This is a genomic window from Streptomyces sp. SM10 (genome assembly GCF_002910915.1).
In the GTDB taxonomy this organism is placed as follows: Bacteria; Actinomycetota; Actinomycetes; order Streptomycetales; family Streptomycetaceae; genus Streptomyces.
Window position 1 is genome coordinate 1 of record NZ_NEUF01000024.1, and the last position, 55404, is coordinate 55404.

Annotated in this window: 56 protein-coding genes, 1 pseudogene and 1 riboswitch (1 of these 58 only partly in view); of the genes and pseudogenes, 28 read left to right on the forward strand and 29 right to left on the reverse strand. The window is 72.3% G+C overall.

The features are described 5' to 3' along the window. A partial coding sequence (locus B9S57_RS01445) for a sterol desaturase family protein (protein WP_103513702.1) occupies positions 1–817 on the reverse strand: 817 nt, incomplete at its 3' end. Between the two features lie 232 nt (positions 818–1049). Beyond that, a complete protein-coding gene (locus B9S57_RS01450; RefSeq protein WP_103513757.1) occupies positions 1050–1769 on the reverse strand; it encodes a VIT family protein in 720 nt (239 codons plus the stop codon). Between the two features lie 141 nt (positions 1770–1910). Between B9S57_RS01450 and B9S57_RS01455 the strand changes: the two genes are divergently transcribed. The 5 genes from B9S57_RS01455 (at position 1911) to B9S57_RS01475 (ending at position 6707) form a co-directional block, all read left to right on the forward strand. Beyond that, positions 1911–2918 carry a DEDDh family exonuclease gene (locus B9S57_RS01455; RefSeq protein ID WP_103513703.1) on the forward strand — a complete coding sequence of 336 codons (1008 nt, stop codon included), beginning with the start codon at positions 1911–1913 and terminating at the stop codon, positions 2916–2918. Between the two features lie 63 nt (positions 2919–2981). Then, positions 2982–3215 carry a hypothetical protein gene (locus B9S57_RS01460; protein WP_073747930.1) on the forward strand — a complete coding sequence of 78 codons (234 nt, stop codon included), beginning with the start codon at positions 2982–2984 and terminating at the stop codon, positions 3213–3215. Between the two features lie 69 nt (positions 3216–3284). Further along, positions 3285–4079, forward strand: a complete 795-nt coding sequence (locus tag B9S57_RS01465; RefSeq protein ID WP_103513704.1) for an SURF1 family protein — start codon at positions 3285–3287, stop codon at positions 4077–4079. A gap of 74 nt (positions 4080–4153) precedes the next feature. Further along, positions 4154–5947, forward strand: a complete 1794-nt coding sequence (locus B9S57_RS01470; protein ID WP_103513705.1) for a glycoside hydrolase family 15 protein — start codon at positions 4154–4156, stop codon at positions 5945–5947. 4 nt (positions 5948–5951) lie between these two features. After that, complete coding sequence (locus B9S57_RS01475; RefSeq protein WP_103513706.1) at positions 5952–6707, forward strand: SDR family oxidoreductase; 756 nt, start codon at positions 5952–5954, stop codon at positions 6705–6707. Between the two features lie 28 nt (positions 6708–6735). Here B9S57_RS01475 and amaP read toward each other — a convergent pair whose 3' ends face one another. Genes amaP through B9S57_RS01500 form a run of 5 tightly spaced genes read right to left on the reverse strand, consistent with a single transcriptional unit; the run spans position 6736 to position 9064 of the window. Then, positions 6736–7314, reverse strand: coding sequence for an alkaline shock response membrane anchor protein AmaP (gene amaP, locus B9S57_RS01480; protein ID WP_103513707.1), 579 nt, complete (start codon positions 7312–7314; stop codon positions 6736–6738). A gap of 4 nt (positions 7315–7318) precedes the next feature. After that, positions 7319–8005, reverse strand: coding sequence for a DUF6286 domain-containing protein (locus B9S57_RS01485; RefSeq protein WP_103513708.1), 687 nt, complete (start codon positions 8003–8005; stop codon positions 7319–7321). Next, complete coding sequence (locus B9S57_RS01490) at positions 8002–8352, reverse strand: Asp23/Gls24 family envelope stress response protein (protein WP_103513709.1); 351 nt, start codon at positions 8350–8352, stop codon at positions 8002–8004. The genes B9S57_RS01485 and B9S57_RS01490 overlap by 4 nt, the downstream gene beginning before the upstream one ends. Beyond that, positions 8349–8540 carry a hypothetical protein gene (locus B9S57_RS01495; protein ID WP_103513710.1) on the reverse strand — a complete coding sequence of 64 codons (192 nt, stop codon included), beginning with the start codon at positions 8538–8540 and terminating at the stop codon, positions 8349–8351. The genes B9S57_RS01490 and B9S57_RS01495 overlap by 4 nt, the downstream gene beginning before the upstream one ends. A 32-nt stretch (positions 8541–8572) precedes the next feature. Continuing rightward, positions 8573–9064: an Asp23/Gls24 family envelope stress response protein gene (locus tag B9S57_RS01500; protein WP_103513711.1), complete on the reverse strand. Its 492-nt coding sequence runs from the start codon at positions 9062–9064 to the stop codon at positions 8573–8575. A gap of 94 nt (positions 9065–9158) precedes the next feature. Here B9S57_RS01500 and B9S57_RS01505 point away from each other — a divergent pair, with 94 nt between their 5' ends. Then, the gene (locus B9S57_RS01505; protein WP_103513712.1) at positions 9159–9854 is read left to right on the forward strand and encodes a hypothetical protein; all 696 of its coding nucleotides are present in this window, start codon (positions 9159–9161) and stop codon (positions 9852–9854) included. A gap of 41 nt (positions 9855–9895) precedes the next feature. Here B9S57_RS01505 and B9S57_RS01510 read toward each other — a convergent pair whose 3' ends face one another. From B9S57_RS01510 to B9S57_RS01520, 3 genes are all read right to left on the reverse strand, one after another. Further along, positions 9896–10687 (reverse strand): enoyl-CoA hydratase/isomerase family protein, encoded by a 792-nt coding sequence (locus tag B9S57_RS01510; protein ID WP_103513713.1) that lies wholly within the window; start codon positions 10685–10687, stop codon positions 9896–9898. 150 nt (positions 10688–10837) lie between these two features. Next, the gene (locus tag B9S57_RS01515) at positions 10838–11059 is read right to left on the reverse strand and encodes a helix-turn-helix domain-containing protein (protein ID WP_006123601.1); all 222 of its coding nucleotides are present in this window, start codon (positions 11057–11059) and stop codon (positions 10838–10840) included. Positions 11060–11416: 357 nt separating this feature from the next. Continuing rightward, positions 11417–13015, reverse strand: a complete 1599-nt coding sequence (locus B9S57_RS01520; RefSeq protein ID WP_103513714.1) for an ABC-F family ATP-binding cassette domain-containing protein — start codon at positions 13013–13015, stop codon at positions 11417–11419. Positions 13016–13343: 328 nt separating this feature from the next. Between B9S57_RS01520 and B9S57_RS01525 the strand changes: the two genes are divergently transcribed. Beyond that, on the forward strand, positions 13344–13754 hold the full coding sequence (locus B9S57_RS01525) for a VOC family protein (protein WP_103513715.1): 411 nt from the start codon (positions 13344–13346) through the stop codon (positions 13752–13754). 28 nt (positions 13755–13782) lie between these two features. Here the strand turns inward: B9S57_RS01525 and B9S57_RS01530 are convergent, their stop codons facing one another. The 3 genes from B9S57_RS01530 to B9S57_RS01540 form a co-directional block, all read right to left on the reverse strand. Next, complete coding sequence (locus tag B9S57_RS01530; protein ID WP_103513716.1) at positions 13783–15081, reverse strand: hypothetical protein; 1299 nt, start codon at positions 15079–15081, stop codon at positions 13783–13785. A 185-nt stretch (positions 15082–15266) separates the two neighbouring features. After that, entirely contained in the window at positions 15267–16397 is a 1131-nt protein-coding gene (locus tag B9S57_RS01535; protein ID WP_103513717.1) for an alpha/beta hydrolase, read from the reverse strand. Between the two features lie 68 nt (positions 16398–16465). Continuing rightward, on the reverse strand, positions 16466–17125 hold the full coding sequence (locus tag B9S57_RS01540; RefSeq protein WP_103513718.1) for a class II aldolase/adducin family protein: 660 nt from the start codon (positions 17123–17125) through the stop codon (positions 16466–16468). 248 nt (positions 17126–17373) lie between these two features. On the opposite strand from B9S57_RS01540, the gene B9S57_RS01545 reads away from it, so the two are divergent. The 7 genes from B9S57_RS01545 to B9S57_RS01575 all read left to right on the forward strand — a co-directional run bounded on the left by B9S57_RS01545 (position 17374) and on the right by B9S57_RS01575 (position 25756). After that, complete coding sequence (locus B9S57_RS01545; RefSeq protein WP_103513719.1) at positions 17374–18624, forward strand: inorganic phosphate transporter; 1251 nt, start codon at positions 17374–17376, stop codon at positions 18622–18624. Between the two features lie 12 nt (positions 18625–18636). Then, positions 18637–18858, forward strand: a complete 222-nt coding sequence (locus B9S57_RS01550) for a hypothetical protein (RefSeq protein WP_103513720.1) — start codon at positions 18637–18639, stop codon at positions 18856–18858. A 146-nt stretch (positions 18859–19004) separates the two neighbouring features. After that, a riboswitch (cobalamin riboswitch) is annotated at positions 19005–19134 on the forward strand. 128 nt (positions 19135–19262) lie between these two features. After that, positions 19263–20207: a cobalamin biosynthesis protein gene (locus B9S57_RS01555; RefSeq protein ID WP_103513721.1), complete on the forward strand. Its 945-nt coding sequence runs from the start codon at positions 19263–19265 to the stop codon at positions 20205–20207. Next, complete coding sequence (locus tag B9S57_RS01560) at positions 20204–21790, forward strand: cobyric acid synthase (RefSeq protein WP_258036168.1); 1587 nt, start codon at positions 20204–20206, stop codon at positions 21788–21790. The genes B9S57_RS01555 and B9S57_RS01560 overlap by 4 nt, the downstream gene beginning before the upstream one ends. Then, complete coding sequence (locus B9S57_RS01565) at positions 21787–23817, forward strand: putative cobaltochelatase (RefSeq protein WP_103513722.1); 2031 nt, start codon at positions 21787–21789, stop codon at positions 23815–23817. The genes B9S57_RS01560 and B9S57_RS01565 overlap by 4 nt, the downstream gene beginning before the upstream one ends. After that, a complete protein-coding gene (gene cobO, locus B9S57_RS01570; protein WP_103513723.1) occupies positions 23817–24416 on the forward strand; it encodes a cob(I)yrinic acid a,c-diamide adenosyltransferase in 600 nt (199 codons plus the stop codon). The genes B9S57_RS01565 and cobO overlap by 1 nt, the downstream gene beginning before the upstream one ends. After that, complete coding sequence (locus B9S57_RS01575) at positions 24410–25756, forward strand: cobyrinate a,c-diamide synthase (protein ID WP_103513724.1); 1347 nt, start codon at positions 24410–24412, stop codon at positions 25754–25756. The genes cobO and B9S57_RS01575 overlap by 7 nt, the downstream gene beginning before the upstream one ends. A 2-nt stretch (positions 25757–25758) precedes the next feature. Here the strand turns inward: B9S57_RS01575 and B9S57_RS01580 are convergent, their stop codons facing one another. Further along, positions 25759–26481 (reverse strand): ZIP family metal transporter, encoded by a 723-nt coding sequence (locus tag B9S57_RS01580; RefSeq protein WP_103513725.1) that lies wholly within the window; start codon positions 26479–26481, stop codon positions 25759–25761. A gap of 161 nt (positions 26482–26642) precedes the next feature. Here B9S57_RS01580 and cobC point away from each other — a divergent pair, with 161 nt between their 5' ends. Next, positions 26643–28154: an Rv2231c family pyridoxal phosphate-dependent protein CobC gene (gene cobC, locus B9S57_RS01585; protein ID WP_103513726.1), complete on the forward strand. Its 1512-nt coding sequence runs from the start codon at positions 26643–26645 to the stop codon at positions 28152–28154. Between the two features lie 99 nt (positions 28155–28253). Here the strand turns inward: cobC and B9S57_RS01590 are convergent, their stop codons facing one another. Beyond that, the gene (locus B9S57_RS01590) at positions 28254–29351 is read right to left on the reverse strand and encodes an SCO1860 family LAETG-anchored protein (protein WP_103513727.1); all 1098 of its coding nucleotides are present in this window, start codon (positions 29349–29351) and stop codon (positions 28254–28256) included. Positions 29352–29669: 318 nt separating this feature from the next. Next, positions 29670–30776 (reverse strand): amidohydrolase family protein, encoded by a 1107-nt coding sequence (locus B9S57_RS01595; protein WP_103513728.1) that lies wholly within the window; start codon positions 30774–30776, stop codon positions 29670–29672. A 103-nt stretch (positions 30777–30879) separates the two neighbouring features. Here B9S57_RS01595 and B9S57_RS01600 point away from each other — a divergent pair, with 103 nt between their 5' ends. The 5 genes from B9S57_RS01600 (at position 30880) to thpD (ending at position 35568) form a co-directional block, all read left to right on the forward strand. Next, positions 30880–31986, forward strand: a complete 1107-nt coding sequence (locus B9S57_RS01600; protein ID WP_103513729.1) for an alanine--glyoxylate aminotransferase family protein — start codon at positions 30880–30882, stop codon at positions 31984–31986. A gap of 337 nt (positions 31987–32323) precedes the next feature. Beyond that, on the forward strand, positions 32324–32848 hold the full coding sequence (gene ectA, locus B9S57_RS01605; RefSeq protein ID WP_258036170.1) for a diaminobutyrate acetyltransferase: 525 nt from the start codon (positions 32324–32326) through the stop codon (positions 32846–32848). Positions 32849–32946: 98 nt separating this feature from the next. Beyond that, entirely contained in the window at positions 32947–34209 is a 1263-nt protein-coding gene (gene ectB / locus B9S57_RS01610; RefSeq protein WP_103513731.1) for a diaminobutyrate--2-oxoglutarate transaminase, read from the forward strand. A 62-nt stretch (positions 34210–34271) separates the two neighbouring features. Further along, entirely contained in the window at positions 34272–34670 is a 399-nt protein-coding gene (locus tag B9S57_RS01615) for an ectoine synthase (protein ID WP_103513732.1), read from the forward strand. A 4-nt stretch (positions 34671–34674) separates the two neighbouring features. Next, positions 34675–35568 (forward strand): ectoine hydroxylase, encoded by an 894-nt coding sequence (thpD, locus tag B9S57_RS01620; protein WP_103513733.1) that lies wholly within the window; start codon positions 34675–34677, stop codon positions 35566–35568. Between the two features lie 90 nt (positions 35569–35658). Here the strand turns inward: thpD and B9S57_RS01625 are convergent, their stop codons facing one another. Continuing rightward, positions 35659–36708, reverse strand: coding sequence for a zinc-binding dehydrogenase (locus B9S57_RS01625; RefSeq protein WP_103513734.1), 1050 nt, complete (start codon positions 36706–36708; stop codon positions 35659–35661). Positions 36709–36780: 72 nt separating this feature from the next. Here B9S57_RS01625 and B9S57_RS01630 point away from each other — a divergent pair, with 72 nt between their 5' ends. Both B9S57_RS01630 and B9S57_RS01635 read left to right on the forward strand, forming a co-directional pair. Next, positions 36781–37353: a TetR/AcrR family transcriptional regulator gene (locus tag B9S57_RS01630; RefSeq protein ID WP_103513735.1), complete on the forward strand. Its 573-nt coding sequence runs from the start codon at positions 36781–36783 to the stop codon at positions 37351–37353. Between the two features lie 60 nt (positions 37354–37413). Further along, the gene (locus tag B9S57_RS01635; protein ID WP_103513736.1) at positions 37414–38427 is read left to right on the forward strand and encodes a VOC family protein; all 1014 of its coding nucleotides are present in this window, start codon (positions 37414–37416) and stop codon (positions 38425–38427) included. Positions 38428–38604: 177 nt separating this feature from the next. On the opposite strand, the gene B9S57_RS01640 is transcribed toward B9S57_RS01635, so the two are convergent. Together B9S57_RS01640 and B9S57_RS01645 are read right to left on the reverse strand one after the other, a co-directional pair. Then, a complete protein-coding gene (locus B9S57_RS01640; RefSeq protein WP_103513737.1) occupies positions 38605–40164 on the reverse strand; it encodes an arabinogalactan endo-1,4-beta-galactosidase in 1560 nt (519 codons plus the stop codon). A 45-nt stretch (positions 40165–40209) separates the two neighbouring features. Beyond that, the gene (locus B9S57_RS01645; RefSeq protein WP_103513738.1) at positions 40210–42255 is read right to left on the reverse strand and encodes a beta-galactosidase; all 2046 of its coding nucleotides are present in this window, start codon (positions 42253–42255) and stop codon (positions 40210–40212) included. A 189-nt stretch (positions 42256–42444) separates the two neighbouring features. Here B9S57_RS01645 and B9S57_RS01650 point away from each other — a divergent pair, with 189 nt between their 5' ends. From B9S57_RS01650 to B9S57_RS01665, 4 genes are read left to right on the forward strand one after another with little or no spacing between them, the layout of a single operon-like run. After that, complete coding sequence (locus tag B9S57_RS01650; protein WP_103513739.1) at positions 42445–43758, forward strand: extracellular solute-binding protein; 1314 nt, start codon at positions 42445–42447, stop codon at positions 43756–43758. After that, complete coding sequence (locus B9S57_RS01655) at positions 43755–44681, forward strand: carbohydrate ABC transporter permease (protein ID WP_103513740.1); 927 nt, start codon at positions 43755–43757, stop codon at positions 44679–44681. The genes B9S57_RS01650 and B9S57_RS01655 overlap by 4 nt, the downstream gene beginning before the upstream one ends. Next, positions 44678–45535: a carbohydrate ABC transporter permease gene (locus tag B9S57_RS01660; RefSeq protein ID WP_103513741.1), complete on the forward strand. Its 858-nt coding sequence runs from the start codon at positions 44678–44680 to the stop codon at positions 45533–45535. Before B9S57_RS01655 ends, B9S57_RS01660 begins: the two co-directional genes overlap by 4 nt. Positions 45536–45577: 42 nt before the next feature. Then, a complete protein-coding gene (locus B9S57_RS01665) occupies positions 45578–46612 on the forward strand; it encodes a LacI family DNA-binding transcriptional regulator (RefSeq protein WP_103513742.1) in 1035 nt (344 codons plus the stop codon). 92 nt (positions 46613–46704) lie between these two features. Here B9S57_RS01665 and B9S57_RS01670 read toward each other — a convergent pair whose 3' ends face one another. After that, a complete protein-coding gene (locus B9S57_RS01670) occupies positions 46705–47229 on the reverse strand; it encodes a GNAT family N-acetyltransferase (RefSeq protein WP_103513743.1) in 525 nt (174 codons plus the stop codon). Between the two features lie 76 nt (positions 47230–47305). On the opposite strand from B9S57_RS01670, the gene B9S57_RS01675 reads away from it, so the two are divergent. Continuing rightward, positions 47306–47626, forward strand: a complete 321-nt coding sequence (locus tag B9S57_RS01675) for a DUF664 domain-containing protein (RefSeq protein WP_308457372.1) — start codon at positions 47306–47308, stop codon at positions 47624–47626. Positions 47627–47769: 143 nt separating this feature from the next. Here the strand turns inward: B9S57_RS01675 and B9S57_RS01680 are convergent, their stop codons facing one another. The 4 genes from B9S57_RS01680 to B9S57_RS01695 all read right to left on the reverse strand — a co-directional run bounded on the left by B9S57_RS01680 (position 47770) and on the right by B9S57_RS01695 (position 50802). Further along, positions 47770–48228 carry a MarR family transcriptional regulator gene (locus tag B9S57_RS01680; protein ID WP_103513745.1) on the reverse strand — a complete coding sequence of 153 codons (459 nt, stop codon included), beginning with the start codon at positions 48226–48228 and terminating at the stop codon, positions 47770–47772. Further along, on the reverse strand, positions 48225–48719 hold the full coding sequence (locus tag B9S57_RS01685) for a MarR family winged helix-turn-helix transcriptional regulator (RefSeq protein ID WP_103513746.1): 495 nt from the start codon (positions 48717–48719) through the stop codon (positions 48225–48227). The genes B9S57_RS01680 and B9S57_RS01685 overlap by 4 nt, the downstream gene beginning before the upstream one ends. A 104-nt stretch (positions 48720–48823) precedes the next feature. Then, positions 48824–49387 (reverse strand): dihydrofolate reductase family protein, encoded by a 564-nt coding sequence (locus tag B9S57_RS01690; RefSeq protein WP_103513747.1) that lies wholly within the window; start codon positions 49385–49387, stop codon positions 48824–48826. Between the two features lie 347 nt (positions 49388–49734). Next, positions 49735–50802: an alkene reductase gene (locus B9S57_RS01695; RefSeq protein WP_103513748.1), complete on the reverse strand. Its 1068-nt coding sequence runs from the start codon at positions 50800–50802 to the stop codon at positions 49735–49737. A 145-nt stretch (positions 50803–50947) separates the two neighbouring features. On the opposite strand from B9S57_RS01695, the gene B9S57_RS01700 reads away from it, so the two are divergent. Next, entirely contained in the window at positions 50948–51451 is a 504-nt protein-coding gene (locus B9S57_RS01700) for a MarR family winged helix-turn-helix transcriptional regulator (protein ID WP_103513749.1), read from the forward strand. Between the two features lie 34 nt (positions 51452–51485). Here B9S57_RS01700 and B9S57_RS01705 read toward each other — a convergent pair whose 3' ends face one another. The 5 genes and pseudogenes from B9S57_RS01705 to B9S57_RS01725 form a co-directional block, all read right to left on the reverse strand. Next, positions 51486–52547, reverse strand: coding sequence for an aminotransferase class V-fold PLP-dependent enzyme (locus B9S57_RS01705; protein ID WP_103513750.1), 1062 nt, complete (start codon positions 52545–52547; stop codon positions 51486–51488). Positions 52548–52617: 70 nt separating this feature from the next. Next, positions 52618–53355 carry a DsbA family oxidoreductase gene (locus B9S57_RS01710; protein WP_103513751.1) on the reverse strand — a complete coding sequence of 246 codons (738 nt, stop codon included), beginning with the start codon at positions 53353–53355 and terminating at the stop codon, positions 52618–52620. Positions 53356–53412: 57 nt separating this feature from the next. Next, positions 53413–53667 (reverse strand): annotated as a pseudogene (locus B9S57_RS01715) (helix-turn-helix domain-containing protein); the annotation flags it as partial. A 124-nt stretch (positions 53668–53791) separates the two neighbouring features. Next, positions 53792–54406: a DUF1349 domain-containing protein gene (locus B9S57_RS01720; RefSeq protein ID WP_103513752.1), complete on the reverse strand. Its 615-nt coding sequence runs from the start codon at positions 54404–54406 to the stop codon at positions 53792–53794. Beyond that, on the reverse strand, positions 54403–55404 hold the 3' portion of the coding sequence (locus B9S57_RS01725) for an aldehyde dehydrogenase (NADP(+)) (protein ID WP_103513753.1). 519 nt of this gene lie beyond the right edge of the window; only the last 1002 of its 1521 coding nucleotides appear in the window; its start codon lies off the right edge, out of view; the stop codon is at positions 54403–54405. Before B9S57_RS01725 ends, B9S57_RS01720 begins: the two co-directional genes overlap by 4 nt.

Here is a 55404-nt window from a genome sequence, read left to right on the forward strand (position 1 = left end):
CCGGCCCCCGGAAGATCCGGCCCGCGCGTTCGCTCCAGGTCTCGGCCGAGCGCACGTCGCGGGCGATGGCGGCGTACTCGTGGGTGGCGACGCGGAACGGGTTGTGGGTGGCGATGTTCTTGGTGAGCCCGAAGACGGGGCGCTCGGTCTCGGCGGCGAACGAGCCGAAGAGCCGGTCCCAGACGATGAGGATCCCGCCGAAGTTGCGGTCGAGGTAGCCGCCCTGGGAGGCGTGGTGGACCCGGTGGTGCGACGGGGTGTTGAGGACGTACTCGAAGGGCCGGGGCAGCTTGTCGATCCGCTCGGTGTGGACCCCGAACTGGTAGACGAGATTCGCCGAGGAGCAGAAGGCGAGCGCGGCGGGGTGGACGCCCAGGGCGATGAGCGGCAGGTAGAAGGGCCAGGAGGTGAGCGAGGTCCAGGGCTGGCGCAGCGCCGTGGTGAGGTTGAACTTCCGGCTGGAGTGGTGGACCACGTGGCAGGCCCAGAGGATCCGGATGACGTGGTGGCCCCGGTGGGACCAGTAGTAGAAGAAGTCCTGCGCGAGCAGCATCAGCAGGACCGTCCACCACAGGACGGGGACGCGCAGCGGGGTCAGCTCGTAGAGGGCCGCGTAGATCGCGACCACGGGTATCTTCCACAGCAGGTCGAAGGCCAGGCTTCCCAGCCCCATGGTGACGCTGGTGGCGGCGTCCTTGGCGTCGTACCCGGCGGCCTCGTCGTCCGGGTGAAGGCGATACGACACCATTTCGAGGACGGCGAGCAGGACGAAGGCCGGGATCGACCACAGCACGACATCGGGCAGGTTCGGCTCCATGCGAGCACCGTAGAGCCGTCCGAGGTGCCGGGCATAGACGTTGTTACCCACAAGTATGCGAGACGGGACGTCATCGGCGTTTGGTGGGTTCTGCCAACGGCTCCGGCGTAGGATTTCCGGCGCGCGCGGCGTAGAGACGGAGGAACGCGCTTTCCCGGGAGGGATGTTGCGCCGATCCGCCGCAGCCGCCGGTCTCGCCGTGGGGCCGCCCGCCCCCGCACCCGACCGGGGATCACACCCCCGCGGCCCCCAGCAGCACCCCCGCACCGTAGGTCACCGCCATGGCCACCGCTCCTCCGGCCATGTTCCGCAGCACCGCGCGCCCGACGGGTGCGTCGCCCAGCCGGGCGCTCCACCAGCCGGTGAGGGCCAGGGCGGCGAGCACGGACAGCACGGTGACGGGCAGACGCGCGGAGGACGGCGGCAGCACGATCGCCAGGAGCGGCAGCAGCGCGCCCACCGTGAAGGCGACGAAACTCGCCCCCGCCGCGTGCCACGGGTTGGTCAGCTCGTCCGGGTCGATGCCCAGCTCGACGTCGGCGTGGGCGCGCAGCGCGTCGCGCTCGGTGAGCTGGACGGCGGCCTCGCGGGCGAGCCGGCTGCTCAGCCCCTTCTCCTCCAGCAGCCCGGTCAGCTCGGCGAGCTCCGCCTCCGGGGTCTCCTTCAGCTCCTGCTCCTCCGTGGCCAGCGCGGCCTTCTCGGAGTCGCGCTGGGTGGAGACCGACACGTATTCGCCCGCCGCCATCGACATCGACCCCGCGAGCAGCCCGGCCAGGCCGGCCGTCAGCAGGGTGGAGCGGTCTCCGGTGGCCCCGGCCACGCCGACGACGAGGCCGGCGGTCGAGACGACGCCGTCGTTGGCGCCGAGCACCGCCGCCCGCAGCCAGTTGAGCCGGGTGCCGAGCCCGCCCCCGTGGGGTTCGTCGTGTGTCTGCTCCTGTGTGTCCGTCACCACGGGAGCGTCTCACCGCTCCCGCGCGCAGGCATCCCCGACCCGCGATTCCGGATCCTCGCTCAACTGCTCGGCGTCCTCGCCGGGTTCGCGTCCGGGGGCGCCCGGATAGGTCACTGTCGGTCCCGGCCCGTATTCTCTGTGACCATGCTCGACGACCGTCAGACCGCAGCACCGTGGCCGGCCGCGTATCCCCAGGGGTACGCGGTCGTCGACGTGGAGACCACCGGACTCGCCCGCGACGACCGGATAGTGTCCGCCGCCGTCTACCGCCTGGACGCGAGAGGTGACGTCGAGGACCACTGGTACACGCTGGTGAACCCCGAACGTGATCCCGGCCCCGTCTGGATCCATGGGCTGACCAGCGACGTCCTGGAGGGCGCGCCGCTCTTCCCGGAGGTCGCCGCGCAGCTGTCCGAGCGGCTCGCCGGGCGGGTCCTCGTCGCCCACAACGCCGCGTTCGACTGGTCGATGATCGCCCGGGAGTACGCCAGGGCCGCCGTCACCGCCCCCGTCGAGCAGCGGCTGTGCACCATCGCGCTCGCCAAGGAGCTCCGGCTCCCCCTGCCCAACCACAAGCTGGAGTCGCTCGCGGCCCACTTCGGCGTGGTGCAGCAGCGCGCGCACCACGCGCTGGACGACGCGCGGGTGCTGGCCGAGGCGTTCCGGCCGAGTCTGCACGCGGCGGCCAGGGACCAGGTGCGCCTCCCGCTCCTGGAGTGCCGTCCGCTGACGGAGTGGTACGACTCCCCCGTCACCCCGCGCGCCGGATACCGCCCCTCGCAGGGGCAGGGCGGCTGGCGTCCCTCCCGCAAGCGCCCCGCGTGCCCGTATCCGAATCCCGGCCGCTACGAGTCGGACAAACCCCTTATGCAGGGCATGCGTGTGGCGTTCTCCGGGGACACCTCCATCGACCGGGAGCTCCTGGAGGACCGTGCCGTGGAGGCGGGCCTGCACGTGGCGACCAGCGTGTCGCGGCTGACGAGCCTGCTCGTCACCAACGACCCGGACTCGGCGACCTCCAAGACGGTGAAGGCCAAGTCGTTCGGCACGCCGGTCCTGGAGGAGAGCGCCTTCACCCATCTGCTGAGGGATGTGGCACCGGCGGGGACGGTCGCCGTGCCGAGGCCGTCACCGTCATCGGAGTGAACCGGCGGCGACTCGCCCGCCGCCGGCTCGCCCGCCGCCGCCCGGCGTCCCACCCTGTGGCGCATGGCACGTTGCGAGGTTTGCGGAAACGACTACGGGATGTCCTTCGAGGTGCACGCGCAGGGGGCGGTGCACGTCTTCGACTGCTTCTCCTGCGCCATTCACCGCATGGCGCCCATCTGTGAGCACTGCCGGGTCCAGGTCATCGGCCAGGGCGTCGAGGTCGACGGCCACTGGTACTGCGGCGGCCACTGCGCCCGCGCCGAGGGAAGGGCGGGCATCGTGGACAAAGTATGACGGGCTGTCCCGTCCGCACGGAGGGACCCTCCGTGCCGCACCCCATGACCCCGGTTGTACGGTCATGGGGTGTACCGCTTCCTGTTGACCCGGCAGTGGGTGATTCTCACCCTCCTCGGTCTCGTCATGATCCCCACGATGGTCGAGCTGGGTTTCTGGCAGCTGCACCGGCACGAGCACAAGGTCGAGCAGAACGCGCTGATCACCCGGAACCTCGAGGCCCGCCCGGTCCCCGTCACCCGCCTCACCTCCCCCGGTCACACGGTCCCCCGTTCCGACTACTGGCGCGCCGTGACGGCGACGGGGACGTTCGACACCGAGCACGAGGTGGTCGTACGGCGCCGCACCTCCCAGGACGAGCGCATCGGCGTACTGGTCCTGACCCCGCTGGAACTCAAGGGCGGCGGCACCGTCCTGGTCAACCGGGGCTGGGTCGAGGCGGCAGCCGCTCAGCAGACGTTCCCGGAGGTCCCGGCCCCGCCCCGCGGCGAGGTCACCGTCTCGGGCCGGCTCAAGGCGGACGAGACGACGAGCGCCAGTGGCATCAAGGACCTGGAGGGTCTGCCGGACCGCCAGGTGATGCTGATCAACAGCGCCCAGCAGGCGCATCTGCTCGGCCGTCCGGTGCTGGGCGGGTATCTGGAACTGACCTCCCCCGCGCCCGCCGACGGCAGCCCGGAGACGATCGCCGCACCCGACGACAGCTCGATCGGCCCCCACATGGCGTACGCCGTCCAGTGGTGGCTCTTCGCCGCCGGGGTCCCCGTGGGCTGGGTCGTTCTCGTGCGCCGTGAGAAGCACGACCGCGAACAGGCCGCCGAGGGCGACGCGACGGCGGCGCAGCCGGAGCCGGCGACCGCCTGAGGCATCCGGTACCCCCGCCTGTTCCCACCGGTTCCGCTGCTTAGCGGAGGTCAGGTTCGGGAAGACGCCAGAGCGTGACCCCACGTATCGAGGACTACGCTCTCATCGGCGATCTCCAGACGGCCGCGCTGGTGGGCAGGAACGGTTCTGTCGACTGGCTCTGCCTGCCCCGCTTCGACTCGGGCGCCTGCTTCGCCGCCCTGCTCGGCGACGAGGACAACGGCCACTGGCGCATCGCACCCCAGGGCACCGACAGCACGGACACCTGTACCCGGCGCGCCTACGTGGAGGACTCCCTGGTCCTGGAGACCTTCTGGGAGACCAGGACGGGGACCGTCAAGGTCATCGACTTCATGCCGCAGCGCGACAAGGCGCCCGACGTGATGCGGATCGTCGAGGGTGTCAGCGGGAGCGTCGACATGAGCTCCGTCCTGCGGCTGCGGTTCGACTTCGGCTCCGTGGTGCCGTGGATGCGCCGCTCGCACGGGCACCGGGTGGCCGTAGCGGGCCCCGACTCGGTGTGGCTGCGCAGCGAGCCGCCGGTCAAGACGTGGGGCCAGCAGATGAGCACGTGCTCGTCCTTCACGGTCGCCGAGGGTGAGAGTGTGGCGTTCGTCCTCACCTGGCACCCCTCGCACTCCCCCCGCCCGAAGCTGATCGACCCGCACAAGTCGCTGAAGCACACTCTCGCGGACTGGGCGAAGTGGTCGGCGAGGTGCACGTACCACGGCAAGTACCGGGAGGCGGTGCTCCGCTCCCTGATCACCCTGAAGGCGCTGACCTACGCGCCCACCGGGGGGATCGTGGCGGCGCTCACGACGTCGCTCCCGGAGGAGATCGGCGGCGTACGGAACTGGGACTACCGCTTCTGCTGGCTGCGGGACTCCACCCTCACCCTGGCCGCCATGGTCTCGGCCGGCTATGTGCGGGAGGCCGCGGCCTGGCGGGACTGGCTGCTGCGGGCCGTGGCCGGTGACCCCGCCGACCTCCAGATCATGTACGGGCTCTCCGGAGAGCGCAGACTCCCCGAGACGGAGCTGACGTGGCTGAGCGGCTACGAGAACTCCGCACCGGTCCGTACGGGCAACGCGGCGGTGCGGCAGCTGCAGCTCGACGTGTACGGCGAGGTGATCGACTCGCTCAGGCTGGCCCGGGAAGCCGGCCTCGACGACAAGCCGCACGCCTGGAATCTGCAGCTCAGTCTGCTCGGCTTCCTGGAGTCCACGTGGCGCGAGCCGGACGAGGGCCTCTGGGAGGTCAGGGGCCCCCGCCGTCACTTCGTGCACTCCAAGGTGATGGCCTGGGTCGCGGCCGACCGGGCGGTCCGCACCCTGGAGGAGAACCCGGACCTGCCGGGCGACGCCGACCGGTGGCGGGCGATGCGGGACGCCGTGCACGCCGAGGTCTGCGACAAGGGCTACGACCCCGTGCGCAACACCTTCACCCAGTACTACGGCTCCCGGGAGCTCGACGCCTCGACGCTGCTCATCGTGCGCACCGGCTTCCTGCCGGCCGGTGACCCCCGGGTGACCGGGACCGTCGAAGCGGTGCGCAGCGAACTCGCCCACGACGGCCTGATCCGCCGCTACAGCACGGCGGGCGGGTCGGTGGACGGTCTGCCGGGCGGCGAGGGGGCGTTCCTCGCCTGCTCGTTCTGGCTGGTCGACGCCCTGTGGCGGACGGGCCGCACGGACGAGGCCGAGGAGCTCTTCGAGCGGCTGCTGGAGCTGCGCAACGACGTGGGGCTGCTGGCCGAGGAGTACGACCCGGCGGCCGGGCGCCAGCTCGGGAACTATCCCCAGGCGTTCAGCCACGTCGGTCTGGTGAACAGCGCGGTCGACCTCGCCCGTGAGGACTTGGCAGGATAGGGCCATGGATCTTGGACTGAAGGACCGTGTCTACATCGTCACCGGTGCGACCCGCGGGCTGGGCAACGCCACCGCGCGGGCGCTCGCCGCCGACGGGGCGAAGGTGATCATCTCCGGGCGTGACGAGAAGAGCGCCGCCGAGGCCGCCGCCGAACTCGGCCCCGACGCGGTCGGGCTCGCCGCGGACAACGCGGACCCGCTGGCCGCCCGCCACCTGGTGGACGCGGCGAAGGAACGCTTCGGCAGGCTGGACGGCATTCTCATCAGCGTCGGCGGCCCCGCACCGGGCTTCCTGGCCGACAACACGGACGACCAGTGGCAGTCGGCCTTCGAGTCGGTCTTCCTCGGCGCCGTGCGTCTGGCCCGCACAGCGGCCGAAGCGCTCGGCGAGGGCGGTGCCATCGGCTTCGTCCTGTCCGGTTCGGTGCACGAGCCGATCGCCGGCCTGACGATCTCCAACGGGCTGCGCCCCGGCCTCGCCGGCTTCGCCAAGTCCCTCGCCGACGAACTGGGCCCGCGCGGCATCCGGGTCGTCGGTGTACTGCCGGCCCGGATCGACACGGACCGGGTGCGTGAGCTCGACGCCCTGTCCGGTGACGCGGAGGCCGCCCGTACGGCGAACGAGGCGCGCATCCCGCTGCGCCGCTACGGCACCCCGGAGGAGTTCGGGAGGACCGCGGCCTTCCTGCTCTCCCCTGCGGCCTCCTATCTGACGGGCATCATGGTGCCGGTCGACGGCGGCTCCCGGCACGGTTTCTGACGGCCCCGCGCCGAAGGGCCGCAGCTCGTCAGCTCACCCGCTCGACGCGGTGCTTGACCGCCTTCAGACGGACCTCGGCGGGCAGCTCGTCCAGCCCGGCCGAGGTCCGCGCGTGGGTCAGTGCCCCCTCGGAGAGGCCACGCAGTGCGAGCCCCGGGGCAACATGCGGCTCCATCAGGAGCCGGACCCCGGCCCGCGGGGCGGTGCGCCGGCCGGTCAGCGTGACCTTGGCGGCGGACACCCCGTCGAGGGCGCCCGCCTCGGTGCCGAGCACACTCTCCAGAGCCCTGCCGCGCAGCAGTGCGCCCTCGCCGTCACCGCTGTCGACCAGCACCTCGGAGAGGCGCCCGCGGCGCAGCTGGGCGAGGAGCCACCACAGCGCGAGGACCACGAGGACGGCGAGGACCGCGATGACGGTGGGCCACCACCACCCCTCGTCCCGCCACCTGGTCCGGTCGGCCCTGCTGAGCAGCACGTCGTCCGTGCCGTCCCAGGGCCACCAGGAGGGCACGGAGAGGCCGAGCCCCGTCGCGAGGACGGCGCCGCCGACGACGACGAGGACCAGCCCTGCCAGGCCGAGCAGGACCCGGTTGACGGTCTTGATCACGGGGTCACCCCTTCTTCGCCGGCCGGCGCACGTGTACGGAGAGGCCGGGCGGCCTCGCCAGGTCCAGTTCACCCACGGCCGAACCGAGGGCGGTGTCCAGGTCGGCTCGGACGTCGTCGAGTTCACGGAAGTGCGAGAGGGCCCGCACGGTCGCCCTGCGGCGGCTCATCTTCACCCGGACGGACTGCACACCGGCCACCTCCACGGCCCGGTCGCGCAGGACGAGGGAGGCGGCGTTCCGGTCGAGCCCGGCCCTCACACCGGCGTGCCGGCGGTTCATGGGGAGCAGGGCGCGCAGCCCCGGGCTCAGGGCCAGCAGGAGCAGCCAGAGGCCGAGTGCGGCAGCCAGGGCGGTTCCTGCCAGGACCCACACGTCGTCGAGGTGACGGCTCGCCAGGTCGTCGGCGACGGAGCGTCGCCACTGCATGGCGGGGCGGCCGGCCCGCACCGCCGCGACGTCGTAGAGCAGGAGCCCCGTGCCGCCGAGGAGGACCAGGGCGACCAGTGCGGCGGGGATCCTGCGCCCGGACCAGAAGCGGCCTGCCCGGCCGCCCGGCTGCGCCTGTGCGGGGTCCGGTTCGTAGGTGGAGCCCGACGTGGACTGGTCCATCTCGAGCACGCCGCCGGACGGCGCCGCCTCGACCGTGGGCAGGCGCTGTGTGCTGTTCTCCGGCTCCTGGGGCTCGCTCATCGGATGCTCCCCTCCGGTGCGGTGCCCGCTGCCGTGTGCAGCCGTTCGACCTGCACCGCCACCTCGGGCACCTCCATCCCCGCCAGTGCTTCTACCCGCTCGGCCACCCGCCGACGCACCGTCCCGCACTGCCGGCCGATGTCGCAGGGGTAGGCCAGATCGAGGCTGATGCGGACCCGTGCGGTGTCGCGGTGCACGGTGACGGTGGCGCGGGGCGCGGGGGCGGCCTCGGGCCGCTCGTCGACGGCCTCCTTCGCCGCCTGGGCGGCGATCTTCGCGACGACGCGGTCGGCGATCCGGGTCTGCCCGCGCTCGGCGGCCTCGACCCGGCCGGTCACCCCTGTCACCGTCGCCGGTCGCCGCGCTCGCGACTCCGGAAGAAGTCGCCGGGTTCCAGGTCGCCGTCGAGGAAGCGGCCGGCGACGAAGCCGACCGCGCCCAGCGCGGCCACCAGAAGAAAGGCCCCGAACCCGCCGAAGTATCCGGCGAAACCGAGCGCCATGCCGGCCACCATGCCGACCACAGCCATGCTCATCGTGTGCTCCTCAACTGCCGCGCGGGAGAGATCTACTGGACGCGTGACTCGGACTCGTCCTCGTCGTCGTCCTCGTCGGGCAGCTTGACGTCGCTCACGGCGATGTTGACCTCGACGACCTCCAGACCGGTCATCCGCTCGACCGCCGCGATGACGTTCTCGCGCACGTCACGGGCGACCTCGCTGATCGCCACGCCGTAGTCGACGACGATCTCCAGGTCGAGGGCGGTCTGCGACTCCCCGACCTCCGCCTTGACCCCGCGGGAGACCGACTTGCCGCCGGGGACCCGGTCACGCACCGCTCCGAAGGTCCGGGACAGGCCGCTGCCCATCGCGTGGACCCCGACGACGTCGCGTGCCGCCATTCCGGCGATCTTCTCGACCACACCGTCGGCGATGGTGGTACGTCCGCGCGTGGCGGGGGCTCCCCCGCCGCGCTTGGTGAGCTGGCTCTGCCTGCCGTCGTCCCCGCCGGACACACTGCCGGGGTTGTCGGGCCGGTTCCGCTGTGGGCTGTCGGTCATCGTCGCTGTTCCCTTCGGGGCGGGGTCGGACTTCCGTGGCCCACAGTAAGTGCGCTTGCCCCGTTCCGCGCCGTGGATGGGGCAGGGTGGAGCAATGACAACGGCTGAGGGCCCCCATCGGGCCGACGGATGGACCACCGCGGTACGCCGGCGGCTCGGACTGGGGAGACTGCTCCCTCTGGGCGGCCCCGACGACGGCTCCTGGATCGCCGAACGGGCGGCGGCTGCGGTGCTGCGGGACGCCGCGGCCGGATCCGGGGCCGTCCTGGGGACACTCAGGATCGCCCCGGCCGACGAGGACCGCACCGCCGACCCGGTGGTGCCCGCACCACCGAGCGCCCTGCCGCCCGGACCGCTGCGGATCGAGGCGGGTTTCGCGGCGACCGCACGGCGGCCCCTGCACACCACCGCGGACGCGCTGCGCGCCGCGCTGCTGACGGCGGCGGCCCAGCGGCTCGGCCTCGTGGTGGAGGAGGTGGACCTGCGGGTGACGGAGCTGCTGGAGGAGGAGCCCCGGCCGGCACCGGAGCCTCCCGCCGCCGTGCACGCGGCGGAACCGGACGACACCGCGGGGGCGGCGGCGGCCGGGGTCCCCGGCGTCGTGGCGCTGACCCATGTCCTGGGCAGCGCGGTGCAGCACACGCAGGGTCATGTCCAGGTGGAGCTCGCGACGGCCGGGGACCGCCGGACCCTGGACGTGGCTCAGGCGGTGCGCGGGGCGGTGGCCGGGGCCGTGGAGGGCCGGCCGACGGTCGCTGTCCTCGTGACGACCGTGGTGGACCGGGGCTGACCCGGCCCCCCACCGCCCGGCAGGCGAGGGGCCTCAGAGGTTCAGTCGGCGATCCCGGCGAGGTCGCGCAGGCGGCGGCCCTGGGCGGCGCGCTCGGCGGTGCGCTGCTCCTCGTACGTACGCGAGAGGGCGCCGCTCAGCAGCGCCTTCGTCTCGACGACCGCGTCACGCGGGGCGGCGAGCAGGGCCGCGGCCAGGTCGCGTGAAGCCGCGTCGAGCTGGTCCGCGGGGACCACGAGGTTGGCGAGGCCGGTGCGCTCGGCCTCCTCGGCGTGCACGAAGCGGCCGGTGGCGCAGATCTCGAGCGCGCGGGCGTACCCCACGAGGTTCACCAGGGGGTGGGTGCCCGTGAGGTCGGGCACGAGACCGAGGCTGGTCTCGCGCATGGCGAACTGCACGTCCTCGGCGCCGATGCGGAGATCGCAGGCGAGGGCGAGCTGGAAGCCGGCACCGATGGCATGCCCCTGGACGGCCGCGATCGACACGATGTCGTTGCGGCGCCACCAGGTGAACGCCTCCTGGTACTCGGCGATGGTCGCGTCGAGTTCGGACTCAGGACCGCGCGCCATGTCGAGGAAGGACGGCTCGCCGTCGAATCCCTCGGGTGCGAACGCCTGCCGGTCGAGGCCCGCGGAGAAGGACTTGCCCTCGCCGCGGAGCACGACGACCCGCACGCTGCCGGGGAGCGCCCGTCCGGCCTCTGCCAACGCCCGCCACAGAGCGGGAGACTGAGCGTTGCGCTTGGCCGGGTTGGTGAGCGTCACCGTGGCAACCGCGTCATCGACGGTGAGCCGTACGCCGTCCTTGTCGAGCACAGAGTCGAGCGAGGTCATGGAGCGCCTCCGGATCGGGTGCAGTCAGCACTTACTGGCAAGTACTGAACAGTAACCACCCGGACGACCTGATGGTCGGCCGGGTGGCCACCCCGTGTTCCGGTGGGCTCGCGGAGCCGGCCTGGGCCAGCTCCTGACCACTGCCCGCCGTCAGGCCGAAGCGGCCTTCTTGCCTCGAGTCGCTCCGCCGCGTCCCCGCAGCGTGACTCCCGACTCGCTGAGCATCCGGTGGACGAATCCGTAGGAGCGGCCGGTTTCCTCGGCCAGCGCCCGGATGCTCGCACCGGAGTCGTACTTCTTCTTCAGGTCTGCCGCGAGCTTGTCACGCGCGGCGCCGGTAACCCGGCTGCCCTTCTTCAGAGTCTCGGCCACCCGTGCCTCCTCAAGGAAGTGCGCTCTGGACTCTCATGATCACCCCTCCTGGGCTTCCTGGCCACCCATTCGGCAAGGTAGGTACGACCGGTTTCCGCATCCGAAAGCGGTCCGACACAAGCGGAATCCCGCATTCGCAGGGGCTGGGGAGCCCTCGGGGAGGCTTTGCGGCAGAAACGGCCAGGTCAGGGCCGTACGGGGCGGAGTGGCCCGAAATGAGTGCGCCCGGCAGCTATCTGCCGGGCGCCGCGCCGGGGTACGAGACCCGCTCACCCAGATGATGGATCACCGATGGGCCGAATGATCCAGACACGTTGGATCACCGGGCTCCGCACCGGTTCCGGGAGCCTCGGAGGGTCAGGCCAGGGCGACGAGGTCACGGTAGTCCGCACCCCAGAGGTCCTCGACCCCGTCGGGCAGCAGGATGATCCGCTCCGGCTGGAGCGCCTCGACCGCGCCCTCGTCGTGGGTGACGAGGACGACCGCGCCCTTGTAGGTGCGCAGGGCCCCGAGGATCTCCTCACGGCTGGCCGGGTCGAGGTTGTTCGTGGGCTCGTCGAGCAGCAGCACGTTGGCGGAGGAGACGACGAGCGTCGCCAGGGCGAGCCGGGTCTTCTCACCGCCGGAGAGCACTCCGGCCGGCTTGTCCACGTCGTCGCCGGAGAAGAGGAACGAACCGAGCGTCTTGCGGACCGCGACCAGGTCGAGGTCGGGCGCCGCGGAGCGCATGTTCTCCAGGACGGAGCGGTCCGGGTCGAGGGTCTCGTGCTCCTGCGCGTAGTAGCCGAGCTTGAGGCCGTGGCCCTCGATGACCTCGCCGGTGTCGGGCTTCTCAGCGCCGCCGAGCAGACGGAGCAGGGTCGTCTTGCCCGCGCCGTTGAGGCCGAGGATCACGACGCGGGAGCCCTTGTCGATGGCCAGGTCCACGTCGGTGAAGATCTCGAGCGAACCGTAGGACTTGGACAGGCCCTCGGCCATCAGCGGGGTCTTGCCGCACGGAGAGGGGTCGGGGAAGCGCAGCTTGGCGACCTTGTCCGAGACCCGCACGGCCTCCAGACCGGAGAGCAGCCGGTCGGCACGCTTGGCCATGTTCTGGGCGGCGACGGTCTTGGTCGCCTTGGCGCGCATCTTGTCGGCCTGGGCGTTGAGGGTGGCGGCCTTCTTCTCGGCGTTCTGGCGCTCGCGCTTGCGGCGCTTCTCGTCGGCCTCGCGCTGCTGCTGGTAGAGCTTCCAGCCCATGTTGTAGATGTCGATCTGCGCGCGGTTGGCGTCGAGGTAGAACACCTTGTTGACCACGGTCTCCACGAGCTCGACGTCGTGGGAGATCACGATGAAGCCGCCGCGGTAGCTCTTGAGGTAGTCGCGCAGCCAGACGATCGAGTCCGCGTCGAGGTGGTTGGTGGGCTCGTCGAGGAGCAGGGTGTCGGCGTCCGAGAACAGGATGCGGGCGAGCTCGACACGACGGCGCTGACCACCGGAGAGGGTGTGCAGCGGCTGGCCGAGCACCCGGTCGGGCAGGCTGAGCGCGGCGGCGATGGTGGCGGCCTCCGCCTCGGCGGCGTACCCGCCCTTGGTGAGGAACTCCGTCTCCAGGCGCTCGTACCGCTTCATCGCCTTCTCACGGGTGGCGCCCTTGCCGTTCGCCATCCGCTCCTCGTTCTCCCGCATCTTGCGCAGGATCTCGTCGAGACCGCGGGCGGAGAGGATGCGGTCGCGGGCCAGGACCTCGAGGTCCCCCGTGCGCGGGTCCTGCGGGAGGTAGCCGACCTCGCCGCTGTTGGTGATGGTGCCGCCGGCCGGCGTCCCCTCGCCCGCCAGGCACTTGGTGAGGGTGGTCTTGCCCGCGCCGTTGCGTCCGACCAGGCCGATGCGGTCGCCCTTGGCGATACGGAAGGAAGCGGACTCGATGAGGATGCGGGCGCCGGCGCGCAGCTCGATGCCGGAGGCGGTGATCACGGAAATACTCCAGGGCGGTATGGACGGCGGAGGGACAGCGGGCTCACGACTCGACGCCGTCTAGTGCACAAGGAGAATTGCCATGGACCCAGTCTACTGGCGGTGTCCACGTGCTTTTCCGCCTGCTCCCGGCCCGTCACAGCGCCACCGCACCCCGTCGCGTGCGCGGGCGGGGTACGGCGAAGCGTCCGGTACCCAGCACCGGGTCGCACGCGTGACGGGGGCCGGGCCGGTGCGGCGGGCCCGCCCGGCATTGTCGGTGGCCGGTGAGAGACTGAGACGGAGATCACACCACAACGGTGCGTGTGAGCTGGAGAGGGTGAGCGTGATGGCGGGCACGAACGGCGTTCCCACGATTTTCCCGACGCTGCTGTACGACGACGCGAAGGCCGCGATCGCCGTGCTCACCGGGGCCCTGGGGTTCACCGAGGAAGTGGTGTACGAGGGCGAGGACGGCAGCGTCCTGCATGCCGAGCTGTCCTGCGGCAACGGCAGGGTGATGCTCGGCTCCAAGGGGGGCGCGGGCGTCTTCGCCCGGGCGATGGCCGACGCCGGCCCTGCCGGGGTGTACGTGGTCGTGGACGAGGTGGACGAGCACCACGCACGGGCGGTGGAGCACGGTGTGGAGATCCTCATGCCACCCACCGACCAGGAGTACGGCTCCCGCGACTACATGGCGCGGGACGCGGAGGGCAACGTCTGGAGCTTCGGGACGTACGCCCCGGGATCCTCGGGCTGACCGCCCCGGGGCCACGCGGCCCCGGCGGTCAGATCCCGCCGGTGTGCACCTGGAAGGCGGCCCGGCGTACGGCTTTGGCGAGGGCCGGGTCCGGGTGGGCGGCGGCCAGGGCGACCAGCACCTGGACGGTCCGCGGGTGGCCGACGGCGCGCACCTCGTCCAGGAGCGCGGGGACCGTGCCCTGGACGGCGGAGTCGAGGTGGCGGACCAGCAGCCCCGTCTCGCCGTGGTCGGCCACGGCGGCTGCGGTGTCGACCCAGAGCCAGGTCGCCTCCTCGCGGCTGAGGACGTCCTGGGCGTCGTCCGGGTCGGTTCCCTCGTACTCGGCGAGCCAGAGCAGCGCGTACGGGCGCAGCGGTGTTTCGGTGACGACGGAGCGGACGACGGGCTCCGCGGGGGCTCCGACGACGCGCAGGGCCTCGAAGGCCAGGCCGCGCAGGAGTGCGTCCTCGCCCCGGGCGACGGCCAGCAGCTCGGCCACGGCGCTGCCGACGGTACGGGCGGCGAGCCAGGCGCGGTATTCGGCGCGGGCCGGGCCCGGGGTGAGCCGGGCGCAGCCGAGCAGCATGTCGGCGGCGGACTGTTCGATGTTGCCGGCCGGGCTCTGGGCGGCCACGCAGATCTGTTCGAGCTTGACCCAGACCGCCCAGTTGCCCAGCGGGGTGAGGGTGGCGTGGCCGGAGCCGAGTGTGAGGGCGCCTACGGAGGCGAGGCCCTCCAGGGCCCAGTCGAGCAGGAGCGCGTTCAGGCGGGCGGAGGGGGCTGCGGAGGGGGCGGGCTGCTCCTGCGGCCCGTAGGGCACCTCGCACCGCTCCTCGTGGAGTTCGGCCACGCGCTGGCCGAGCAGGTCGAGGAGCGCGGGCACGGTGACGGGTCCCGCCGAGAGCTGGAGGAGGGAGAGCACCTGGGGCACGGCCTCGACGGCTTCCGCCACGGAGGTGGCCTCGATGCCGTCGGGTGAGGCGTGGACGAGGGACCAGGCGTCGAAGAGCGCCACCCAGCCGCGGAGCACGGCGGAGTCGTCCCGGTCCCAGGCGCGCAGACGCCAGCCGGGGCGGGCGGTCTCGCCGTGCAGCTCGATGAGTCCGGCCAGCCTGGCGCGGTCCCAGCCGGCCAGCACCTGGGCCGGGGACAGCTCCAGCGCGGCGGAGGCCCGTCGCAGGGCCTGCGCGGCGAGGGGGACGGAGCCCGGACTCGTACCGTCCGCGGCCCAGTGGGCGATCCGTACGGCGTCGGCGAGGACGGCCCTGGCCTGGCGGGCCAGTTCCGCCGGGGCCGGTGTGCCCTCGGGTGGGCGGGGGGCCGGCCGGGTGCGCCGGGTCGTCACTGCCTTACGGGCGGTCGCCTGGGGTCGCGGGCGGACAAGTCGCAGCCTGGAGTCGCGCGGGGTACGGGACGTCACGAGGAGCAGTCTTGCCTCTGACAGGCCGAAAGCCCAAACGGAAGCCGTGTCACCGGGGTTCGGGAGGCTTCCCGGCCGGGTCATCAACCGGGCGGTTCCCGCCCATCAGCTCACATCAGGGGCGTGAGGAAGCGCCGGAGCGCCTCTTCGTAACCGGCCGGGTCCACGTTCCACATCGCCGCATGGGGAGCTTCGGCCACGGTGTGCAGGGACACCAGGTCGGGCCGGCGTGCGGCGAGTTCCCGGGACGGCTGCCAGGGAGCCAGGGTGTCGTCGGGCCCGTGGACGATGAGGGTGGGGGCGTGCAGGGCCGTCGGCACCGAGGTGTCCAGCAGCGGGGCGCCACGCAGACCCGTCTGGCCCTGGGCGGCACGGACGGCGAGGGGCAGCAGCGCCGAGGGGACACCCCGCGCCGAGGCGAGGGCCCGCAGGGTGACCCGCCAGTCCATGACCGGGGAGTCGAGGACGAGACCGCGGACGCGGTCGCGGAGGGCGGAGTTGACGGCGGCGTGCAGGGCCATCGAGGCTCCGGACGACCAGCCGTGGAGGACCACGCCCTCGGCCCCGTAGCGCACGGCGTAGCGGATGGCCGCGTCGAGGTCGCGCCACTCGGACTCGCCGAGGTGGGTGAGACCGTCCGGGGAGCGCGGGGCGCCCGGATCGCCCCGGTAGGCCAGGTCGAGCACGGGGAACTGCTGGTCGTGGAGGAAACCCAGCACGTTGAGGGGGTGGTCCCGGGTCGTGCCCAGACCGTGCACGGTGATCACCCAGGTGTCGCGGGCCCCGGGTACGAACCAGGCGGGCAGGGCTCCGAGCTCACCGGGGACCTCGACCTCCTTGTACGCGAGGCCGAGGGCGGCGAGGGGGTCGCCGCGGTGGAGCTCCGGGGTGAGGCGGACCCGGGTGCCCGGCTTGAGGCTGCCGAGGGTGACGCGTTCCAGCCGGCGCACGACGGTGTCGGCGGAAGGGCCGGGCGGCTGCTCGGCCACCGGACCCACCACGGCGTGGACGCCCCGGCCGGCCAGCCCGTACGTACCGGGGCGCAGCGCGGAGAAGGAGCGGGTCAGGGTGACCTGTCCGGCCGCGGTGGCGTGGACCGTCAGGCGCCGGTCCGCGGGGAAGGGACGTGGCGAGGGCGCCCCGAGGGCGACGTCGCTGGCGTAGCGGCCGGCGGCGACCGCTGCCGCGCCGGCGCCGAGGATCGAGGTTGCGGCCACTGCCGCCGCTGTTGCCGGGCGCACGGCTCCAGTGTCCTGGGCCCTGGCGCCCGCTGCCAGTGGGCGGCGGCCGTACGTGTGGCGGGGCGGGCTCAGCCGGGCTGGCCGTATCCCTCCAGGGCGTCCTGGACCTCGCGCAGCTGGGCCGGGGAGAGGAGGGACGGGCGGTGTCCGGGCACGGAGCTGGCGGTGAGCCAGAGCCTGCACATCCATTCGAGCTGGGCGGTGCGGTCGTAGGCCTCGTCCAGGGTGTTCCCGTAGGTGACGGTGCCGTGGTTCCGCAGCAGGCAGCCGGTACGGCCGCGCAGCGCGGTCAGCATGTGGTCGGCGAGTTCCGGCGTCCCGTAGCGCGCGTAGGCGGCGGTGCGGACGGGGCCGCCCATCATGGCGGCGGCGTAGTGGATCAACGGCACCTCGGCGACGAGGGTGGAGACGGCCGTGGCGTGCACGGCGTGGGTGTGGACGACGGCCGCGGCATCGCTGTCCCGGTAGACGGCCAGATGGAGCGGCAGTTCGCTGGTCGGGGCGAGGCCGCCCAGGACCTGGCGTCCCTCGAGGTCGACGCCGACCGCGTCCCCGGGGCCCAGCCGGTCGTAGGGAACCCCGCTGGGGGTGACCAGGACGACGTCACCGACCCGGGCCGACACGTTGCCCGAGGTGCCGACGACCAGGCCTTCCGCCGCTGTCCGCCGGGCCGTCCTGAGGACACCGTCCCACGCCTGCTCGATCGCGTCCTGTCGCACGTCAGTCATGGCGGAGATCCTAGGGTCACGTGAGCGATGTCTCTCCGGGGGGAGCCGTCGAGCGGGGCGGTGGACGGCGGGTGCGGCGCCGGGCCGGTCGCCGCAACGGAACGGAAGCTTCCGGATGCCCTCGACCCTCACAAGCGGAATTGGCGCGCACGGTTGAGGTCACCACGCCGCCCTGTCCAGTTCATCTTCCGTTCACCCTGGTTGCTTACGTTCCACGTGCCAATGACGTCGAACGATTGCCTGGGTAAATGGAACACATCACGCTGCTGCTCGCGATCGTGATCGTGACAGCTCTCGTGTTCGATTTCACGAACGGTTTCCACGACACCGCCAACGCGATGGCCACCACCATCTCGACCGGCGCTCTCAAGCCCAGGACAGCGGTGGCCATGTCCGCCGTTCTCAACCTGGTCGGCGCGTTCCTGTCGGTGGAGGTCGCCAAGACGATCTCCGGCGGGATCATCAACGAGAACGGCCTCAGAACCGAGGTCATCTTCGCCGCGCTCGTCGGCGCGATCCTGTGGAATCTGCTGACCTGGCTGGTCGGCCTGCCCTCCAGTTCCTCCCACGCACTCTTCGGCGGCCTCATCGGTGCCGCGGTCATGTCGGCCGGCTGGTCCTCGATCAACGGCGGCACCGTCGTGACGAAGGTCCTGCTGCCCGCCATCGCCGCGCCCCTCGTCGCGGGTCTCGCCGCGCTGCTGGCCACGAAGCTGACGTACCGCCTCAACCGGAAGATCACCGACGAGGCCCAGCTGAAGTCGACCGCCAAGGGCTACCGCGCCGGCCAGATCGCCTCGGCCGGTCTCGTCTCGCTGGCCCACGGCACCAACGACGCGCAGAAGACCATGGGCATCATCACCCTGGCCCTGGTCACCGGCGGCGTCCTCTCCCCCGGCTCCAACCCGCCGGTCTGGGTCATCGCCTCCGCCGGTATCGCCATCGCGCTGGGCACCTACCTCGGCGGCTGGCGCATCATCCGCACCATGGGCAGCGGCCTCACCGACCTCCGTCCGCCGCAGGGCTTCGCGGCCCAGACGAGCGCGGCGACGGTCATCCTGGCCTCCTCGCACCTCGGATTCTCCCTCTCGACCACCCAGTCGTGCTCCGGTGCGGTGATGGGCGCGGGCCTCGGACGCAAGGGGGGCGTGGTCCGCTGGTCCACCGCCACCCGGATGTTCGTCGCCTGGGGCCTGACGCTCCCGGCCGCCGGCCTGGTCGGCGCGGGAGCGGAGTTCCTGACCAACCAGGGCCCTTGGGGCGTCGCGGTCGTCGCCGTCCTGCTCGTCGTCGGCTCCGGCGCCATCTGGCTGCTGTCCCGCCGCAAGCCGGTCGACCACACCAACGTGAACGACGGCACGGACGAGCCCGCGGGCGTCGTCACCACGGCCATCGCGGCCGTCAGCCCGCCGCCCGTCGGCGTGGCCGTCCCGGAACTCAAGACCACCATCCCCGCCCCGGACACCCAGGCCGACCCGGCCCGACCGGCCACGGTGTAAGGACAGATCCGCATGAACATCGACTGGGCAGCTCTCGCTTCCGTCTTCGGCGTCAGCCTCGTGATCACCGTCGCGCTGGTCGGCCTCTTCACCCTGGGCATCACGGGCCTCGCCCGGCAGACGGCGACGGCGCGGAGCGCCGGCGGCGGTGTCCTGGCGCGCACCGGCGCGTACGCCTGCTTCGCGCTGTGCGCGGCGGCGGTCACGTACGGGATCTATCTGATCGTCGCCTGACACCCGGACGCACATCGGGCCGGACACACCCCACGGTGTGTCCGGCCCGATGTGCGTCTCAGCACACTGAAGCCTCGCAGGTCAACGGCAGGTTGACGGGCCTTCACGGGGCGTGGTGGACTGCCGGAGCCATTTACGGCGACAGGAGAGGAAGCCGGTGCGAATCCGGCGCGGTCCCGCCACTGTCACCGGGGAGCAGCCTCCACACGGAAGTCACGGTCCGCCACCGCGGACTGGAAGGCCGGAGGACCTGCGGATCCGGAAGCCAGGAGACTCTCGTCGCCGGTCACGTCGTACCAGGGCGCGGACCCTGAGTGAGGACATACGCCATGCCTGGCTGCCCTGCGTCGGTCGCTGCACCACCCTTCACGAAGGCCCTTCGAGGCGCGACGGCCGGCTGAGGGGTGCGAGCCGACCGCGTCTTCGCGTACGGCGCCGCCGCCGGCCTGATCGGCGACCTGCTGCTCGGTGATCCCCGGCGGGGCCATCCCGTCGCCGCCTTCGGGCGCGCAGCGGCGGGCGCCGAGAGTTTGTTGTGGCGCGATCACCGCGGCTGGGGGGCCCTGCACACGCTCGTCTGCGCCGGGGGTGCCACGGGCGCAGCCGCGCTGGCCGCCCGCGCCGTACGGAACCGTCCCGCGGCCGCCGTGGCGCTGACCGCGGCCGCCACCTGGTCCGTCGTCGGGGGCACGTCGCTGGGCCGGGAGGCCCGCGCCATCGGCGGGGCCCTGGCGGCCGGGGACATCGAGCTGGCCCGCGAGCGGCTGCCGCATCTCTGCGGCCGTGATCCGCAGGCCCTGGACGGCCCGGGGATCGCCCGCGCCGTGGTGGAGTCCGTCGCCGAGAACACCTCCGACGCCGTGGTGGGAGCCCTGGTGTGGGGTGCACTGGGCGGCGTACCGGGCCTGGTGGGCTTCCGGGCCGTGAACACGCTCGACGCCATGGTCGGGCACAAGTCGCCCCGCCACCGCCGCTACGGCTGGGCGTCGGCCCGGCTCGACGACGTCGTCGGCTGGCCCGGGGCCCGGCTCACCGCCGCGCTCGCCGTGGCCGCCGGGGGGCGTCCGCGCGAGGCCGTCCGGTCCTGGCGGGCGGACGCGGGGCGGCATCCGAGCCCCAACGCGGGTCCCGTGGAGGCCTCGTTCGCGGGCGCTCTCGGCGTACGGCTCGGCGGGACCCTCGCGTACGGCGGGCGGGTCGAGCACCGGCCGGTGCTGGGCGGAGAGGCCGGCCGCGAGGTGCGGGTCACGGACATCGAACGCGCGGTGCGGCTGTCGCGCCGCGTGAGTGTGCTGGCCCTCGCCGTGTGCGCGGCGGGGCGCCTGGCCATGGGACGGAGAACCACATGAGCGGCGGGCTGCTGGTCGCCGGAACCACGTCGGACGCGGGCAAGAGCGTCGTCACGGCCGGAATCTGCCGGTGGCTGGTGCGCCGGGGGGTGAAGGTCGCGCCGTTCAAGGCGCAGAACATGTCGCTGAACTCGTTCGTCACCCGTGAGGGGGCGGAGATCGGCCGTGCCCAGGCGATGCAGGCGCAGGCCGCCCGGGTCGAGCCGTCGGCGCTCATGAACCCGGTGCTCCTCAAACCGGGCGGTGACCGCTCGAGCCAGGTCGTCCTGATGGGGAAGCCGGTCGGCGAGATGAGTGCGCGCGGCTACCACGGGGGGCGGCAGGAGGCGCTGCTGGGGACGGTCACGGACTGTCTGGAGCAGCTGCGGTCCACGTACGACGCCGTGATCTGCGAGGGAGCGGGCAGCCCGGCCGAGATCAATCTGCGGCGCACGGACATCGTGAACATGGGCGTCGCGCGGGCCGCGCGCTTTCCGGTGCTGGTGGTCGGGGACATCGACCGGGGCGGGGTGTTCGCCTCCTTCTTCGGCACGACGGCGCTGCTGAGCGCCGAGGACCAGGCGCTGATCGCCGGGTACCTCGTCAACAAGTTCCGCGGTGACGTGTCGCTGCTGGAGCCCGGACTCGACATGCTGCTCGGGCTCACCGGGCGGCGGACCTACGGGGTACTGCCCTACGCCCACGGGCTGGGCATCGACGAGGAGGACGGGCTGCGCGTCTCGATGCGCGGGACCGTGCGGGAGTCGGTGGTGGCGCCCCCGCACGGCGAGGACGTCCTGCGGGTCGCGGTGTGCGCACTGCCGCTGATGTCCAACTTCACGGACGTGGACGCGCTGGCCGCAGAGCCGGGTGTGGTGGTGCGGTTCGTGGACCGGGCGGAGGAGCTCGCCGACGCGGACCTCGTGATCGTGCCCGGGACGCGCGGCACCGTGAAGGCACTGGCGTGGCTGCGCGAGCGGGGACTCGCGGGCGCCCTGCTGCGGCGTGCCGCCGAGGGGCGCCCGGTGCTGGGGATCTGCGGCGGGTTCCAGGTGCTCGGCGAGTCGATCGAGGACGACGTGGAGTCGCGGGCCGGTCTGGTCGAGGGGCTCGGACTGCTGCCCGTCCGGGTCCGCTTCGGCCGGGACAAGGTCCTGGAGCGGCCCGTCGGAACAGCGCTCGGAGAGCCCGTGGAGGGGTACGAGATCCATCACGGGGTCGCCGACGTGAGGGGCGGTGAGCCGTTCCTGGACGGGTGCCGAGTGGGCTCGGTCTGGGGGACGCACTGGCACGGGTCGCTGGAGAGCGACTCCTTCCGCCGGGCCTTCCTGGGCGAGGTCGCCCGGGCCGCGGGCCGGCGGTTCACGGCGGCTCCGGACACGAGCTTCGAGGCGTTGCGGGAGGAGCAGCTGGACCGGTTGGGGGACCTGATCGAGGAACACGCGGACACGGACGCGCTGTGGCGCCTGATCGAGGACGGGGCGCCGGAGGGGCTGCCCTTCCTCGCACCGGGGGCGCCGCCCGTGCCGGCTCCCGCACGCGTGGCACCCGGTGCGGCCGGGCCCGAACGTACTGATGTGAACGCTACAGAGGAGGCTCCGTGAGCACGCCGTATCCCTTCACCGCCATCGTCGGGCAGGACGATCTACGGCTGGGACTCCTGCTCAACGCCGTCAGTCCCGCCGTCGGCGGAGTGCTGGTCCGGGGTGAGAAGGGGACCGCCAAGTCCACCGCCGTACGGGCGCTCGCCGCGCTCATGCCGGAGGTCGGTGTCGTGACGGGGTGCCGTTTCTCGTGCGACCCCGAGGCGCCCGACCCGGCGTGTCCCGACGGCCCCCACGAGGCGGCGGCGGGCGTGTCACGTCCGGCGCGGACCGTGGAGCTCCCGGTCGGCGCGTCGGAGGACCGGCTCGTCGGGGCGCTCGACATCGAGCGGGCGCTCTCGGAGGGCGTGAAGTCCTTCGAGCCGGGGCTCCTCGCCGACGCGCACCGCGGAATCCTGTACGTGGACGAGGTCAACCTCCTCCACGACCACCTGGTGGACCTGCTGCTCGACGCGGCGGCGATGGGCGCCTCGTACGTCGAGCGCGAGGGCGTGTCCGTCCGGCACGCGGCACGCTTCCTGCTGGTCGGGACGATGAACCCGGAGGAGGGCGAGCTCCGGCCGCAGCTGCTGGACCGCTTCGGGCTGACCGTGGAGGTGGCCGCCTCGCGCGAGACGGACCTGCGGGTCGAGGTCGTACGGCGGCGGCTCGCCTACGACGACGATCCGGTGGGATTCGCCGCGCGGTGGGCCGGCGAGGAGGCCGCGTTGCGTGAGCGGATCACCGCCGCGCGCGCCCTGCTGCCCCGTGTGGTGCTCGGCGACGGCGTGTTGCGGCAGATCGCGGCGACGTGCGCCGCGTTCGAGGTCGACGGGATGCGTGCCGACATCGTCATGGCCCGTACGGCGACGGCGCTGGCGGCGTGGGCGGGCCGGGACGAGGTCGTCGAGGACGACGTGCGCCAGGCGGCGCTCCTGGCGCTCCCCCACCGGCGCCGGCGCAATCCCTTCGACGCCCCCGGGCTGGACGAGGAGAAGCTGGACGACACCCTCAGGGACGCCGCGGACGAGGAGGGCGGGGGCGACGAGGATCCGGACCCGGACGGGCCCGGCGGCGGAGTTCCCCCGCAGGGGGGCGGTCCTGACGAGGGCGGCACGGACGGGGGCGGCGCCGACGAGGGCGGTCCCGGCACGGAGGGCCGGGAGGAGTCCGGGTCCGGCGACGCGCCGCCGCCGGGCCTGGGCGCCGGGGAGCAGCGGCCCGTGCGGTCCGGTGAGCCGTTCCGCACGAAGATGCTCAGCGTGCCGGGGCTCGGAGAGGGCGCGGCGGGGCGGCGGTCCCGGGCGCGTACCGAGCACGGGCGGACCACCGGGTCCCGGCGGCCCGAGGGGGCGCTGACGAAGCTTCACCTGGCGGCGACCGTGCAGGCGGCGGCGCCGCACCAGCGGGCGCGCGGCCGGTCGGGGCGGGGTCTCGTCGTACGGCGGGACGATCTGCGGCAGGCGACGCGGGAGGGGCGCGAGGGGAACCTGGTGCTGTTCGTCGTGGACGCCTCCGGGTCGATGGCGGCCCGCCGGCGGATGAGCGCCGTGAAGGGGGCGGTGATGTCGCTGCTGCTGGACGCCTACCAGCGCCGGGACAAGGTCGGACTGGTGACCTTCCGGGGCAGGGACGCGGAGGTGGCGTTGCCGCCGACCTCCTCGGTGGACGCGGCCGCCGCGCGGCTGGAGACGCTGCCGACCGGCGGGCGCACCCCGCTGGCCGCCGGGCTGCTGAAGGCGCACGACGTGCTGCGGGTGGAGCGGCTGCGTGATCCGTCGCGGCGGGCGCTGCTCGTCGTGGTGACGGACGGGCGCGCCACGGGGGGCGTCGACCCGGTGGCGCTGGCGGCGCGGGCCGGGAGGCTGCATGCCTCGGAGGGGACCGCGTCCGTCGTCGTGGACTGCGAGTCGGGGATCGTGCGCCTCGGTCTCGCCGCACAGCTCGCCCGGGATCTGGGGGGCAGCGCGGTCACGCTCGACGAGCTGCGCGCCGACTCGATCGCAGGGCTGGTCAAGGACATCACTGCTGCCGGGAGGGCCGCTTAATGCCACAGGGACAGCCGGTATCGGTACCGGACGACGGGCTGACGACACGTCAGCGGCGCAACCGGCCGCTTCTGTTCGTCCACACGGGCGTCGGCAAGGGCAAGTCGACGGCGGCCTTCGGGCTGGCGTTGCGGGCCTGGAACCAGGGCTGGCCCGTCGGGGTGTTCCAGTTCGTGAAGTCGGCGAAGTGGAAGGTCGGCGAGGAGAACGCGCTGAAGGTGCTGGGGGCGAGCGGCGAGGGCGGCACCGTCGACTGGCACAAGATGGGCGAGGGGTGGTCCTGGGTCCAGCGTGACAATCAGCTGGACAACGAGGAGAAGGCCCGCGAGGGCTGGGAGCAGGTCAAGCGGGACCTGGCCGCCGAGACGTACAAGCTGTACGTGCTCGACGAGTTCGCCTATCCGATGCACTGGGGCTGGATCGACACCGACGAGGTCGTCGAGGTCATGCGCGACCGGCCGGGCACCCAGCACGTGGTGATCACGGGGCGCAACGCCCCGCAGACGCTGATCGACGCCGCCGACCTGGTGACCGACATGTCGAAGGTCAAGCACCCGATGGACGCCGGCCAGAAGGGCCAGAGAGGCATCGAGTGGTGAGCGTTCCCCGTCTGGTCGTCGCCGCACCGGCGTCGGGCAGTGGCAAGACCACGGTCGCCACGGGGCTGATGGCCGCGTTCGCGGGGCGTGGCCTCGCCGTGTCCCCGCACAAGGTGGGGCCCGACTACATCGACCCGGGATACCACGCGCTGGCCACCGGGAGGCCGGGGCGCAACCTCGACGCGTACATGTGCGGGCCCGATCTGATGGCCCCGCTCTTCACCCATGGCGCGAGCGGCTGCGACCTGGCCGTCGTCGAGGGGGTGATGGGCCTGTACGACGGGGCGTCGGGGCAGGGTGAACTCGCCTCGACCGCCCAGGTGTCGAAGCTGTTGCGGGCACCGGTCGTGCTGGTCGTCGACGCGTCGTCGCAGTCGCGTTCGGTCGCGGCCCTCGTCCACGGTTTCGCCTCCTGGGACCCCGAGGTGCGGATCGGCGGGGTGATCCTCAACAAGGTGGCGTCCGACCGCCACGAGGCGCTGCTGCGTGAGGCGCTCGACGAGTCGGGGCTGCCGGTGCTCGGGGTCCTGCGGCGGGCTCCGCAGGTGGCGACACCTTCCCGTCATCTGGGGCTGGTCCCGGTCGCCGAGCGGCAGACCGACGCCCTGGACGCCGTACGGGCGATGGGTGACCGCGTACGGGAGGGCTGCGACCTGGACGCCCTGATGGCGCTGGCCCGTTCGGCTCCCGCCCTGCCGGACGTGGCGTGGGAGCCGGAGAGCCGTCCCGCCCCGGCGGCACGTCCGGTGATCGCCGTGGCGGGCGGCGCCGCGTTCACCTTCGCCTACGCGGAGCACACCGAACTGCTCACGGCCGCGGGCGCCGAGGTGGCCGTCTTCGACCCCCTGCACGACGAGAGACTGCCCACGGGCACGGCGGGGCTGGTCGTCGGCGGCGGATTCCCCGAGGTCTACGCGCCGGAGCTGTCGGCGAACGAGCCCCTGCGGCGGGCGGTGACCGAGCTGGCCCTGTCCGGCGCACCGGTGGCCGCGGAGTGCGCGGGGCTGCTCTATCTGGCCCGCGAGCTGGACGGGCGGCCGATGTGCGGGGTACTGGATGCCTCGGCCCGCATGTCCGAGCGGCTGACGCTCGGCTACCGGCAGGCCGTGGCGGTGTCGGACAGCGTGCTGGCGGCGGCCGGGTCCCGGCTGCGCGGGCACGAGTTCCACCGGACGGTTCTGGAGCCCGGAGCGGGGCCGACGCCCGCGTGGGGGCTGCATCAGCCGGAGCGGCGGGTGGAGGGATTCGTGCAGCGGGGCGTGCACGCGAGCTACCTGCACACCCACTGGGCGGCGGCGCCCGGAGTGGCCCGGCGGTTCGTGGAGCGGTGCCGGGCGTGACGTCACTCCGCGATGCCGACCACCAGCCAGATGAAGCCCACCCCCGCGACGGTGCACAGGAGTGTGGAGCGGGCCGGGTGGTCGTGGTGCGCCTCGGGAAGGATCTCGGCCGCGGCAAGGTAGAGGAGCGCGCCTCCGAAGAAGCCGAGATAGCAGCCGAGCAGTTCCTCCGGAAGGGTGAACAGCAGGGTGGTCGCCGCGCCCACGATCGGTGCGAGGGCGTCCGCGTAGAGCATCAGGAGCGCCTTGCGCCGGGCGTTCCCGTAGAGGCTGGTGATCGTGTACGTGTTGAATCCGTCGGCGAAGTCGTGGGTGATGACGGCGAGCGCCACGGCGGCTCCCATGCCTCCGCCGATCTGGAACGCGGCGCCGAGCGCGATGCCGTCCATCAGGCTGTGGCCCACCATCGCGGCCGCCGCCGTCAGCCCCACCTGCGGCACCCGCTCCTCGCCCGCCCCGTGAGCCGCCTGGCGTACGGCGAGTGAACGCTCGACGAGATGCGCCGTCAGGAAGCCGCCCACGAACAACAGCAGGGCGGCCGGGACGCCGAAGACGACTCCGCCCGCGGCCTCCACCGCCTCGGGCAGCAGGTCGAGACCGACGACGCCGAGCATCAGTCCGCCGGCGAAGCCGAGCACGAGGTGACGGCGGTCGCTGACGCGCTGCGCGACCCAGCCGCCCGCCAGGGTCATCAGGAACGCGCCGAGCGCGACGAATACCGCCATGGGCCCTTGCTAGCGGATCCACCCCTCCTCCCGCACCTCAGGGCTCCCTTACCCGTGTCCGTCCGGGCGGCCTTGCCGGTGCCCTGATCGTGTCCCTGCCTGCGCCCCTTGCCGGTGTCCATGCCCGTGTCCCTGCCCATGTCCAGAAAGGACCTCCTCCCATGACCCGAGCCGCGCTCGTCGTCGGTGTCGGCGCCCGTCGGGGCGTCCCGGTCGAGGAGGTGCTCGGGCTGGTCCTCAGGACGCTGGAGGAGGCCGGCCCGGAGGCCGGCGACCTGACCGAACTGGCCACGCTCGACACCAGGGCGGACGAGCCCGGGATCGCCGGTGCCGCCGTACGCCTGGGGGTTCCCCTGCGGTCGTACCCGGCCGCGGCTCTGGCGGAGGTCCCTGTGCCCCATCCGTCGAGGGCTCCTCGTGCGGCGGTGGGCACCCGGTCCGTGGCGGAGGCCGCGGCGCTCGTGGACGCCGGTGAACTGCTGGTACCCAAGCGGAAGTCGGCCTCGGCGACCTGCGCGGTGGCCCGCCGGGAGCGACCGGCCGGGAATCCGGCATCGACGAATGGCGCCGGGCCGTCCACCATGGCTGCCATGCTGCCCCCCACGAAGCACATCGAGAGCGCCGGGCCCGATCTGCGGCACCACGGCGACGAGGAAGTACGCGGCCTGGACCTGACCGATCTCGCCGTGAACGTACGGACCAACACCCCGCCGGAGTGGCTGCGGGAGCGGATAGCAGCGTCGCTGGGCTCGCTGGCCGCCTATCCGGACGGCCGGCCCGCGCGAACGGCGGTCGCCGGACGGCACGGGCTGCCCGAGGAGCGCGTGCTGCTCACGGCGGGCGCCGCCGAGGCGTTCGTACTGATCGCGCGGGCGCTGCCCGCCCGCAGGCCGGTCGTCGTGCACCCGCAGTTCACGGAACCGGAGGCGGCCCTGCGTGCGGCCGGGCACGAGGTGGGACGGGTGGTGCTACGTCCGGAGGACGGCTTCCGGCTGGATCCCTCGGCGGTTCCCGGGGAGGCGGACCTGGTGGTGGTCGGCAATCCGACCAACCCGACGTCCGTGCTCCATCCCGCGGGGGTGCTGGAGCAACTGGCTCGCCCCGGACGGACTCTGGTGGTCGACGAGGCATTCATGGACGCCGTGCCGGGCGAGCGTGAGGCGCTGTGCGACCGCCAGGACCTTCCCGGGCTCGTCGTCCTGCGGAGCCTGACCAAGACCTGGGGGCTGGCGGGTCTGCGGATCGGCTACGTGCTGGCCGATCCGGCGACGGTGGCCCTGCTGCAGGAGGCACAGCCCCTGTGGCCTGTCTCCTCCCCCGCGCTGGCGGCTGCGGAGGCGTGCATGGAGCCGCGCGCACTGGTCGAGGCGGCGGACGCGGCGGACCAGATCGCCGTGGACCGGGCACATCTGCTGGCCGGACTCGCGGAGTTCAGCGAGGTGCGGGTGGTGGATCCGGCCGCCGGGCCGTTCGTGCTGCTGCGGCTGGAACGGGCGGACGAGGTACGCCACCTCCTGCGCTCGCGCGGTTTCGCGGCACGGCGCGGGGACACGTTTCCCGGACTGGGCAGCGAGTGGCTGCGGCTCGCCGTACGCGACCGGGTGACGACCAACCGGTTCCTGCAGGCGCTCGACCTGGCCCTGCAAGGGCTGCCCCGGAGAGCCGCCGGCTGACGGCTCCCCGGGGGCGGTGAGCGGTGCTCCAGGGTGCGGGCGCCGCTCACCGCGAGAGCAGCGCTCCCACACACGGGCACCGCCCACCGAGGGTGTTGATCAGCCCCGGGCGTGCCTGCGGGCGATGACCGTGGCGCCGGCGCCTGCGGCCAGGAGCACGGCCGCGCCACCCGCGATGTACGGGGTCGACGAGCTGGATCCGGTCTCGGCGAGGTCCCCGGTGCCGGAGGCCTGGACCGGGTCGGTGCCGGTCTGCGGCTTCACGTCCACCGGCTTCTCCGTGCCGCCCGTGTCCCCCGCGTCACCGCTGCCGCCCGTGTCGCCGGGACCGTTGTCGCCGCCGGTCGATCCGCCGTCACCGGAGGAGCCACCGTCCCCGGAGCCACCCGAGCCGCCGTCCTCCGATCCCCCGTCCCCGGACCCCCCGTTCTCCGCACCACCGTCGTCCGAGCCCCCGCCCCCGGAGCCACCGCCGCGCCGGGGCGTCTCGCACGTGGCTTCGGCCAGCGTGATCTCGCCCTCCACCTCGGCGACGTTCAGCTTCAGCGGGTTCACGGAGACACGCAGTTGCAGAGCCGTCGCCGCAGCCGTCCGCGAGGTCGTCACGGTCTTCGACAGGTCGAGCGTCACCTCGCCGACACCCGGGACCTCGACCCTCGTCGTACCGCCCGACGTGAGCCGGATCCTCTTGCCGAGCACGGACACGTGCCCCAGTACGTTCGACTCCGCGACCGGCTTGTGGCCCACCTCGCACACCGCCTTTGAGGTGACCTTCTCCACCTCGATCAGCGAGAGCAGCGGCAGCCCCGGGACGTGCACCCGCGCCGCGGCGAGATTCGTGTATCCCTCCGCCTTACGGGCGTCCACGGTGGCGTCCGCCGTGGCGACATCGGCCTTCAGCACGTGGACGGGGCGGCCCTTCTCGGCGCCGTCGAGCTCCACGCTGAGCGCGGTCTTCCCGGCGCTCGCCGGAGCGTGCACCTCGTTGAGCGTGGCCTTGAGCGGCACCTGGACCGACTTGTTCAGGAGCGAGACGTCGAGCCCGGCGCGGAGGACGACCGCGCTCGCCTTTCCGTGGCCGCCGGCCGGGGTGGCCGGGCTCGTCGCGGTGGCTGCGTGCGCGGGGACGGCGACGAGCAGGGCGACGGGTGCGGCAGCGATCGACAGAGCGGCCAGACGGAAGGTGTTGCTGTTCAAGATGGTGGAACCCCCACAAGAGACATGGAGCCGCCGGCGCCGTCCAATGGGGGACATCGCGGGCACCGGTGGCCTCGACTCCGTGAATCTTTACGCACAGAGAGTGAACTGGCGGATCCCTAAAGCCAGTTCACTCCAAAGAGGGGTTTCCGCGTGCACATTCGAATCCACCGGCACAGGAGTTCCTAGGATTCACCCGTTTCACCGTGCCAGGGACCCCCGCACCGGTGCGGCACACCGGACCGACAGGTTCCAACGAGAGGCGGGGCCCGTGGTCACCGCCGGTCAACACAGCGCCCGTTCCGAGGCCAGCAGGGATCAGCCCATCACCCGCCCGTTGAGCACCACCCGCCGCGGGGACGACAGCACCCGTACGTCCGCCCTCGGGTCCTCGTCGTAGACCACCAGGTCGGCCGGGGCCCCCTCCTCGAGCACCGGCCGGCCGAGCCACCGCCGCGCGCCCCAGGCCGTCGCGGAGAGCGCGTCGAGAGGCGGGATGCCGGCCTTCACCAGCTCGGCGACCTCGTCGGCGATCAGGCCGTGGGCCAGCGATCCTCCCGCGTCCGTGCCGGTGAAGACCGGGATCCCCGCGTCGTAGGCCGCGCGCACGGTCTCGTACCGGCGCTCGTGGAGCCGGCGCATGTGGGCGGACCAGCGGGGGTACCTGGCCTCACCACCGGCCGCGAGGTCGGGGAAGGTGGCGATGTTGACGAGCGTCGGGACGATCGCCACGCCGTGCTCCGCGAAGAGCGGAATGGTCTCCTCCGTCAGTCCGGTCGCATGCTCGATGCAGTCGATCCCCGCCTCCACCAGGTCCCGCAGTGCGGCCTCGGCGAAGCAGTGTGCGGTGACCCGGGCGCCCAGCCGGTGCGCCTCGGTGATCGCGGCCTCGACCTCGGCGCGGGGCCAGCAGGCGCTCAGGTCCCCGGCGTCCCGGTCGATCCAGTCCCCGACGAGCTTCACCCAGCCGTCGCCGCGGCGCGCTTCGCGGGCGACGTAGGCGACGAGGTCGCCGGGCTCGATCTCATGGGCGAAGTTGCGGATGTAGCGACGGGTCCTGGCGATGTGCCGGCCCGCCCTGATGATCTTCGGCAGGTCCTCCCGGTCGTCCACCCACCGGGTGTCGGAGGGCGATCCGGCGTCCCGGATGAGCAGGGTGCCCGCCTCCCGGTCGGTGAGGGCCTGCTTCTCGCTGGTCGCGGCGTCCACGGGGCCCTGGTGACCGAGACCGACGTGGCAGTGCGCGTCGACGAGACCGGGGAGCACCCAGCCGGTGAGCGTCACGGCGCCGTCCGCGCCCGGCGGCCGCTCGTAGGTGATGCGCCCGTCGACGGCCCAGAGCCCGTCCCTCACCTCGTCGGCGTCGGGTCCGACGAGCACCCGCCCCTTGATCCTCAGTACCGGTGCCACCTCGTGATCACTCATGGACAGCACTGTACGAGGCGGCCCACCCAGGGGGCCGGGTGGTGCTGGGTACCCTCGACGCAGGCGCTGACCGCGCACCGGCCGACCCGAAGAGAGCACCACCGTGACGCACCCGTTCCTCGACCTCGCCCCGCTCACCGCCGCACGTTTCGCGGCGATCGAGCGGCGGGTGGCCGCCCTCCTCCACACCGAGCAGGACGTCGTCATCATGCAGGGAGAGGCGCTGCTGCCCCTCGAAGGCTGCATCCGGGGCGGCGCCCGGCCGGGCTCGACCGCGCTGAACGTCGTCACCGGGCCCTACGGACAGACCTTCGGGAACTGGCTGCGCGACTGCGGCGCCGAGGTCGTCGACCTCGCGGTCCCCTTCCACACCGCGGTCACCGCCGAGCAGGTCGGGCGGGCGCTCGCGGAGCACCCGGAGATCGACTTCGTGTCGCTGGTGCACGCCGAGGCCGCGACCGGGAACACCAATCCGGTCGGCGAGATCGGCGAGGTGGTCCGGGCGCACGGCGCGCTGTTCATGGTGGACGCCGTGGCGTCCGTGGGTGCGGAGCCGCTGCTGGTGGACGCCTGGGGCGTGGACCTGTGCGTCATCGGCGCGCAGAAGGCCATGGGCGGCCCGGCCGGGGTGTCCGCGGTGTCGGTGAGTGCCCGGGCGTGGGAGCGGATGGCAGCCAACCCGCGGGCCCCCCGCCAGTCGTACCTCTCGCTGCTCGACTGGAAGGCCCGCTGGATCGACGGGGGCCGCAGGGCGCTGCCGCACGCGCCCGCGCAGCTGGAGATGCTGGCGCTCGACGCGTGCCTGGAGCGGATCGAGGCGGACGGCCCGGACCGCGTCATGGCGCGGCACGCGTCGGCGGCGGCGGCGACCCGGGCGGGCGCCACGGCGCTCGGGGGCGGGCTGGTGCCGTACGTCCACGACACCCGTGACGCGGCCCCGGTGGCCACGACGCTGCGCACACCGGCGGGGGTGGACGCCACGGCGCTGGTCGAGCGGGCGCTGGCGGCCGACCCCTCACTGCCGCTGATCGCGGGCGGTGGGGCCCTCTCCAAGGAGATGGTCCGGGTCAACCACTACGGCGCGGACGCGACGCGGGACGCGGTGCTGGCGTCCCTGACGGCCCTGGGCGGCGCACTGGCGGACGCGGGGCGGGACGCCGATCCCGATGCTGCCCGGGCAGCCGTGGCCGAAACCTGGCCGAGCAACTGAATGCATTTCGGCCGCACCGGAAGCCAATTCTGGGGACAAAAAAGGGGAGCTGCTTTTCCGTGAGCAGCTCCCCGCATTCTTCTTCCCGCTCATCCATTTCCTAAACACAGCAGTTCCAACGGGTGCGTTCCGTGCAATCCGAGTGGGTATCGCGAAGGTTACAACCTTGTGACCGACTCCACAGCGTCACCCATTTGGGCGATTAATTCGGGACAAAATGGTTGAATCCTTCATCCCATCGGGGTCGGCCCGCGCCCGCGTGATAACACATGGAGCCCGTTCACCCAACCCCTTCTGACGATGCAATTTTGATTTTCACTAGGTAAATTCAATTCACATGACCGCCGCACCAGCAGATTTTGCAAGTGCCCGAAGCGAATTCATCAGGATCGACGCCCCGCGAGTGGAGGACGGAGCTGCGATCTGGCGCATTGCCCGCGACTCCGAGGTCCTGGACCTCAACTCCTCGTACAGCTACCTGCTGTGGTGCCGTGACTTCGCGGCGACCTCCGTGGTCGCCCGCGACGAGAACGGCGACCCGGTCGCCTTCGTGACCGGGTACATCCGCCCCGACCGCCCCGAGACGCTGGTCGTCTGGCAGGTGGCCGTGGACCGGTCCCACCGTGGCAAGGGACTGGCGGCCACGCTGCTGGACGCGCTGACCACGCGTGTCGCCTCCGACCAGGGGCTGGCATCGGTCGAGACGACCATCACCCCGGACAACACCGCCTCCGACCGGCTGTTCACCTCCTTCGCCCAGCGGCACGACGCGCCGCTGGAGCGCGAGGTGCTCTTCGACGGGTCGCTGTTCCCCGAGGGAACGCACCTGCCGGAGGTGCTGTACCGCATCGGTCCGTTCTAGGGCCTCCATCGCCCCTCCGCGCCCCGCCCGGGCGCGGATCCTCGGGGCATGCCTGACCCGCCGCTTGTCACACCCCCCCCTCGAGCAGGAGATTCGCTGTGACCATCACCCCGCCCGCCCTGAGTGTCTTCGAGAGCCTTGAGTCCGAAGTGCGCAGCTACTGCCGTAGCTGGCCCGCGGTGTTCGACCGCGCGCAGGGCGCCCGGCTCACGGACGAGGACGGCCACTCGTACCTGGACTTCTTCGCCGGCGCCGGATCCCTCAACTACGGACACAACAACCCGGTGCTGAAACGCGCGCTGATCGACTACATCGAGCGCGACGGCATCACCCACGGCCTGGACATGGCCACGACCGCGAAGCGGGCGTTCCTCGAGACCTTCGAGAACGTGATCCTGCGCCCCCGTGACCTGCCCTACAAGGTGATGTTCCCCGGCCCGACGGGCACGAACGCCGTCGAGTCGGCGCTGAAGCTCGCCCGCAAGGTCAAGGGCCGCGAGTCCGTCGTCTCGTTCACCAACGCCTTCCACGGCATGTCGCTCGGTTCGCTCGCCGTGACCGGCAACGCCTTCAAGCGCGCCGGCGCCGGCATCCCGCTGGTGCACGGCACCCCGATGCCGTTCGACAACTACTTCGACGGCCAGGTGCCCGACTTCCTCTGGTTCGAGCGGCTCCTGGAGGACCAGGGGTCCGGGCTGAACAAGCCCGCCGCCGTGATCGTGGAGACCGTGCAGGGTGAGGGCGGCATCAACGTCGCCCGCGCCGAGTGGCTCCGCGCGCTCCAGGACCTGTGCCACCGCCAGGACATGCTCCTGATCGTCGACGACATCCAGATGGGCTGCGGCCGTACCGGCGGCTTCTTCTCCTTCGAGGAGGCCGGCATCGTCCCGGACATCGTGACGCTGTCGAAGTCCATCAGCGGCTACGGCCTGCCGATGTCGCTCTGCCTCTTCAAGGGCGAGCTGGACGTCTGGGAGCCGGGCGAGCACAACGGAACCTTCCGCGGCAACAACCCGGCCTTCGTCACCGCCGCGGCCACGCTCGACGCCTACTGGGCCGACGGCCAGATGGAGAAGCAGACCCTCGCCCGCGGCGAGCAGGTCGAGCAGACCCTGCTGGCGATCTGCGGCGAGGAGGACACCGCGCAGTTCCGCGGCCGCGGCCTGGTCTGGGGCCTGGAGTTCACCGACCCCGAGCGCGCGTCCGCGGTCTGCAAGCGCGCCTTCGAGCTGGGCCTGCTGCTGGAGACCTCCGGCCCGCAGTCCGAGGTCGTGAAGCTGCTTCCGCCGCTGACCGTCACCCCCGAAGAGCTGGACGAGGGCCTGCGCACGCTGGCCCGTTCCGTCCGCGAGACCGCCTGAGCGGGGCACACCCCCGCGCAGGCACAACTGAGCAGGACAGAAGAGAAAGGCACCATCCCACCGTGATCGTCCGATCTTTCAGTGACATCGAGAACACCGACCGGCATATCAAGTCCGCTTCAGGTACCTGGGAGAGCAAGCGCATCGTGCTCGCCAAGGAGAAGGTGGGCTTCTCGCTCCACGAGACCGTGCTGTACGCGGGCACGGAGACGTCGATGTGGTACGCCAACCACATCGAGGCCGTTCTGTGCACCGAGGGCGAGGCCGAGCTCACCAACGACGAGACCGGCGAGACGCACTGGATCTCCCCCGGGACGATGTACCTGTTGAACGGGCACGAGCACCACACGCTGCGGCCCAAGACCGACTTCCGCTGCGTGTGCGTCTTCAATCCTCCCGTCACCGGGCGGGAGGACCATGACGAGAACGGTGTCTACCCGCTGCTGACAGAGGAGGGCTGAACCCATGACCACCGATGTACGCACCGATCTGTACCCCTCGCGCGGCGCCGCCGAGATGACCACTCCCCGCCAGGACCCGGTCATCTGGTCCGCGCCGGGCGCGCCCGGGCCGGTCACCGCCAAGGAACTCCAGGGCTTCGAGGAGAACGGCTTCCTCACGGTCGACCAGCTCGTCACGCCTGACGAGGTGGCCGTCTACCGGTCCGAGCTGGACCGGCTGATCGCCGACCCGCTGGTCCGCGCCGACGAGCGCTCGATCATCGAGCCGAAGTCGCAGAGCGTGCGGTCCGTCTTCGAGGTGCACAAGCTCAGCGAGATCTTCGCGAACCTGGTCCGCGACGAGCGTGTGGTGGGCCGCGCCCGCCAGATCCTCGGCTCCGACGTGTACGTCCACCAGTCAAGGATCAACGTCAAGCCGGGCTTCGGTGCCTCGGGCTTCTACTGGCACTCGGACTTCGAGACCTGGCACGCCGAGGACGGTCTGCCGAACATGCGGACCGTGTCTGTCTCGATCGCCCTGACCGAGAACTACGACACCAACGGCGGGCTGATGATCATGCCCGGTTCGCACAAGTCGTTCCTCGGCTGTGCGGGCGAGACGCCGAAGGACAACTACAAGCGGTCCCTGCAGATGCAGGACGCCGGCACCCCGTCCGACGAGGCGCTGACGAAGATGGCCGACCGGCACGGCATCAAGCTCTTCACGGGCGCGGCCGGTTCGGCGACCTGGTTCGACTGCAACTGCATGCACGGCTCGGGGGACAACATCACCCCGTACGCGCGCAGCAACGTCTTCATCGTCTTCAACAGCGTGGACAACGAGGCGCAGGAGCCCTTCGCGGCTCCGATCCGCCGGCCCGACTTCATCGGGGCACGCGACTTCACTCCGGTGAAGTAGGGACGCAGGACGGCCGGACGGGGCGGGACGCAGCACGCGTCCCGCCCCGTCCTCGTCCTCGTCCTGTGCCTCGCCATGGACGTTCTCTCCTCACGGGTGCATGACGATCTTTCCGACGTGGCCCCTGCGGGCGAGCGCCTCCTGCGCCCGGGCGGCCTGCTCCAGGGGGTACGTCGCGGCGATGACGGGCTGGATCGTGCCCTGCCGGGCCAGGTCCATGAGGAGGCCGAAGTGCGTGGGCGTGTGCATCGCGGAGCCGATCACCTGTGCGTTGTGCAGATAGAGCCGGCGCACGTCGAACGCCACCTCGTACCCGCCGAGTGCACCGGCGACGACCCACCGGCCGCCCTCGCGCAGCAGCGGCAGCACCGAGCCCACCAGGTCCCCGGCGACGACGTCCAGTGCGACGTCCACGCCCTCCGGGGCGACGGCCCGGATCTGCTCGGCGACGTCCCGTGCCCGGTCGAGGACCTCGTGGGCGCCCGCCTCACGCACCGCGTCGATCTTGGATCCGCTGCTGACGGCGAGCACCTTCGCACCGCGGGCCCGGGCGATCTGAATCAGCGCGAGGCCCACGCCCCCGGACGCCCCCGAGACCAGGACGGTCTCGCCCGTGCCCAGCCTGCCCCGCTCGATCATGCCCAGCGCCGTACCGTAGGCGGTCGGCAGCGTCGCGAGCTGGTCGTCGGTGAGCGGGGAGTCCGTCACGTCGTGCACACGCCCGGCGGGCGCGGTGACGTACTCCGCGTAACCGCCGTCGCGTTCGCTCCCCATCAGGCCCACCGGGTTCGCGTCCGGTCCTTCCGAGTCGTAGATCGCCGGGTCGACGACCACCCGGCGGCCGACGAGGCTCTCGTCCGCGCCGGAACCGACGGCCACCACCCGGCCGGCCACGTCGGCGCCCTGGATGCGCGGAAAGTCGAGCGGGCCTCGCCAGCCGGACAGCGCCTCCGGGTCTCCCGGCCGGCCGTAGGCACCCTCACGGGTCCACAGGTCGGTGTTGTTCAGCGCCACCGCGGCGACCCTGACCAGCACCTCTCCCGCCGGCAGCACGGGCACGGCGACCTCTGCCGGCTGGAGGACCTCCGGCCCTCCGTGCTTCGCGATCCGCACTGCGCGCATGGTTCCGGGCACGTCCATCGCTCGACCTCCTGCTAGGTATACTGATCTGTGAACACACTCGACGGTACACCGATCGGTGAAGGAATGCTGATGCAGGACGCACGCCCCCTGACGCCGGCAGGCAAGCGCATCGTCGCGGCCGCCGAGGAGCTGTTCTACAGCCGCGGCATCACGGCGGTCGGCGTGGATCTGATCGCCGAGCGCTCGGGGGTGACCAAGCGGACCCTGTACAACCAGTTCGGCTCGAAGGACCGGCTCGTGGCGGCCTACCTCGCGGAACGCGACCGGCGCTGGCAGTCGCTCGTCCGCGCCACCGTCGACGCCTGCGAGGACCCGGTCGAGGCCGTCACCGCCCCCTTCGAGGCGCTGCGGGTCTGGAGCGGGACCAACGCCCGCGGATGCGCGTTCATCAACGCCCTGGCCGAGCTCCCGGACGCCTCCCATCCCGCGTACGTCATCGCCGCGGACCAGAAGCGTTGGCTCGTGAACCTGTTCGAGGACCTCGCCACCGCTGGGGGCTGCTCGGCCCCCGGCGCACTGGCCACCCAGCTCCTCGTGCTGCACGAGGGCGCCCTCGCCACGCAGCCCCTCCCGCTCGCCACCCTCCCGTGCGGCATCGAGCTGGCACGATCCCTGGTGCGGGCGGCCCTGACCCGCCCGTAGGGGCCACCGGACCGTACAACTCGCTGGACCCGGCGCGGATCAGCGGAGACAGTGGCGCCCATGACTTCGCTCGTACAGCACATCACCATCGACTGCGCCGACGCCTACGAACTGGCCCTCTTCTGGGCCGAGGTGCTCGGCTCGCCGGTCTCCGACGACGACGCGCCCGGCGATCCCGAGGCACTCGTGGAGGCACCGGGCGCCGCGCTGCTCTTCATCACGGTGCCGGAACCCAAGAGCGGCAAGAACCGGATCCATCTGGACATCCGCCCCGAGCGCCGTACCCGCGACGAGGAGGTCGAGCGGCTGCTCGCCCTGGGCGCCACGCTGGTCGCGGACCACCGCAAGCCGAACGGCCGGGGCTGGGCGACGCTGGCCGATCCGGAGGGCAACGAGTTCTGCGTGGAGTGCGGGGCCGCCGAACGCGCGGCGCTGACCGGCACACGGCTGCCGATCACCGCCGACGACGTGACGCTGGCGGTACGGCTCGCGGTAGACACCCTCACGGCGTCCCCGGTGGACAACTGGCGTGTCCCCGCAGGGTCGTTGACGTGGGACTGCTGGGAGACCGTGGAGCATCTGAGCGACGACCTCTTCGCATACGCCGTCCAGCTCGGCCCGCGCAAGCCCTCCCTGGAGACCGAGGTCCCCTACCGCTGGGCCCCGGACCGCGAGGGCGGCCCCTCGAACTCGATCTTCGCGAACCCCGAGGCGGGGACCGCCGGCCTGCTCCGGACGCTGGAGGCGAGCGGCGCGCTGCTGACCGCGATGGTGCGTACGGCCTCCCCCGATCTCCGTTCGTACCACTCGTACGGCGTCTCCGACCCGGAGGGCTTCGCCGCGATGGGTGTCGTCGAGACCCTGGTGCACCTCCACGACGTGGCCACCGGGCTGTCGCTCTCCTGGACCCCGCCCCGGGACCTCTGCGACCGCGTGCTGGCCCGGCTGTTCCCCGACGCCCCGGACGACGAGGACCGGTGGACCGTCCTGCTGTGGTCCACCGGCCGCGCGGATCTGCCGGGCCGCGACCGCGTCACCTCGTGGAGGTGGCACGGCGCGCCGCTGGAGCGGTGAGCCACCGGAGCCTGGGCCGCCGGGGCCTCCGGCCGGGGGATCAGCGACGCGGAGTACGTGGCCGCGCTGAAGGTGCTCCGGAGGGTGGTGGCCAACGTCGAGGGTCCCCGCCCCGTCTGACCCCTCTTCCGCTGCGGCGGTCCGGACCGACGTGTGCGGTCCGGACCGCCGGGCCGCCTACCGGTGCGAGAACCAGGCGGCCGCCGGCAGCAGCTTGCCGTTGCAGTCGAAGACAGCCTGGTTCTCCCACGCGTTGCCCGACGCCGGGTCGGCCGGGTCCCAGCCGCTGCCGGTGGCGGCGGTCCAGGCGGGCTCCCAGTAGACGGCGCCCAGGCCCCGGCCGTTCGGGACGGCCTCGACGACGTTCATGACGTCCCGGAGGTTCGCCGCCTGCCCGGCCGGTGTCGCCGGGTAGCCGCTGACGAGCTGGTCGGCGGTGGCGACGTTGTTCTCCAGTCCGTCGCCGTTCGCGAGGGTGTGGGCGTAGGCCGTTTCGGCGACCATCACCGGCTTGCCGTAGCGGGAGGCGGCGGCGTCGAGGTTGGTCTGGAGCTCCGACAGCGAGCCGTGCCAGTAGCCGTAGTAGGAGAGGGCGATGACGTCGAAGGGCACCTTCTGGGCCACCGCGTTGTCGAACCACCAGCGGGTGCCCTCGTTGTCGCCGCCCTCGGCGAGGTGCAGGGCCACCTTCGTGCTGGAGGAGACCGCCTTCGCGGCATTCGCTCCGGACGTGATGAGGCCGGCCAGCTGGGACCAGTTGCCGGTGGAGCCCTCCGGCCAGAGCATGCCGCCGTTGATCTCGTTGCCGATCTGCACCATGTCGGCCGTGGTGCCCTGGGCCTTGAGGGCGTTCAGCACGTCGTGGGTGTGGTTGTAGACGTCGGTCCGCAGCCGGCTGTAGCCGTGTCCGGACCACGCGGCGGGCTTGTTCTGCTTGCCGGGGTCGGCCCAGGCGTCGGAGTAGTGGAAGTCGATGAGGGTCTTCATGCCGAGGGCCTTGGCGCGCTTGGCCATCGCGAGGACGTGGGCCTTGTCGTTGTAGCCGTCGGCGGGGTTCACCCACACCTTCAGGCGTACGTAGTTCATCCCGGAGCTCTTGAGGATGCTCATCGCGTCCCCGGCCGTGCCGCTCGCATTGCTGTACGTGGCCCCGTGCGCCTCGTTCTTCGGGAGGGTGGAGAGGTCGCCGCCCCTGATGCTCAGCCCGGTGGCGCCGGGGGTGAAGGCGATGTCGTCGAAGTTGGCCCACTCCCCCGCGTGCGCGTCGGAGTTGAGGCTGATCGTGCACGCACCGCCGGTCACCTTGACGGAGGTGACGAGCCTGACCCAGGCGCCGTCGGCGGTGGGCGGCAGGTCGGTGCGCTGTTCGGCGGCGCCGCAGTTGCGCAGGGCCAGGTAGGCGGAGTTCTGGCCGCCGCCCGAGCGGACCCAGGCGCTGAGGGTGTACGTGCCGTCGGTGAGGCCGCTCAGGTACTGGAAGGTCTCGACCTTGTACGCCGAGGCCGACCAGTGGCTGAGCCGGGTGCTGCCGCCGTGACCGCCCGCCTCGGTGAAGGAGGCGGCGTCCTGCCCGCCGGCCGAGTACGTCGACCAGCCGGTGGCGCCGGACTCGAAGCCGGTGTTGACGGGTGCGGTGGCCGCGTGGGCGGCCTGCGCGGGGAGCGCGGCGAACACGAGGCCGGAGAGCGCGGCCACCGCCCCGGCCGCCTTCGCGCGGGTGTGCGTCGTTCCGTACATCGTCGATGTCCCTTCGACCGTGGTGCGGGGGAACGTGCGGGCGCCTCAGCCGTCGAGCCGTACGACGCGGACCGCGCCCGCCGGAACGGCGAGTTTGTCCGCGGCGGGCTCGCCGGTGAGGAGTTCGGTGCCGGGGGCGTCCAGCGCCACCCCGGCGTCGGCATCGCTGTGGTTGATGACGAAGAGGTAGCTGCCGGTCTCCCCGGTGCGGCGTACGACCTCGACGTCGTAGGGCAGGTCGGTGCGGGGGTCGATCCGGGCGTCGGCGGCGGCGCGGTCCAGGACCGCGTCCAGGTCGGGTCCGGACAGCCGGGTGGAGACGTACCAGGCGGTGCCTTCGCCGAGCCTGTTGCGGGTGACGGCGGGGCGGCCGGCCGGGATGCCGTCGGCGTACGACCAGAGCGTCTCGGCTCCGAGCGGGATCACGACGTCCGACCAGAGGTCACCGGTCAGCTCGGGCCCTTCGGGGGCGCCCTCGGGGGTGATCAGGCGGACGGAGCCGCCCTCACCGAGCGGGGCGAACTCCTCCACCGTCAGCCCGAGCACGTCCCGGAGCGCTCCCGGGTAGGCCCCGGGGTGCACGGCGTCGTCGGTGTCGACGATGCCGGAGAAGTACGAGACGACGAGGGTGCCGCCCTGTTCGACGTAGCGGCGCAGGTTGCGGCCGGTCTCCTCGGTGGCGAGGTAGAGGGCGGGGACGACGACGAGGGGGTAGGCGGAGAGGTCGGCGGCGGGGTGGGCGAAGTCGACGGTGAGGTGGCGGTCGTAGAGCGAGGCGTAGAAGGTGTCGGCGCGCTCACGGGCGTCGTGCTCCTGGCTCGGGCGCCACTCCAGGCGCTGTGCCCACCAGGACTCCCAGTCCCAGACCATCGCCACGTCGGCGACGGTCCGGGTGGACCGGATCTCCTCCAGCCGGCCGAGGCCGGCGCCGAGCGCGCTCACCTCGCGCCAGATCCGGGAGTCGGTGCCGGCGTGCGGAACCATCGCGGAGTGGAACTTCTCGGCACCGCGCCGGGACTGGCGCCACTGGAAGAACATCGCGCCCTCGGAGCCGCGGGCGACATGGGCGAGGCTGTTGCGGGCCATCTCGCCGGGGCGCTTGGCGGGGTTGCGGGGCTGCCAGTTGACGCCGCTGGTGGAGTGCTCCAGCAGCAGCCAGGGAGCGCCGCCCGCGACGGAGCGGGTGAGGTCGGCGGCCATGGCGAGGTTGACGTGGGTGCGCCGCCCGTCGGTGATCAGGTAGTGGTCGTTGGTGACGAGGTCGACCTCGCGGCCCCAGGCCCAGTAGTCGACGGACTCGCACTGGCTGAGGGCGGTCATGAAGTTGGTGGTGACGGGGACGCCAGGGGCGAGGCGGTGCAGGATGTCGCGTTCGGCGGTGAAGTTCTCCCGCATGGTGGCGTCGGCGAAGCGGGCGTAGTCGAGCTGCTGGGCGGGGTTGCCGACGGTCGGGGTCGTGCGGGGCGGGTCGATGTCCTCCAGGCTCCGGTAGCGCTGCCCCCAGAAGGCGGTGCCCCAGGCCTCGTTGACCGCCTCGGCCGAGCCGTGCCGGGCGGTGAGCCAGCGGCGGAAGTGTGCGCCGCAGCTGTCGCAGTAGCAGGCGCTGACCGGGACGCCGTACTCGTTGTGGACGTGCCACATCGCGAGGGCGGGGTGGTTCGCGTAGCGCCGGGCGAGCTGCTCGGTGATGCCGGCGGCCGCCGCGCGGTAGGCGGCCGAGCTGTGGCAGAGGGCGCCGCGTGAGCCGAAGGCGTACCGGACCCCGTCCCGGCTGACGGGCAGGGCCTCGGGGTGGGCGCGGTAGAACCAGGCGGGCGGGGCGACCGTGGGGGTGCCGAGGTCGGCGCGGATGCCGTTGACGTGCAGCAGGTCCAGGAGCCGGTCGAGCCAGCCGAAGTCGTAGGCGCCCGGCTCGGGTTCCAGTAGTGCCCAGGAGAAGATCCCGACGCTGACCATGGTCACACCGGCTTCCCGCATCAGGCGCACGTCCTCGTGCCAGACCTCCTCGGGCCACTGCTCGGGGTTGTAGTCGCCGCCGAAGGCCAGCCTGTGCAGGCCCACCGGGTACGGAGCGGATTCTGAGTACGGCATGGACAGCTCCTGGCTCTTCGGGACATTTTCTGGGAACGTGCACACACACTCTCGGCGGCGCATGGCCAACATAACCGCACAGCAACAACCATTGACAAGTGTCGGTTTCGTTTCTCTACTGTGAACGCTCACAGCGCCTCTCTCGGCCACCTCGCCGAGGCGCTCGCCGGTCTCGTCAGGGGAGAAACCATGAAATACCGCACCGTCGCGGTGACCACCGCCGCCGCTCTCGCCGCCACCGCCCTGCTCTCGGGGTGCGGCTCGGACGACGGCGGCGACGAGCCGGCCGCCTCGGGACCGGCCTCGCTCACGTACTGGGCGTGGGCGCCCGGCCTGGACAAGGTCGCGGACATCTGGAACAAGGGGCCGGGCAGGGAGGCCGGCATCACCGTCACGGTGAAGAAGCAGGCGTCGGGCGACGACCTCGTCACCAAGATCATCACGGCGGCGAAGGCGCACAAGGCCCCCGACCTGGTCCAGGCCGAGTACCAGGCGCTCCCCACCCTCGTCTCCAACGACGTCCTCGCGGACATATCCGAGGAGGCGGGGGACGCGAAGGGCGACTTCGCCGAGGGCATCTGGCAGCAGGCCACGCTCGGTTCGGACGCCCTGTACGCCCTGCCGCAGGACTCGGGCCCGCTGATGTTCTACTACCGCCAGGACCTCTTCGAGCAGTACGGCCTCACGGTGCCGACGACCTGGGACGAGTTCGCCGGGACCGCCCGCGCGCTGAAGAAGAAGGCGCCGGACAAGGACCTCACCACCTTCTCCTCGAACGACTCGGGTCTCTTCGCGGGCCTCGCCCAGCAGGCGGGCGCGCAGTGGTGGACGGCCGGCGGCGACAAGTGGAAGGTCGCCATCGACGACCCGGCGACGCGGAAGGTCGCGGACTTCTGGGGCGGCCTCGTCAAGGAGGGCGCCATCGACAACCAGCCGATGTACACCCCCGCCTGGAACAAGGCTCTCAACACCGGCAAGCAGGTCGCCTGGGTCAGCGCGGTCTGGGCCCCCGGGACCCTGACCACCGCCGCGCCCGACACCAAGGGCAAGTGGGCGATGGCCCCGCTCCCGCAGTGGACCGCGGGTGAGAACGTCACCGGCAGCTGGGGCGGCTCCTCCACGGCCGTCACCAACGACTCCAAGAACAAGAAGGCGGCCGCCACCTTCGCGAAGTGGCTGAACACGGACCCGGCGGCGCTCGCCGCTCTGGTGAAGGAGAGCGGCATCTACCCCGCCGCGACCGCCGCCCAGACCGGTGGCGCGCTCGCGAAGGCGCCGGACTACTTCTCCGACCAGCCCGCCTTCTACACCGAGGCCGCCAAGATCGCCCAGGGCACCGCCCCGGCCGCCTGGGGACCGAACGTCAACGTCGCGTACAGCGCCTTCAAGGACAACTTCGCGACCGCCGCCAAGAACAGGTCCGACTTCGGTGCCGCACTGACGGCGATGCAGGACGCCACTGTCGCGGACCTGAAGAAGCAGGGCTTCGGGGTCTCCGAGTGACACGCGCACCCCGCGGGAAGGCGTCCGGGGTCAGGAGCGCCCCGTACGTCTTCCTGATCCCCGCCACCGTCCTGTTCCTGCTCTTCTTCGCCCTGCCCATCGGCTACGCCGTCCACCTCAGCTTCCGCCGGACCGAGGTCAAGGGGCTCGGGCTCGGCAAGGGCGCCCGGGAGGAGATCTGGGCCGGCCTCGCCAACTACACCGACGCGCTCTCCGACCCGGAGCTGCTCCACGGGGCGCTGCGCATCCTCGGCTACGGCGCGATCGTCGTCCCGGTGATGCTCGGCCTCGCCCTGCTCTTCGCCCTGCTCCTGGACACCGACGGGCTCCGGGTGCGCGGCTTCACCAGGCTGGCGATCTTCCTGCCGTACGCGATCCCGGGCGTCATCGCCGCGCTGATGTGGGGCTTCCTCTACCTGCCCGACGTCAGTCCCTTCCTGTACGTGCTCGACGCGATGGGGCTCCCGGAGCCCGATCTGCTGGACGGCGGACCGCTGTACCTCTCGTTGGCGAACATCGCGGTCTGGGGCGGCACCGGCTTCAACATGATCGTGATCTACACCTCGCTGCGGGCGATCCCCGCCGAGATCTTCGAGGCCGCGCGGCTCGACGGCTGCTCGCAGCTCCAGATCGCGCTGCGGATCAAGATCCCGATGGTGGCGCCGTCGCTGATCCTGACCTTCTTCTTCTCGATCATCGCGACGCTCCAGGTCTTCAGCGAGCCCACCACCCTGAAGCCGCTGACCAACTCCCTCTCCACCACCTGGAGTCCGCTGATGAAGGTCTACCAGGACGCCTTCGTCAACAACGACATCCACGCGGCGTCCGCCCAGGCGGTCATCATCGCCCTGGTCACCCTCCTCCTGTCCTTCGGCTTCCTCAAGGCAGCCAACTCCCGTACGAAGCAGGGAGATTCCCGATGAGCACCCAGCCCCTCGCCGCCGGCCGCCGACGCCTCCCGCTCGTCCCGACGGCCGCGCTGCTGCTCGGCGCCGTGTACTGCCTGCTGCCCGTCCTGTGGGTCCTGGTCGCGTCGACGAAGTCCGGCGGCGAGCTGTTCTCCACCTTCACCTTCCTGCCCGGCTCCGGCTTCGCGGACAACCTCGCCGACCTCACGGAGTACCGCGACGGGGTGTACTGGAGGTGGATGGCCAACTCGGCCTTCTACGCGGGGGTGGGCGCCCTGCTGTCGACCGCGGTGTCGGCGGTCTCGGGGTACGCGCTGGCCGTGTACCGCTTCCGGGGGAAGGAGACGGTCTTCAACATCCTGCTCGCCGGGGTTCTGATGCCCCCGGTGATCCTCGCCGTGCCGCAGTACCTGCTGCTGGCCGAGGCCGACATGACCGACTCCTACCTCTCGGTGCTGCTGCCGTTGATCCTCTCCCCGTACGGCGTCTACCTCGCCCGGATCTACGCGTCGGCCGCGGTGCCGGCCGACGTGATCGAGGCGGGGCGGATGGACGGCGGCGGCGAGTGGCGGATCTTCCGGACCATCGCGCTGCCGATGATGCTGCCGGGACTGGTGACGGTGTTCCTGTTCCAGTTCGTGGCGGTCTGGAACAACTTCCTGCTGCCCTACATCATGCTCGGCGACGACGAGAAGTTCCCGGTGACCCTGGGGCTCTACACGCTGCTCCAGCAGGGGGCGACCACCCCGGCGCTCTACACGCTGGTCATCGCCGGCGCGCTGCTGGCGATCATCCCGCTGATCGTCCTGTTCCTCGTGATCCAGCGGTTCTGGAGCCTCGACCTGCTCTCCGGCGCCGTAAAGTCCTGACTGCTCCTCAACAGGGCGTCTCTTCATGAAAGATCGAGCACCATGAGCCGCACAGAACAGAACGGCGCGGGACGCCGCAGGCCGCCGACGATCCACGACGTCGCCCGGGAGGCCGGGGTCTCCCGGGGCACGGTCTCGCGGGTGCTCAACGGCGGTCACAACGTCAGCCCGGCCGCACTCGACGCGGTTCAGTCCGCCATCCGCAGGACCGGGTACACCGTGAACCGGCACGCCCGGTCCCTGATCACCGGGCGCTCAGACTCGGTGGCGTTCCTGCTGACCGAGCCGCAGGAGCGCTTCTTCGAGGACCCGAACTTCAACGTGCTGCTGCGCGGCTGCACCACCGCGCTCGCCGCGCACGACATCCCGCTGCTGCTGATGATCGCAGGCACGGAGGCGGAGCGCCGTCGCAACATGCGCTACATCGCCGGGCACGTGGACGGGGTGCTGCTGGTCTCCAGCCACTCAGGCGACCCGGTCGCCGCGCAGCTGTACGAGGCCGGCGTCCCGCTGGTGGCCTGCGGGAAGCCGCTCGGTCAGGGGTCCCGCGTCAGCTACGTGGCGGCGGACGACCGCAACGGCGCCCGTGACATGGTGCGCTTCCTGCACGAGTCGGGGCGGCGCCGGATCGCCACGGTCACCGGGCCGCTGGACACCCCGGGCGGTGTGGACCGGCTGGCGGGCTACCGCGAGACGCTCACCGAGTGCGGGCTGCCCGTCGACGAGTCCCTGATCGTGCCGGGCGACTACAGCCGGGCCGGCGGTGAGGCCGCGGCATCGCTGCTGTTGGAGCGGGCGCCCGACGTGGACGCGGTGTTCGTCGCGTCGGACCTCATGGCGCAGGGGGTGCTGAGCACGCTGGAGCGGGCGGGGCGCAGGGTGCCGCAGGACGTCGCGGTCGGCGGGTTCGACGACTCCCCCGCCGCGCTCGCCGCGCGTCCCGAGCTGACGACGGTCCGCCAGCCGTGGGACCGGATCAGCGCCGAGATGGTGCGGGTGCTCCTGGCGCAGATCGGCGGGGAGGACCCGGCCGCGGTCATCCTCCCCACGGAGCTGGTGCGCCGCGAGTCGGCGTAGGGGCCGGCGGGTCTCGGCCCGGGGCGGCCGGGGCCGTCGGCCGGCCGGGGCCTCGGCTCGCGGGGGCAGTCGGCCGGCTCGAGCCGGGGGCGTCAGCCCAGCCGCATGGCCAGCACCTGTCCGGGCCAGGTCCCGGACAGGAAGCGGTCCGTGGGGGCGAAGCCGTTGCGCTCGTAGTACGCGACCAGTTCCCCTCCCCCGCCCGCCCAGCAGTCGACCCGCAGCAGATCGACTCCCGCCCGCCGGGTCTCCTCCACGGCGTGGGCCAGCAGGGCCGCGCCGATGCCCCGGCCGGCGTGCGTCCGGTCGGAGACCAGCAGGCGTACGTACCGCTCCGGTTCCCCGGCCGCGGCGATCGGCATCCGGGGGCTGGGGCCGTGGTCGAGCACCATCGCCCCGACGGGCTCGCCGTCCAGCTCCGCGACGTACGGCGCGTTCTCGTTGGTGTAGCGCTCGACCCGGGCGGCCCCGCCGGTGGTCTGCGAATACGGGACCGTGCCCCACTGTTCGGTGTTGCCGCGGGCGTTCATCCAGGCCACGGCGGCATCGAGCATGTCCAGGATGACCGGTGCGTCGGCCGGGGTGCCCGGCCTGATCCGTAGGTCGTGCGCCGTCATGTCGTTCACGGCCGAAGTCTCCCACGGGGGCCGTCCGGTGTGCCGTACTCCCCGGCTTCCGACGGTCTCCGCGCGGGTGGTGCGGGAAGATCGCCGTTCGCGCCACCTGCGCGGGGCGGAAGGGCCGGATGTTCGAGGACGGCAACTCGGCCGGCCGTCGGGGTGGTCCGGCCTGGGGCTCACGCGGCATCTCGCCCTGGACGTCGAACCGTTCTGGTTCCGTGCCGTCGTCGCCGGGGACCGGGACGTCATCGGCGGCCTCGGCGACTGCGAGGACGCCTGGCAGGTGGGCCCGGACGTGCCTGCCACCGGGGTCCTGGCAGGCTACCGCCGGGAGGCGGAGCTCGCCGACGCGATCATCACCGCCACGTCGGCGGACACCCTCCTGGCGTGGTGACCGCAGCACCTCTTCGGCGACCGGCCCGGGAGCTCATCGACGGCCGCCGCCGGCTGGTCCTGACCTCGTAGGGCCGGTCGGACACCCGCCTACTGACGGGTCGTCAGGACGGATGCCCGGTGCGCCGCGGGGCCTTCGGGCGGTCAGGCGGCCTCCAGCGCCGCGAGCTCAGCCTCGGCGCGCTCGGTGACCAGGGCGAGGACACGGCCGGCGGCGGCCAGGTCCTCGGCCGGGATCCCGCCCCAGACGCGGGCGGAGACGGGGGCCGTCTCCGCGGCCACGGCCGCGAACAGTTCGCGCCCCGCGTCCGTGGGCCGGAGGTGCGGTCCGGCCTCGACGAGCAGCCCCTCGGCCAGGAGTTCGTCGAGGATGACACGGATGTCGGCCGGATCGGCCTTGAGGAAGCCCCGGACCTGGGTGACGAGGTCGTCCGGCGTCTGCGGGGCCTCGGCGGTGACGGCGGCGCGCAGGGTGACCTGCTGCGGGAACGTGGCGCCGTGCCGCGTGAGGAAGTGCTCCAGGACGCCGCGGGCGGCGTGGTGGGCCAGGCCGAGGGTGCGGGCGTCGGCGGCGGGTGCGGTGGTGGAGGCGGTGGTCGTCATGGCGTCGTCCCCTGAGTGGTCTCGTCGTTCGGTACGGACGGAGCGAGAGGTACGTCGAGCAGGGTCGTCAGCTCGTCGGTGAACGCACGTGTCCGCGGACCGTCGAGGCCGCCGAGTGGCTCCAGCAACTGCTGAAGGAGCTGCTGGACCGCTGTGATGGCCTGCCGCGTGACGTCCTGGCCCCGCTCGGTGAGGGCGAGCTGCACGGCACGCGGGTCGCGGGGATCGCGGGTGCGCTCGATCAGCCCGGAGGCCTCCAGGGCGCGCGCCAGCTTGGAGACGTACAGCGCCTCCAGGCCGGTGTGGTCGGCGAGCCCGCGCTGGCTGGGCCGCTCACCGGTGCGCCGCATGCCGTGCAGCGACGCCACCAGCGCGTACTGCGCGTGTGTGAGACCCAGCGGAGCCAGCGCGCGATCGACGGCGACCCGCCACTTGTTGGCGAGCCGCCACACCAGAAAGCCGGGCGTGGGCTCCGGCGAAGTCCTGCTCATGACACATAGAGTACATGGCTACTATGTCCATGGCTACTGTTTTCGGGCCGTCCCGGATCACCCCGGTGGGCGCCCGGAGCCCGCGCCGATCCGACGCCGAGCGCTCAGCGCTTGGTCACGTACCTGGTCAGGACCAGGCCGCCGGGAAACGTCCGGGTCTCCACCAGGCTCAGGTTCACCCGGTGGTCCAGGGCCGTGAAGAACGGCGTGCCGCCGCCCACCAGGACCGGATGGGTGACCATCGCGTACTCGTCGATCAGCCCGGCCCGCATGGCCGCCGCGGCGAGTGTGGCACCGGCGATGTCCATGGGGCCGCCGTCGTCGGCCTTGAGCCTGGTGATCTCGGTGACCGCGTCGCCGGTGACCAGACGGGTGTTCCGGTCGACCGTGCCGGTCGTGGAGGAGAACACCACCTTCGGCATGTCCCGCCAGCGGCCGGCGTACTCGATCACCGCCGGTGTGGCACCCGGCTGCTTGTCGGCGGTCGGCCAGTGGGAGCTCATCGCCTCCCACAGCTTGCGCCCGTACAGTGCCAGGCCCGTCGCGCCCACCCGGTCGGACCACCACTGGAACAGCTCGTCGCTCGGCTCGCTCCAGCCGATGTCGTCGCCGGGCGCGGCGATGTAGCCGTCCAGGCTGACGTTCATGGCAAAGGCCAGTTTCCGCATGGCGTCATGCCTCCGTGAGTCGGTGTTCGGCGTACAGACCGGTACGGCGCGGAGAAGACACCGGCCGGCCCGCACTGCCGCAGTACATACCGGATTCACCGCGGCGGGGCCGGAAGGGCGGGGCCGGCGTGGCGATCGAACCGGTGACCGAGCTCGGAAGCGGGCGCGCGCTCCGGCCGCCGCGCGCCCGGGTGGCACTCCCGGCCGCCCCCCTCGCCGTACACCGCGGGGGCCGAGCGGCGCCTCGTGACACCCCTCGTTCGCGGCTGGTGACAGCGTGCTCACCGGCAGCCCCGCCCCCGGGGCGCGGCTCACGGCACCGGGGGACGGGGCTGCCGCAGGCGGCCTCAGGCCGTCAGCGCGGGATAGTCGGTGTAGCCCTTCGCATCGCCGCCGAAGAAGGTGGACGGGTCCGGAGTGTTGAACGGTCCACCGGCCCTCAGCCGGGCCGGAAGGTCCGGGTTGGCGAGGAACAGCGCACCGTAGGCGATGATGTCGGCGATCCCGTCGTCGATGACCGCGTGGTGCTCGGGCCCGGTCGGCCCGTCGGAGAACACGTTGATGACGAGCGTCCCGGTGAACCGCTTGCGCAGCGCGAGCGTCAGCTCACGCGTGTCGGCCTGCTCCAGCACGTGCAGGTAGGCCAGGCCGAGCGGCTCCAGCTCCGCGACGAGCGCCGTGTAGAGCGCGTCGGGCTCGGGCTCCTCGATTCCGTTGTAGGGGTTTCCGGGCGAGATCCGCAGCGCGGTGCGCTCGGCACCGATCTCGGCGGCGACCGACTTGACCACTTCCACCGCGAACCGGATGCGGGCGGCCTCCGAGCCGCCCCACCCGTCGGTGCGCAGGTTGGTGTTGGGGGCCAGGAACTGCTGGATCAGGTAGCCGTTGGCGCCGTGCAGTTCGACGCCGTCGAAGCCCGCCTCCACGGCGTTGCGGGAGGCCGTGACGAAGTCGCCGACGGTCGCGCGGATCTCCGCGTCGGTCAGCTCGCGCGGCTCGACGAAGTCCTTCGGGCCCACGTGGGTGTAGACCTGTCCGGGCGCCGTGACCGGGGAGGGCGCCACCGGGGTCAGTCCGTCCGGCAGCAGGACGGGGTGACCGATCCGGCCCGCGTGCATGATCTGGGCGAAGATCCGGCCGCCGGCCGCGTGGACCGAGTCGGTGACCTTGCGCCAGGAGGCGACCTGCTCGGCACTGTGCAGACCCGGGGTCGACGGGTATCCCTGGCCCACCACGGACGGCTGGATGCCCTCGGTGATGATCAGCCCGGCCGAGGCGCGCTGGGTGTAGTAGTCGACGGTGAGGTCGGTGGCCGTGCCCCCCTCGCCGGCCCTGCTGCGGGTCATCGGCGCGAGGGCGATGCGGTTGGAGAGCTGAGTACCGGAAAGGTCGATGGGATCGAACACGGTGGTCATGGGAGCCTCCGGGAGATTATGTGGTCGGCCAAGTAATCGACGCGAGGCCACTGTAACGCATTAATTGGCCGACCAAGGTAATATGCGCAGGGACGTCATGAACCCGGCCTCGAACCGGGCAGCGGCACCGCACTGAGGAGTCACGATGCAGGCCGACACCCGCACCTCCGCCGATCCCGCCTGCGTCGGCGGGCTGCCGAGCGCGGCCCTCGGCGGCCCTGTCAGCCACGCCGTCTCACGGGTCGCCCGGCTGCACCGGAGTACGGCGGGCCGACTGCTCAGGGGGCTGGGGCTCTACCCGGGCCAGGAGTTCCTGATGATGCACCTGTGGGACACCGGGGCGGTCCGCCAGGCCGAGCTGATCAAGGCCGTGGACCTCGACCCGTCCACCGTCACCAAGATGCTCCAGCGCCTCGAACAGGCCGGGCACGTGAGCCGTCGCCCCGACCCGGACGACCGCCGGGCCGTCCTGGTCGAGGCGACGGAGAAGAGCTGCGCCCTGCGCGCCGAGGTGCGCGACGCCTGGTCGGGCCTGGAGGAGCAGACTCTCGCCGGGCTCGGACCGGCCGAGCGCGCGGAGCTGACGCGGCTGCTCGCCCGGGTGGAGGAGAACCTCTGCCAGGGGTCCGGGGACTGCCCCGCGCCGTGACCCGGGCTCTCCGGACAGCACGTCCGGGCCGGAGTCAGCCGGACAGCACCTCCAGGGCGCGGTCGACGTCGGCCTCGGTGTTGTACAGGTGGAGGGCCGCCCGCAGGTTCCCCGCCCGGGCCGAGACCATCACCCCGGCCGCCGCCAGATCGGGCTCCTTGCCGCCCAGGCCGGGCACGGCGACGATCGCCGAGGTCCCGGGCACCGCGGCGTGGCCGAGGGACGCCAGCCCCTCCCGGAAGCGGGCGGCGAGCCGGGTGGCACGGACGTGCACGGCCTCCACCCCGACCTCGGCCAGCAGCCCCAGGGACTGCTCGGCCCCGTGGTAGGCGAGGAACGCGACCGGTTCGTCGAAACGCCGGGCATCGGCGGCGAGCTTCTCGACCGGCCCGTACGTGCTGCCCCAGCGGTCCTCCGCCGCGGCCCAGTTCGCGAAGAGCGTCGGCAGGGCCTCCTGCGCCTCCTCGGTCACGGTCAGGAACGACGAACCCCGGGGGCACATGAGGAACTTGTACCCGCCGGTGACGGTGTAGTCGTACGCCCCGGCGTCCAGCGGCAGCCATCCCGCCGACTGGCTGGCGTCGAGCATCGTCCGCACTCCGTGTGCGGCAGCAGCCGCGCGGACCGCGTCCAGGTCCGCGACCCGGCCGTCGGCCGACTGGACGGCCGAGAAGGCGACGAGCGCGGTACCGGGCCGCACCGCGTCCGCCAGCTCCGTCAGCGGGACGTAGCGCATCTTGAGGTCACCCCGCGCGGCGAACGGGCTGACGACGGAACTGAACTCCCCGGTCGGCGCCAGGACTTCGGCCCCCGACGGGAGGGATGCCGCGACGAGCCCCACATGCGCGGCGACGGAGCCGCCGACCGCCACCCGGGCGGCCGGGACACCGGCGAGCCGCGCGAAGCCGGCGCGGGCGGCGTCCACCGAGTCGAAGCTGCCCACACCGCCCCGGACACCCAGGGCGCTCTCACCGGCCAGCTTCATGACGGCCTCGACGGCCCGGCGGGGCAGCAGCCCGCAGGTCGAGGTGTTGAGATACGTGGATTCGGATGCGAATTCACTTGCCCTGACCTGGTCGATCGCAGAATTCTCCATGCGGTCCAGCCTGACGGCCGCTCAACTCCACGTCAATCACGCATCTTTGAGCGGCACACCCAAGACATCCTTATACGCGCTGGTCGGACACCTCCACCTGCGGGACTTCACAGACCCCGTCGGCGTCGCACGCCGCGGCGTCCCCGCCGACCTGGGTGAGACGGGTGGCCTGACGGTCCTTCCACGCCTGCTCCAGGGCCTGCACGAAGACCTCGGCGGGCTGTCCCCCCGAGATGCCGTAGCGCCGGTCGAAGACGAAGAAGGGCACCGCGTTGGCACCCAGCTCCGAGGCCTCGCGCTCATCGGCCCGCACGTCAGCGGCGTACGCCTCGGGGTCGGCCAGCACCGCACGCGCCTCGTCGGCGTCGAGCCCCGCCTCGACGGCCAGGCCGGCCAGCACCACGTCGTCGAAGACCGAGCGCTCCTCGGCGAAATTGGCCCGGTAGACGAGCGTCAGCAGCTCGTCCTGGCGCCCGCGGGCCTTGGCGAGGTGGAGCAGCCGGTGGATGTCGAAGGTGCTGCCGTGATCGCGCCCCTCGGTGCGGTAGCCGAGCCCCTCGGCCTGGGCGTTCGCCGCGACGTTGGCCTCCATGCCGCGGGCCTCCTCGACGGTGCGCCCGTACTTCTGCGCCAGCATGTCGAGGACCTGCTCCGTGTCGCCCTTGGCCCGGCCCGGGTCGAGCTCGAAGGAGCGGTGGACCACCTCGACCTCGTCACGGTGGGCGAAGCCGGCGAGCCCCTTCTCGAAGCGGGCCTTTCCGACGTAGCACCACGGGCAGGCGATGTCGCTCCATATCTCGACGCGCATGACTCTTCTACTCTCCAGCTCTGCAGTCCCGGTGCGGAGGGGGCCTCCGCCGCCGGTTCAACGCAGGACCCGGGCACCTGATTCCCCGCGGGCCCCCGAAGCCCCGGAAGCGACTCGGCCGAAGGAGGTGCGGTAGGCGCTCGGGGGCAGCCCGAGCCTGCGCCGAATGTGCCGGCGCATCGCATCGGAGGAGCCGAGACCGCTGGCGCAGGCGACCTGGTCCAGGGGCAGGGTCGTGGTCTCCAGCAGCTCGCGGGCACGCTCGATGCGCTGGTGCAGCAGCCACTGGAGCGGGCTGAGCCCCGTCTCGGCGTGAAGGCAGAGGTCGAGCGCCGCACCGTGCCACCGGGCCTCGCCGGCGAAGAGGGGCCCGGCACGGACCGAGGGCCCGGATCCTCTCGGATCCGGGCCCTCGGTCTCTGTGGGCGCGGGTTTGTCAGCTGCCGTCGCGCAGGTCGCCGAGGCCGGTGGGCCGGAAGACGATCCTGTCGAACGACGCGGTGCAGCCGTCGCCCGTGGGTGACTGGACGAGGAAGCCCACGCGGGCCGCGGCCCGCTCCTCCTCCGTGCCGAGGGTGAACACCCGGACGAAGGTCCACCGCTCACCGTCCGCCGAGGCGTGGAAGGCGAAGGAACTGCCGACACGACTGAGGCGCATCCAGTGGCTGTTCCCCTCCACCACGGCGGAGTTCACGTCGTCGGAGTGGCCCCGCGTGACCACGGTGCAGACCGTGGGGCGCTTTGGGGAGAGCTCCAGACAGAGCTTCGCCCACTCCCGCTCGCCGACGTGGAGGTAGAGGACCCCCGCGTCGAAGGCGGCGGCGAAGCCGACGTCCACCCGGGCGATCAGCTGGAAGTCGCCCTCGGGCACGCCACCGAGCAGGCGCGGTGCGTCGGACGCGGGCTCCAGGCTCTCGCCGCCTGGCGGGACGAAACGGTCCTGCTTCGCACCCGCCGAGCCGGTCAGCACGCCGTCGGCGTACGCCCATCCGCCCTCGGGACCCGCCGGTTCCAGGGGGAACGGGAGCTCGGGGAGGTGTACGGCCGTCATGCGCGGCGCCCGTCGACCCGGCGCGGCAGGTTCTGCGGGTTGTCCTCGCGGAGCTCCGGGGGCAGCAGCGCCTCGGGGGTCGACTGGTAGCTGACCGGGCGCAGCCAGCGCTCGATCGCCGTGGCGCCGACCGAGGTCGAGGTGGAGGTGGTGGCCGGGTAGGGGCCGCCGTGGTGCTGGGCTGGTGCGACGGCGACACCGGTCGGCCAGCCGTTGACCAGGACGCGTCCGGCCACCGGGGTCAGCTCGGCCAGGAGCCCGGCGGCGCTGCCGTCGGCCTCCTCGGTGGCGATCTGGAGGGTGGCGGTGAGGTTGCCCGGCAGCCGGGAGAGCACGGCGGTGATCTCGTCCGGCGTCTCGTAGCGGGCGACGACGGTGACCGGGCCGAAGCACTCCTCCAGGAGGGCGTCGTGGGGCCCCTCCTGCGCGAGGCGCTGCGCCGGCACGGTGAAGAAGCCCGGGGAGACCGTGTGTTCGCCGCCCGCGCCCGGGGTGACCGGAGCCTCGACGTCCGGGAGGGAGGCGCGCTCGGCCACCCCGTGGACGAAGGCGTCGCGCATCCGGTGGTCGAGCATGACACCGGCGCCGGTGCCGCTGACGGTCTCGGTCAGCGACTTCAGCAGCTGGTCGCCCGCCTCGCCGGAGGGGGCGAACACGAAGCCGGGCTTGGTGCAGAACTGCCCGGCGCCCATGGTCATCGAGCCGCCGAGTCCGGCGCCGATCTGCTCACCGCGCTCGGCGGCTGCCGCTTCGGTGACGACGACGGGGTTGAGCGAGCCGAGCTCGCCGTGGAAGGGGATCGGGGTGGGCCGGGCCGCCGCCGCGTCGAAGAGGGCGCGGCCACCGCGGATCGAGCCGGTGAATCCGGCGGCGGAGACGAGCGGGTGCTTCACCAGCTCGACACCCGCCTCGAAGCCGTGGACCACGGTCAGGACGTCCTCGGGAAGGCCGTTCTGCGCCGCGGCCCTGCGCAGCAGCGAGGCGCAGATCTCCGAGGT

Coding starts and splice junctions, on each gene's coding strand:
- B9S57_RS01460 (WP_073747930.1), top strand. CDS start 2,982: ATGGCACGTTGCGAGGTTTGCGGAAACGACTACGGGATGTCCTTCGAG.
- B9S57_RS01475 (WP_103513706.1), top strand. CDS start 5,952: ATGGATCTTGGACTGAAGGACCGTGTCTACATCGTCACCGGTGCGACC.
- B9S57_RS01485 (WP_103513708.1), bottom strand. CDS start 8,005: ATGAGCGAGCCCCAGGAGCCGGAGAACAGCACACAGCGCCTGCCCACG.
- B9S57_RS01495 (WP_103513710.1), bottom strand. CDS start 8,540: ATGAGCATGGCTGTGGTCGGCATGGTGGCCGGCATGGCGCTCGGTTTC.
- B9S57_RS01500 (WP_103513711.1), bottom strand. CDS start 9,064: ATGACCGACAGCCCACAGCGGAACCGGCCCGACAACCCCGGCAGTGTG.
- B9S57_RS01505 (WP_103513712.1), top strand. CDS start 9,159: ATGACAACGGCTGAGGGCCCCCATCGGGCCGACGGATGGACCACCGCG.
- B9S57_RS01510 (WP_103513713.1), bottom strand. CDS start 10,687: ATGACCTCGCTCGACTCTGTGCTCGACAAGGACGGCGTACGGCTCACC.
- B9S57_RS01525 (WP_103513715.1), top strand. CDS start 13,344: ATGGCGGGCACGAACGGCGTTCCCACGATTTTCCCGACGCTGCTGTAC.
- B9S57_RS01540 (WP_103513718.1), bottom strand. CDS start 17,125: ATGACTGACGTGCGACAGGACGCGATCGAGCAGGCGTGGGACGGTGTC.
- B9S57_RS01545 (WP_103513719.1), top strand. CDS start 17,374: ATGGAACACATCACGCTGCTGCTCGCGATCGTGATCGTGACAGCTCTC.
- B9S57_RS01550 (WP_103513720.1), top strand. CDS start 18,637: ATGAACATCGACTGGGCAGCTCTCGCTTCCGTCTTCGGCGTCAGCCTC.
- B9S57_RS01560 (WP_258036168.1), top strand. CDS start 20,204: ATGAGCGGCGGGCTGCTGGTCGCCGGAACCACGTCGGACGCGGGCAAG.
- cobO (WP_103513723.1), top strand. CDS start 23,817: ATGCCACAGGGACAGCCGGTATCGGTACCGGACGACGGGCTGACGACA.
- B9S57_RS01580 (WP_103513725.1), bottom strand. CDS start 26,481: ATGGCGGTATTCGTCGCGCTCGGCGCGTTCCTGATGACCCTGGCGGGC.
- cobC (WP_103513726.1), top strand. CDS start 26,643: ATGACCCGAGCCGCGCTCGTCGTCGGTGTCGGCGCCCGTCGGGGCGTC.
- B9S57_RS01595 (WP_103513728.1), bottom strand. CDS start 30,776: ATGAGTGATCACGAGGTGGCACCGGTACTGAGGATCAAGGGGCGGGTG.
- ectA (WP_258036170.1), top strand. CDS start 32,324: ATGACCGCCGCACCAGCAGATTTTGCAAGTGCCCGAAGCGAATTCATC.
- thpD (WP_103513733.1), top strand. CDS start 34,675: ATGACCACCGATGTACGCACCGATCTGTACCCCTCGCGCGGCGCCGCC.
- B9S57_RS01625 (WP_103513734.1), bottom strand. CDS start 36,708: ATGGACGTGCCCGGAACCATGCGCGCAGTGCGGATCGCGAAGCACGGA.
- B9S57_RS01630 (WP_103513735.1), top strand. CDS start 36,781: ATGCAGGACGCACGCCCCCTGACGCCGGCAGGCAAGCGCATCGTCGCG.
- B9S57_RS01635 (WP_103513736.1), top strand. CDS start 37,414: ATGACTTCGCTCGTACAGCACATCACCATCGACTGCGCCGACGCCTAC.
- B9S57_RS01640 (WP_103513737.1), bottom strand. CDS start 40,164: ATGTACGGAACGACGCACACCCGCGCGAAGGCGGCCGGGGCGGTGGCC.
- B9S57_RS01645 (WP_103513738.1), bottom strand. CDS start 42,255: ATGCCGTACTCAGAATCCGCTCCGTACCCGGTGGGCCTGCACAGGCTG.
- B9S57_RS01650 (WP_103513739.1), top strand. CDS start 42,445: ATGAAATACCGCACCGTCGCGGTGACCACCGCCGCCGCTCTCGCCGCC.
- B9S57_RS01660 (WP_103513741.1), top strand. CDS start 44,678: ATGAGCACCCAGCCCCTCGCCGCCGGCCGCCGACGCCTCCCGCTCGTC.
- B9S57_RS01665 (WP_103513742.1), top strand. CDS start 45,578: ATGAGCCGCACAGAACAGAACGGCGCGGGACGCCGCAGGCCGCCGACG.
- B9S57_RS01670 (WP_103513743.1), bottom strand. CDS start 47,229: ATGACGGCGCACGACCTACGGATCAGGCCGGGCACCCCGGCCGACGCA.
- B9S57_RS01680 (WP_103513745.1), bottom strand. CDS start 48,228: ATGACGACCACCGCCTCCACCACCGCACCCGCCGCCGACGCCCGCACC.
- B9S57_RS01685 (WP_103513746.1), bottom strand. CDS start 48,719: ATGAGCAGGACTTCGCCGGAGCCCACGCCCGGCTTTCTGGTGTGGCGG.
- B9S57_RS01690 (WP_103513747.1), bottom strand. CDS start 49,387: ATGCGGAAACTGGCCTTTGCCATGAACGTCAGCCTGGACGGCTACATC.
- B9S57_RS01695 (WP_103513748.1), bottom strand. CDS start 50,802: ATGACCACCGTGTTCGATCCCATCGACCTTTCCGGTACTCAGCTCTCC.
- B9S57_RS01700 (WP_103513749.1), top strand. CDS start 50,948: ATGCAGGCCGACACCCGCACCTCCGCCGATCCCGCCTGCGTCGGCGGG.
- B9S57_RS01705 (WP_103513750.1), bottom strand. CDS start 52,547: ATGGAGAATTCTGCGATCGACCAGGTCAGGGCAAGTGAATTCGCATCC.
- B9S57_RS01710 (WP_103513751.1), bottom strand. CDS start 53,355: ATGCGCGTCGAGATATGGAGCGACATCGCCTGCCCGTGGTGCTACGTC.
- B9S57_RS01720 (WP_103513752.1), bottom strand. CDS start 54,406: ATGACGGCCGTACACCTCCCCGAGCTCCCGTTCCCCCTGGAACCGGCG.